At 68.2% G+C, this 54,871-nt stretch carries 55 protein-coding genes and 3 pseudogenes (2 of these 58 running past the window's edge); 17 read left to right on the top strand and 41 right to left on the bottom strand.

Annotated features, from left to right (window positions below; genetic code table 11):
* Positions 1–186 carry the final stretch of a hypothetical protein gene (locus I6I07_RS25870; RefSeq protein ID WP_198484280.1) on the top strand. It extends 432 nt beyond the left edge of the window, so the window shows 186 of its 618 coding nt (coding positions 433–618); the start codon falls outside the window, past its left edge; its stop codon occupies positions 184–186.
* A 177-nt stretch (positions 187–363) separates the two neighbouring features.
* Here I6I07_RS25870 and I6I07_RS25875 read toward each other — a convergent pair whose 3' ends face one another.
* The 6 genes and pseudogenes from I6I07_RS25875 to I6I07_RS25905 all read right to left on the bottom strand — a co-directional run bounded on the left by I6I07_RS25875 (position 364) and on the right by I6I07_RS25905 (position 5,612).
* The gene (locus I6I07_RS25875) at positions 364–915 is read right to left on the bottom strand and encodes a cytochrome b (protein ID WP_198484281.1); all 552 of its coding nucleotides are present in this window, start codon (positions 913–915) and stop codon (positions 364–366) included.
* A 25-nt stretch (positions 916–940) separates the two neighbouring features.
* Positions 941–1,228, bottom strand: a pseudogene (locus I6I07_RS25880) (cation diffusion facilitator family transporter); the annotation flags it as partial.
* A gap of 85 nt (positions 1,229–1,313) precedes the next feature.
* Positions 1,314–2,256 (bottom strand): annotated as a pseudogene (locus I6I07_RS25885) (methyl-accepting chemotaxis protein); the annotation flags it as partial.
* A 400-nt stretch (positions 2,257–2,656) separates the two neighbouring features.
* A complete protein-coding gene (locus I6I07_RS25895) occupies positions 2,657–2,842 on the bottom strand; it encodes a hypothetical protein (protein WP_006394571.1) in 186 nt (61 codons plus the stop codon).
* A 263-nt stretch (positions 2,843–3,105) separates the two neighbouring features.
* Positions 3,106–3,645, bottom strand: a complete 540-nt coding sequence (locus I6I07_RS25900) for a cysteine hydrolase family protein (RefSeq protein ID WP_420094525.1) — start codon at positions 3,643–3,645, stop codon at positions 3,106–3,108.
* Positions 3,646–3,977: 332 nt separating this feature from the next.
* A complete protein-coding gene (locus tag I6I07_RS25905; RefSeq protein WP_198484283.1) occupies positions 3,978–5,612 on the bottom strand; it encodes a methyl-accepting chemotaxis protein in 1,635 nt (544 codons plus the stop codon).
* A 243-nt stretch (positions 5,613–5,855) separates the two neighbouring features.
* On the opposite strand from I6I07_RS25905, the gene I6I07_RS25910 reads away from it, so the two are divergent.
* Together I6I07_RS25910 and I6I07_RS25915 are read left to right on the top strand one after the other, a co-directional pair.
* Positions 5,856–6,335 (top strand): hypothetical protein, encoded by a 480-nt coding sequence (locus tag I6I07_RS25910; protein WP_198484284.1) that lies wholly within the window; start codon positions 5,856–5,858, stop codon positions 6,333–6,335.
* A 30-nt stretch (positions 6,336–6,365) separates the two neighbouring features.
* Entirely contained in the window at positions 6,366–6,776 is a 411-nt protein-coding gene (locus I6I07_RS25915) for a hypothetical protein (RefSeq protein ID WP_232625748.1), read from the top strand.
* 160 nt (positions 6,777–6,936) lie between these two features.
* On the opposite strand, the pseudogene I6I07_RS31760 reads toward I6I07_RS25915, so the two are convergent.
* Positions 6,937–7,017 (bottom strand): annotated as a pseudogene (locus tag I6I07_RS31760) (integrase); the annotation flags it as partial.
* Between the two features lie 181 nt (positions 7,018–7,198).
* On the opposite strand from I6I07_RS31760, the gene I6I07_RS25920 reads away from it, so the two are divergent.
* On the top strand, positions 7,199–7,624 hold the full coding sequence (locus I6I07_RS25920) for a hypothetical protein (RefSeq protein WP_157146250.1): 426 nt from the start codon (positions 7,199–7,201) through the stop codon (positions 7,622–7,624).
* Positions 7,625–7,686: 62 nt separating this feature from the next.
* Here the strand turns inward: I6I07_RS25920 and I6I07_RS25925 are convergent, their stop codons facing one another.
* The 15 genes from I6I07_RS25925 to I6I07_RS25990 form a co-directional block, all read right to left on the bottom strand.
* Complete coding sequence (locus tag I6I07_RS25925; RefSeq protein WP_061071471.1) at positions 7,687–8,046, bottom strand: Rap1a/Tai family immunity protein; 360 nt, start codon at positions 8,044–8,046, stop codon at positions 7,687–7,689.
* A gap of 77 nt (positions 8,047–8,123) precedes the next feature.
* A complete protein-coding gene (locus I6I07_RS25930; RefSeq protein WP_198484286.1) occupies positions 8,124–8,744 on the bottom strand; it encodes a hypothetical protein in 621 nt (206 codons plus the stop codon).
* Positions 8,745–8,846: 102 nt separating this feature from the next.
* The gene (locus I6I07_RS25935; RefSeq protein ID WP_198487676.1) at positions 8,847–9,671 is read right to left on the bottom strand and encodes a hypothetical protein; all 825 of its coding nucleotides are present in this window, start codon (positions 9,669–9,671) and stop codon (positions 8,847–8,849) included.
* Between the two features lie 36 nt (positions 9,672–9,707).
* Positions 9,708–10,316, bottom strand: coding sequence for an LON peptidase substrate-binding domain-containing protein (locus I6I07_RS25940; RefSeq protein ID WP_180188391.1), 609 nt, complete (start codon positions 10,314–10,316; stop codon positions 9,708–9,710).
* A gap of 9 nt (positions 10,317–10,325) precedes the next feature.
* Complete coding sequence (locus tag I6I07_RS25945; RefSeq protein WP_198484287.1) at positions 10,326–10,733, bottom strand: carboxymuconolactone decarboxylase family protein; 408 nt, start codon at positions 10,731–10,733, stop codon at positions 10,326–10,328.
* 97 nt (positions 10,734–10,830) lie between these two features.
* Complete coding sequence (locus I6I07_RS31765) at positions 10,831–11,358, bottom strand: hypothetical protein (protein ID WP_232625750.1); 528 nt, start codon at positions 11,356–11,358, stop codon at positions 10,831–10,833.
* 116 nt (positions 11,359–11,474) lie between these two features.
* The gene (locus I6I07_RS31770; protein ID WP_232625752.1) at positions 11,475–11,930 is read right to left on the bottom strand and encodes a hypothetical protein; all 456 of its coding nucleotides are present in this window, start codon (positions 11,928–11,930) and stop codon (positions 11,475–11,477) included.
* A gap of 464 nt (positions 11,931–12,394) precedes the next feature.
* A complete protein-coding gene (locus tag I6I07_RS25955; RefSeq protein ID WP_198484288.1) occupies positions 12,395–13,888 on the bottom strand; it encodes a M81 family metallopeptidase in 1,494 nt (497 codons plus the stop codon).
* Positions 13,885–14,538, bottom strand: a complete 654-nt coding sequence (locus I6I07_RS25960) for an ANTAR domain-containing response regulator (protein WP_198484289.1) — start codon at positions 14,536–14,538, stop codon at positions 13,885–13,887. The genes I6I07_RS25955 and I6I07_RS25960 overlap by 4 nt, the downstream gene beginning before the upstream one ends.
* Positions 14,539–14,540: 2 nt before the next feature.
* Positions 14,541–15,701, bottom strand: a complete 1,161-nt coding sequence (locus tag I6I07_RS25965; protein WP_198484290.1) for a transporter substrate-binding domain-containing protein — start codon at positions 15,699–15,701, stop codon at positions 14,541–14,543.
* A gap of 38 nt (positions 15,702–15,739) precedes the next feature.
* On the bottom strand, positions 15,740–16,453 hold the full coding sequence (locus tag I6I07_RS25970; RefSeq protein ID WP_054476842.1) for an ABC transporter ATP-binding protein: 714 nt from the start codon (positions 16,451–16,453) through the stop codon (positions 15,740–15,742).
* Positions 16,450–18,369, bottom strand: coding sequence for an ABC transporter permease subunit (locus tag I6I07_RS25975; RefSeq protein WP_198484291.1), 1,920 nt, complete (start codon positions 18,367–18,369; stop codon positions 16,450–16,452). The genes I6I07_RS25970 and I6I07_RS25975 overlap by 4 nt, the downstream gene beginning before the upstream one ends.
* Positions 18,362–19,195, bottom strand: a complete 834-nt coding sequence (locus I6I07_RS25980; RefSeq protein WP_198484292.1) for a branched-chain amino acid ABC transporter permease — start codon at positions 19,193–19,195, stop codon at positions 18,362–18,364. The genes I6I07_RS25975 and I6I07_RS25980 overlap by 8 nt, the downstream gene beginning before the upstream one ends.
* A gap of 55 nt (positions 19,196–19,250) precedes the next feature.
* Positions 19,251–20,417: a substrate-binding protein gene (locus tag I6I07_RS25985; protein WP_198484293.1), complete on the bottom strand. Its 1,167-nt coding sequence runs from the start codon at positions 20,415–20,417 to the stop codon at positions 19,251–19,253.
* 39 nt (positions 20,418–20,456) lie between these two features.
* Complete coding sequence (locus I6I07_RS25990) at positions 20,457–21,347, bottom strand: nitrilase family protein (protein WP_061071477.1); 891 nt, start codon at positions 21,345–21,347, stop codon at positions 20,457–20,459.
* 263 nt (positions 21,348–21,610) lie between these two features.
* Here I6I07_RS25990 and I6I07_RS25995 point away from each other — a divergent pair, with 263 nt between their 5' ends.
* The 3 genes from I6I07_RS25995 (at position 21,611) to I6I07_RS26005 (ending at position 24,806) form a co-directional block, all read left to right on the top strand.
* Complete coding sequence (locus I6I07_RS25995) at positions 21,611–22,039, top strand: VOC family protein (protein WP_061071478.1); 429 nt, start codon at positions 21,611–21,613, stop codon at positions 22,037–22,039.
* A 38-nt stretch (positions 22,040–22,077) separates the two neighbouring features.
* Positions 22,078–23,523 (top strand): MFS transporter, encoded by a 1,446-nt coding sequence (locus tag I6I07_RS26000; protein ID WP_198484294.1) that lies wholly within the window; start codon positions 22,078–22,080, stop codon positions 23,521–23,523.
* A 107-nt stretch (positions 23,524–23,630) separates the two neighbouring features.
* Complete coding sequence (locus tag I6I07_RS26005; protein WP_198484295.1) at positions 23,631–24,806, top strand: low temperature requirement protein A; 1,176 nt, start codon at positions 23,631–23,633, stop codon at positions 24,804–24,806.
* 65 nt (positions 24,807–24,871) lie between these two features.
* On the opposite strand, the gene I6I07_RS26010 is transcribed toward I6I07_RS26005, so the two are convergent.
* Positions 24,872–25,792, bottom strand: coding sequence for a helix-turn-helix transcriptional regulator (locus I6I07_RS26010; protein WP_198487677.1), 921 nt, complete (start codon positions 25,790–25,792; stop codon positions 24,872–24,874).
* Between the two features lie 177 nt (positions 25,793–25,969).
* On the opposite strand from I6I07_RS26010, the gene I6I07_RS26015 reads away from it, so the two are divergent.
* Genes I6I07_RS26015 through I6I07_RS26025 form a run of 3 tightly spaced genes read left to right on the top strand, consistent with a single transcriptional unit; the run spans position 25,970 to position 30,227 of the window.
* Positions 25,970–27,961 carry a TonB-dependent receptor gene (locus I6I07_RS26015; RefSeq protein WP_198484296.1) on the top strand — a complete coding sequence of 664 codons (1,992 nt, stop codon included), beginning with the start codon at positions 25,970–25,972 and terminating at the stop codon, positions 27,959–27,961.
* A gap of 23 nt (positions 27,962–27,984) precedes the next feature.
* Positions 27,985–29,019 (top strand): class I SAM-dependent methyltransferase, encoded by a 1,035-nt coding sequence (locus tag I6I07_RS26020; protein ID WP_198484297.1) that lies wholly within the window; start codon positions 27,985–27,987, stop codon positions 29,017–29,019.
* Positions 29,016–30,227, top strand: a complete 1,212-nt coding sequence (locus I6I07_RS26025) for an MFS transporter (protein WP_198484298.1) — start codon at positions 29,016–29,018, stop codon at positions 30,225–30,227. The genes I6I07_RS26020 and I6I07_RS26025 overlap by 4 nt, the downstream gene beginning before the upstream one ends.
* A 74-nt stretch (positions 30,228–30,301) precedes the next feature.
* On the opposite strand, the gene I6I07_RS26030 is transcribed toward I6I07_RS26025, so the two are convergent.
* Entirely contained in the window at positions 30,302–31,144 is an 843-nt protein-coding gene (locus I6I07_RS26030; protein ID WP_198484299.1) for an IclR family transcriptional regulator, read from the bottom strand.
* A gap of 206 nt (positions 31,145–31,350) precedes the next feature.
* Between I6I07_RS26030 and I6I07_RS26035 the strand changes: the two genes are divergently transcribed.
* A complete protein-coding gene (locus I6I07_RS26035; RefSeq protein ID WP_198484300.1) occupies positions 31,351–33,003 on the top strand; it encodes a GMC family oxidoreductase in 1,653 nt (550 codons plus the stop codon).
* Between the two features lie 67 nt (positions 33,004–33,070).
* Positions 33,071–34,405 (top strand): MFS transporter, encoded by a 1,335-nt coding sequence (locus tag I6I07_RS26040; RefSeq protein WP_198484301.1) that lies wholly within the window; start codon positions 33,071–33,073, stop codon positions 34,403–34,405.
* Positions 34,406–34,478: 73 nt separating this feature from the next.
* Here I6I07_RS26040 and I6I07_RS26045 read toward each other — a convergent pair whose 3' ends face one another.
* From I6I07_RS26045 to I6I07_RS26055, 3 genes are all read right to left on the bottom strand, one after another.
* On the bottom strand, positions 34,479–35,957 hold the full coding sequence (locus I6I07_RS26045; protein ID WP_198484302.1) for an efflux transporter outer membrane subunit: 1,479 nt from the start codon (positions 35,955–35,957) through the stop codon (positions 34,479–34,481).
* A 5-nt stretch (positions 35,958–35,962) separates the two neighbouring features.
* The gene (locus I6I07_RS26050; protein WP_198484303.1) at positions 35,963–39,106 is read right to left on the bottom strand and encodes an efflux RND transporter permease subunit; all 3,144 of its coding nucleotides are present in this window, start codon (positions 39,104–39,106) and stop codon (positions 35,963–35,965) included.
* Positions 39,107–39,198: 92 nt separating this feature from the next.
* Positions 39,199–40,347, bottom strand: a complete 1,149-nt coding sequence (locus I6I07_RS26055) for an efflux RND transporter periplasmic adaptor subunit (RefSeq protein ID WP_198487678.1) — start codon at positions 40,345–40,347, stop codon at positions 39,199–39,201.
* 250 nt (positions 40,348–40,597) lie between these two features.
* Between I6I07_RS26055 and I6I07_RS26060 the strand changes: the two genes are divergently transcribed.
* Positions 40,598–41,194 (top strand): TetR/AcrR family transcriptional regulator, encoded by a 597-nt coding sequence (locus I6I07_RS26060; RefSeq protein ID WP_198484304.1) that lies wholly within the window; start codon positions 40,598–40,600, stop codon positions 41,192–41,194.
* Here the strand turns inward: I6I07_RS26060 and I6I07_RS26065 are convergent.
* Both I6I07_RS26065 and I6I07_RS26070 read right to left on the bottom strand, forming a co-directional pair.
* The gene (locus I6I07_RS26065; protein ID WP_198484305.1) at positions 41,167–42,177 is read right to left on the bottom strand and encodes an aldo/keto reductase; all 1,011 of its coding nucleotides are present in this window, start codon (positions 42,175–42,177) and stop codon (positions 41,167–41,169) included. The two genes, I6I07_RS26060 and I6I07_RS26065, sit on opposite strands and share 28 nt — an antisense overlap.
* Before the next feature lie 194 nt (positions 42,178–42,371).
* Positions 42,372–43,430 carry a serine hydrolase domain-containing protein gene (locus I6I07_RS26070; protein WP_198484306.1) on the bottom strand — a complete coding sequence of 353 codons (1,059 nt, stop codon included), beginning with the start codon at positions 43,428–43,430 and terminating at the stop codon, positions 42,372–42,374.
* A 183-nt stretch (positions 43,431–43,613) separates the two neighbouring features.
* On the opposite strand from I6I07_RS26070, the gene I6I07_RS26075 reads away from it, so the two are divergent.
* The gene (locus I6I07_RS26075) at positions 43,614–44,633 is read left to right on the top strand and encodes a tripartite tricarboxylate transporter substrate-binding protein (protein WP_232625754.1); all 1,020 of its coding nucleotides are present in this window, start codon (positions 43,614–43,616) and stop codon (positions 44,631–44,633) included.
* Between the two features lie 63 nt (positions 44,634–44,696).
* Here the strand turns inward: I6I07_RS26075 and I6I07_RS26080 are convergent, their stop codons facing one another.
* On the bottom strand, positions 44,697–45,260 hold the full coding sequence (locus tag I6I07_RS26080; RefSeq protein ID WP_232625755.1) for a TetR/AcrR family transcriptional regulator: 564 nt from the start codon (positions 45,258–45,260) through the stop codon (positions 44,697–44,699).
* A gap of 103 nt (positions 45,261–45,363) precedes the next feature.
* Here I6I07_RS26080 and I6I07_RS26085 point away from each other — a divergent pair, with 103 nt between their 5' ends.
* Positions 45,364–45,834, top strand: a complete 471-nt coding sequence (locus tag I6I07_RS26085) for a carboxypeptidase regulatory-like domain-containing protein (RefSeq protein ID WP_198484308.1) — start codon at positions 45,364–45,366, stop codon at positions 45,832–45,834.
* Between the two features lie 114 nt (positions 45,835–45,948).
* Positions 45,949–46,473, top strand: coding sequence for a hypothetical protein (locus tag I6I07_RS26090; protein ID WP_116521697.1), 525 nt, complete (start codon positions 45,949–45,951; stop codon positions 46,471–46,473).
* A gap of 82 nt (positions 46,474–46,555) precedes the next feature.
* On the opposite strand, the gene I6I07_RS26095 is transcribed toward I6I07_RS26090, so the two are convergent.
* The 9 genes from I6I07_RS26095 to I6I07_RS26135 all read right to left on the bottom strand — a co-directional run bounded on the left by I6I07_RS26095 (position 46,556) and on the right by I6I07_RS26135 (position 52,896).
* Positions 46,556–46,882, bottom strand: coding sequence for a hypothetical protein (locus I6I07_RS26095; protein WP_198484309.1), 327 nt, complete (start codon positions 46,880–46,882; stop codon positions 46,556–46,558).
* Entirely contained in the window at positions 46,872–47,378 is a 507-nt protein-coding gene (locus I6I07_RS26100) for a DUF523 domain-containing protein (protein WP_198484310.1), read from the bottom strand. Before I6I07_RS26100 ends, I6I07_RS26095 begins: the two co-directional genes overlap by 11 nt.
* 53 nt (positions 47,379–47,431) lie before the next feature.
* Positions 47,432–48,121: a VIT1/CCC1 transporter family protein gene (locus I6I07_RS26105; protein ID WP_006394527.1), complete on the bottom strand. Its 690-nt coding sequence runs from the start codon at positions 48,119–48,121 to the stop codon at positions 47,432–47,434.
* 58 nt (positions 48,122–48,179) lie between these two features.
* Positions 48,180–48,617, bottom strand: coding sequence for a PaaI family thioesterase (locus I6I07_RS26110; RefSeq protein WP_061071495.1), 438 nt, complete (start codon positions 48,615–48,617; stop codon positions 48,180–48,182).
* A gap of 1 nt (position 48,618) precedes the next feature.
* Positions 48,619–49,509 (bottom strand): 3-hydroxyisobutyrate dehydrogenase, encoded by an 891-nt coding sequence (mmsB, locus tag I6I07_RS26115; RefSeq protein ID WP_006394525.1) that lies wholly within the window; start codon positions 49,507–49,509, stop codon positions 48,619–48,621.
* An 80-nt stretch (positions 49,510–49,589) separates the two neighbouring features.
* Positions 49,590–50,765, bottom strand: a complete 1,176-nt coding sequence (locus I6I07_RS26120; RefSeq protein WP_198484311.1) for an enoyl-CoA hydratase/isomerase family protein — start codon at positions 50,763–50,765, stop codon at positions 49,590–49,592.
* Entirely contained in the window at positions 50,762–51,916 is a 1,155-nt protein-coding gene (locus I6I07_RS26125; RefSeq protein ID WP_198484312.1) for an acyl-CoA dehydrogenase family protein, read from the bottom strand. Before I6I07_RS26125 ends, I6I07_RS26120 begins: the two co-directional genes overlap by 4 nt.
* A 208-nt stretch (positions 51,917–52,124) precedes the next feature.
* Positions 52,125–52,472 (bottom strand): RnfH family protein, encoded by a 348-nt coding sequence (locus I6I07_RS26130; RefSeq protein WP_061071497.1) that lies wholly within the window; start codon positions 52,470–52,472, stop codon positions 52,125–52,127.
* Positions 52,462–52,896: a type II toxin-antitoxin system RatA family toxin gene (locus I6I07_RS26135; protein ID WP_006394521.1), complete on the bottom strand. Its 435-nt coding sequence runs from the start codon at positions 52,894–52,896 to the stop codon at positions 52,462–52,464. The genes I6I07_RS26130 and I6I07_RS26135 overlap by 11 nt, the downstream gene beginning before the upstream one ends.
* A gap of 104 nt (positions 52,897–53,000) precedes the next feature.
* Between I6I07_RS26135 and smpB the strand changes: the two genes are divergently transcribed.
* Positions 53,001–53,468 carry an SsrA-binding protein SmpB gene (smpB, locus tag I6I07_RS26140; RefSeq protein ID WP_006394520.1) on the top strand — a complete coding sequence of 156 codons (468 nt, stop codon included), beginning with the start codon at positions 53,001–53,003 and terminating at the stop codon, positions 53,466–53,468.
* A 15-nt stretch (positions 53,469–53,483) separates the two neighbouring features.
* On the opposite strand, the gene I6I07_RS26145 is transcribed toward smpB, so the two are convergent.
* Positions 53,484–54,674 (bottom strand): GGDEF domain-containing protein, encoded by a 1,191-nt coding sequence (locus tag I6I07_RS26145; RefSeq protein ID WP_198484313.1) that lies wholly within the window; start codon positions 54,672–54,674, stop codon positions 53,484–53,486.
* Between the two features lie 26 nt (positions 54,675–54,700).
* A protein-coding gene (locus I6I07_RS26150) for an SPFH domain-containing protein (protein WP_006394518.1) crosses the window boundary here: on the bottom strand, positions 54,701–54,871 show its 3' portion. 756 nt of this gene lie beyond the right edge of the window; 171 of the gene's 927 nt are visible here — the last part of the coding sequence; its start codon lies off the right edge, out of view; it ends in the stop codon at positions 54,701–54,703.

Below are 54,871 nucleotides of genomic sequence, written 5' to 3' on the forward strand. Positions count from 1 at the left end.
GAAAGAGCAAAGCGGGGGCTAACTGGAGACTGGATAATATATACGCAGCACGAAAGTATGAATTATTATTTAGATCTCGCTACGCACGAAGAGGGCATTGGTGAACGCGCAAACGATTTGGCTAGGAAACTGCGAGATGGATGTGAAGCAGAGTTCCCATTTCTTTTCGATTCGCCCCTAGCCTAAACAGCAATTCCATTAATTCCCGGCGCGGCCGCCTTCTGAATCGGCTCGATCTGCCCCAGTGCATTGCCCCTGATGCGCGGCTCGCGCGCCAACGCCTGCCGGCGCAATGCACCGGCTGGCGGAATCGGTGGCAGTTCGGGCAGTCGCGTGCTGCTTCGCGCCCCGCCCCAAGAAGCCTCAACGCCGCCCCGGCAACATCCGCACCAACGTGTTATCCCGAAACACATAATGATGCAACAACGCCGCAGCAGCATGCAGCCCCACCAGGAAATACCCCACCGTAGCCAAGGTCTCATGCAGCTCCTTGACCTGATCCGCCAAGGCCTGGTCCGGCCCCACCAGCGCCGGAACCTCCAACCCAAACAACGGAATCACCTTCCCCCCCGCGCTGAGCGTCAGCCACCCCAGAATCGGCGTGACGATCATGAACGCATACAGCGCGTAATGCATCAGCCGTGAAAGCACATCCTGCCACCTCGGCATCGGCGGACGCACGCCAGGCGCCGCACCCGAAGCCACCCGAATAGCCGCCCGCAGAACCACCAACCCGATCACACACAACCCCAGCGAGAAATGCAGCGCCTTGATGTTGTCGTACAGATCGGTGCCTTTGGTGGCCAGCCCTCGCAATTCCATACAGGCGTAGACCAATGCCAGGACGACGAGCATGAGCCAGTGCATGGCGATCACCAGGCCTGCGTACTGAGTATCGGAGCTCTTGATTTTCATGTTTCTTCCTTGTCGTCAAAGCGCGCTACGGACAGCCTGGTTCGAGATTCGCCCTGCCCTCGGCGCCCTGCATGGGCGCGTCGGGAGGTCTCCAGGGATCAACATGGGTCATCACGTTCAATACACGATGCCGCTGCATGACGCGCTGGCGCGCTTGCACGGCGATCTTGTGGCCTTCGTCGACGGTCAGCCCGGCGTCGATTTCCAGGTGAGCGTCGACGACGATCATCTCCCCCATTTTTCGGGTGCGAATATCGTGTACGCCTTGAACGCCTGAGGTGTCCAGCAAGGTGCGCTGGATCGCGGCGGCTTCGTCCCGAAGCCTGAACGGTTGATGAACATGGATTAGCGGGGCATTGCGCCCCGCTCATGGTCCGGCCCGTAATGAGACGTACTGATCAGGTCAACATCAACGCGCCGCGCTCACGCGGCTGGGCGGCAACGTCCCCGCGTCGCGCGGCATCCTCGCTCAAGCGGAACACACCGACCGCTCTCACCAACGCATGCGCCTGGTCCTGCATCGAGCCCGCTGCAGCCGCGGCCTCTTCGACCAGCGCGGCATTCTGCTGGGTCACTTCGTCCATCTGCGACACCGCGCGGTTGACTTGCTCGATGCCGGAGGCCTGTTCCTGCGATGCCGCGGCGATCTCGCCCATGATGTCCGTCACGCGCTTCACCGAGGCGACCACATCCTGCATCGTGGTGCCTGCGTTTTCCGCGTGGTTGGCGCCTTCGGCCACTTTGCTGACGGACGCTTCGATCAGCGTCTTGACCTCGCGCGCGGCCTGCGCGCTGCGTTGCGCCAACGATCGCACCTCGCCCGCGACCACCGCGAAGCCCTTGCCCTGCTCGCCCGCCCTGGCCGCTTCAACGGCGGCGTTCAGCGCCAGGATATTGGTCTGGAACGCGATCCCATCGATCACCGAAACAATCTCGGAAATCTTGCGCGAGCTGGCGGAAATATCCCCCAGTATCCTCCATCGTGCTGACCACCGCCGACACCACGGCGCCGCCCCGCTGGGCCACTTCGGAAGCGCTTGCCGCCAGTTGATTGGCCTGGCGCGCGTTGTCGGCATTCTGCTTGACGGTCGACGCCAGTTCTTCCATCGATGCAGCGGTTTCTTCCAGCGACGCGGCCTGCTCTTCGGTTCGGCTGGACAAGTCCGTGTTGCCGGCCGCAATCTGCCCCGCTGCGCTGGATATGGTCTCAGACCCCGCCCGAATGGTCCGAACAGCGCCGGCCAGCTTGCCCTGCATGTCATGCAACGCACGCAGCAGTCGGCCGGTTTCATCCCGGGTGCCCGCGTGGATGGGTTGACCCAGGTCGCCACGCGCCACCGTCTCGGCCACCGACACTGCCTGCGCAAGCGGCGCCGTGATCGACTTGGACACCCTCCACGCGAACAGGCCGCCCAGCACCACGGCCATGGCCGACAGGATCAGGTTCAACATGCCCGCGTTGTCGATCACCCGCTGGCTGTCGGCGCCGGCGTCCACCATCTCGGCGGATTGAATCCGGGAAATCTCCACGACGCGGTCTTGCAGGCTGTCCAGAAGCGGAAGGGTCTCTTCCAGCAAGCGCTGGCGAGCGGCGTCGCGCTCATTACTCTTGAGGAGTGCGCCCACGCCCTGGAATGACTTCACATAGCGACCGCGCACGTCTTCCAATAACCGCAACTGCAGGCGTTCATCGTCGGTGCGGAACAACGGCCGCAGGGTCTCCACGACAACGAGGTATGCCCTACGTTGCGTTCATTTCCTTCTCTTTCTCCTTCTTCATCTTCTCCTTGTCCTTCTTGGCTCCATCGTGATGAGACTTGATGGCGAGAAACATGCCCGTGCCCAACACCAGGAGCTTGAACGTACCGAAGATTACAGGGACCCAAAAATTCATCATTTCCTCAAAACGCTGCGGCGGCAGCTGCATGTACTGCGCGAGGGCCAGTCAAGGCCGAACGGGCGATGGCCGTGAGGACCACGAAGCGCATCAGCCCGATTCAGCGCGGTGAGCGCCCTACTCCCTACAAGCGTCGAATTCTACCGCCGAATCCATACAAACTCTTGAATGATTATTTATGTATGTTTTTTATTCCCATACAAAGGATATAAAAACCATACATAAAGCTCGCGCGGCGAAGGGGCACGGCTCAACCCGCGCCTGGCGCGCCGCCTGGGGACACCACCCACCGTTCAGCTCAGGGCGGTTAACAGTGCGTCTGTGGTGACGACGGTGCAGTACTCACCGTCCAGGTTGGCAAGCGACATGGCGTGGACATCTTCGGCGCTTCGCGGTGTCCCGTTCCAGTCTGTCCGAGCGAACGTGAAACAGCCGTCAGCCACCAGCCACGCCTGCAAGCCAAGGTTGCCGGCCATGCGGACCGTTGCCTCGACTGAATTGTTCGTGATGACGCCCGCCACGACCAACGTGTCGTGGCCATGGGCGCGAAGCCTCTTTTCCAGGTCGGTGCCGAGGAACGCGCTGTTCGTCTGCTTGGGAATGATCGGCTCGCCAGCGATGGGCGCTATCTCGGGCTTGAATTCATGCCCTGGCTGGCCCGGCCGATAGTGAGACGCGGGATCCGTGGAGTCATGCCGGACGTGCCAGACCGGCCACCCCAGGGCGCGCCAATGGGCAAGGAGCCGACCGACTTGGCGCTCGGCATCGGGATTGTTTCGTTCGCCCCAGCTTGGGTGGTCAATCGCGCGCTGCAGGTCAATCAGCAGAAGCACGGCACCGCGTGGGGAAAGTGGGGAGCGCATGTGGACAGGCCGGAGGTTTTCGAATCGATCGGCGGGTCGAGACGGGGCCGAAAAGCCGAGCGAAGCCGACTATACCGCAGGACCACCACGGTCGCCGCGCGACATTTTCGGACGCGCCCGATGGTCTCTCGCGACAAGTCCAGGACCTTCATCGGCTGCGCCCGCGCCTGCGTGGCAGCGCTGCCTTGCAGGCGCGTGGGCCAGGTTCGGCCGACGATTTACGTTCGCGGCTTATGTTCGCGATTGCCCATCGCGCGGCGCGCAAGCAACGGCCCACGCATCGGGGCCATTGAGCCAGGAGATCAGGTCAGCATCAGGGCACCGCGCTCGCGCGGCGGGGCGCCGGCGTCCTCGCGCCGCGCGGCATCCTCGCTCAAGCGGAACACGCCGACCGCGCCCACCAATGCATGAGCCTGGTCCTGCATCGCGCCCGCCGCCGCCGCGGCTTCTTCGACCAGCGCGGCATTCTGCTGGGTCACTTCGTCCATCTGCGACACCGCGCGGTTGACCTGCTCGATGCCGGTGGCCTGTTCTTGCGATGCCGCGGCGATCTCGCCCATGATGTCCGTCACTCGCTTCACCGAGGCGACCACCTCGTGCATCGTGGTGCCTGCGTTCTCCGCCTGGCCAGCGCCCTCGGCCACCTTGCTCACGGACGCTTCGATCAGCGTCTTGACCTCGCGCGCGGCCTGCGCGCTGCGTTGCGCCAACGACCGCACCTCGCCCGCGACCACCGCAAAGCCCTTGCCCTGCTCGCCCGCCCTGGCCGCTTCAACGGCGGCGTTCAGCGCCAGGATATTGGTCTGGAACGCAATCCCGTCGATGACCGAGACAATCTCGGAAATCTTGCGCGAACTGGCGGAAATATCCTCCATCGTGCTGACCACCGCCGACACCACGACGCCGCCCCGCTGGGCCACTTCGGAAGCGCTTGCCGCCAGTTGATTGGCCTGGCGCGCGTTGTCGGCATTCTGCTTGACGGTGGACGCCAGTTCTTCCATCGATGCGGCGGTTTCTTCCAGTGACGCGGCCTGCTCTTCGGTCCGGCTGGACAAGTCCGTGTTGCCGGCCGCAATCTGCCCTGCTGCGCTGGATATGGTTTCGGACCCGGCCCGAATGGTCCGAACCGCGCCGGCCAGCTTGTCCTGCATGTCGTGCAGCGCGCGCAGCAGTCGGCCGGTTTCATCCCGGGTGCCCGCGTGGATGGGTTGACCCAGGTCGCCACGCGCCACGGTCTCCGCCACCGCAACTGCCTGGGCAAGCGGCGCCGTAATCGACTTGGCCACCCGCCACGCGAAAAAGCCGCCCAGCACGATGGCCATGGCCGACAAGATCAGATTCAACGTGCCCGCGTTGTCGATGACCGTCTGGCTGGCGGCGCCGGCGTCCACCATCTCGGCAGATTGAATCCGGGAGATCTCGATGACGCGGTCTTGCAGGCCGTCCAGCAGCGGGAGGGTCTCTTCCAGCAAGCGCTGGCGAGCGGCGTCGCGCTCGCCGCTCTTGAGGAGCGCGCCCACTCCCTGGAATGACTTCACGTAGCGGCCGCGCACGTCTTCCAATAGCCGCAACTTCAGGCGTTCATCTTCGGTGTGGAACAACGGCCGCAGGGTCTCCAGCGCCTGGTCGATCGCCTTACGGTTGGTGTCGATGCGAGCAAACAGCGTTTCGGCGGCGCGGGGGTCTGTGTTGACGATCAGCTCGAGATTCGCGCGGGCATTGGCGCGGGTCGTCACGTCAATAATGTTGATGGCGTTTGCTTTGGCCCAAGTCTGTTCTGTGATGGCTCGGTTGATGGCGCCGATGTTGGACAGTTCGTATTGCGACAGGCCGGTTAGCGCCAGTAATAGGGCTAGTACGGTGCCGAAACCCAGGGTCAGGCGGGTGCCAATGGAGAGATTGCTAAACAGGTTGCCAATAGTGAAACGCGAGCGCATGAATTTGTATTACGACGAAGGGAAAACCCTAGTGTAAAAATCATGGCGTATATCGCAACGAGGTTATGAGGGAGATTTGAGATTTCGCATGGCGGGGGGAAATTTTTTGTGGCTGCCAGGCCTGTCGGGGTCGTGAGGAGGTCAAATGCCTTCAGTAGCCATTCCACGCAAGGACGGAATACCGGCGCTGAAAATATGGCGCCAGACTGCAATACCATAGATGCCCCACTCGAGGAAACCGACATGACATCGCAGGCACAACGCTTCCTGGACCATCTCGCCGTTCATGGCTGGACGGTGCTGCGCACCACGCCCACCGCGACGCCAGCGGCCGTGCCGTTCGAAGCGTACGGCTATGGCGCTTTCCTGGCGACATTCACCGAATTGCACAACGCGGATCAAACACGCTGGTTCCTGAGCGCAGCCGACCATGACGGCACGGCGAACAGCGCCTTTCCTTGGCACACCCTGCGCGATATCAGCCTGGAGGCTGCGCTGGACGACGCCGGCCGGCACGCGGTCCTGGACTTCTGGCAACAGCACACACCGATCTACATGAGCGTTGCCGGCGATTACGAATTCCTGGCGATAGAACACGACTCGGGCCGCATCGTGCACGGCATCGAGCCGGAATTCGAGGACATCCGCGTCGTTTCCCCGAATCTCGAGGCCCTGTTCGAAGACATGATTGCCGGCCGTGCCACGGCGGCGTTTCTGGCGTAACACCGTATGCAACAGCCTACGCAGCCCCATATGCCGCCCGATCTGAAGGCGTATACCCACGACGGCATTCCCGCTCAGGAAACTTGGCTGGATTGTGCAATCGCCGACGGCGGCCGGCTGCGCGTGGTGCTGCTTGCGGCCGATCCGCAGGCGGCGATACCGTTGCTGGCGCGAGCCCGCTCGATCGCCCAAGCTTTGGCCGCGCACCGCGACGCGGCGCTGCATTTCCTCTGGCGCGCGGGGCGCGACAGCGGCGACCCCGAAGATGCCCCCGCGGCGTTCCTCGAACACTTCGTGCCATCGGACTTGGTCGTCTCGACTGACGGGGGTTACGTGCTGCACCTGGCGACGCGCGACGCTACCTGGTTCATGGATGGCTATTGGCCGTCCGTGCAGTTTGCCGTAGACGATGTGCCGATAGCCTGGGTCTGCGAATCCTGACCTAGGCCGTCGCTTTTCGCTGACGTTTTCTGACCCTTTGTTCGAGCTGTCGACGTTCAATGGCGGCACTTACGGGATCGATTATCTATACAGATTTGCAGGCCCATTCGCCAGATGGCCGCTCATGGCCGGCAAGCGTCCGCTCGCCGGCCGGGATACATCAAACCTCTGTTTGTTCAGCCATCTCAACAGCATCGTCGACCTGGATGCCAAGGTAGCGAACTGCGCTTTCCACGGGCGTTGTCGCCCCACCTTCTGAACCCTGAGCAATGGCACAAATGGCCATAAAGGTCGGCGTTATTCGTGCATTCATATTTCTCGGAGATTCGTAGAATTTCCCTGATTGATGGATCAGGCCGTTTCAACAGTCGGGCGGCTTTTTCGGTGATTGCAAATCACTTTAACAGACCGAGATTTATTCCATGGACATTTCCAAAGGCATACCTTTGACGACGACGTCGCGCAGCATTGCGGACTTGAATCGTCCGCTCGTGAAACCGCCCGCTAACTTTGCTCATGATTTAGCAGCCTCGGCTGAAGCTCTGCGCAAAGCGGAAGCAGTGGAACGAGGCATAGGTCGCCTTGAGGCCGACAACTCCCCCCAAAATGCCGTTCAGGTTGTCATGAAGGGCGATCAACGCGTCGCGACAATATATAAGTCTGGCGTCGTAGAGGTTACCGATCAATACGCGGAACAATTAAAAGGCTTGAATCTTCCTGGTGATGCATCCAGCAATTTGGGGTCGATTCGTGCAGCAATAATCGCGAAGGCCGTGAACGGGGAGATTTTGGATTTAAAAGCATCTCCTCCTGTCTCTTCACAATCTCGGTTTTCAATAACGGCATAGGATAGAGCCGGTTTGATTTATTTTAAGAGTGCCGCCCGGGGGGCGTATTGGCGCAAAGAATCCTACCGGCAAGCGAAAGACTGATGGAGTGCCTCGCTCACCAGCGGGCCGGCATTTTCCGCGAGACGGCTGGTCGGCAGCTTGGACAAGTAGCTGTACACCCTGTCCTTCAATTCGTGAGGAAGGACGCCGGTGGGGGTGCACCAGACCGTGCCTTGTGTCTGGTCGGCGATGCCGACCACGTAGGCCTGCGCATAGGAGGAAGAAAATTGGCGGCGAAGCGATGCATCGCGGAGCTCTGAGGGCATCCGGCCTTCAAGGGCCGCGACCAGCTCGGCACCCGTAAAGTGCCAGGTCCTGGTTCCCTGTGCCTGGCAGACCGCGCAAGCGGACAGCATGATAACCAGTGGTAGCAATCGCATTGGAAATTCTGCCTCTTTGGCCCGCCTGGCGGCCCTGTCGTGTGCACGCTGTTGTCCTGCTGGACGCAGGTCTGGTCTCAAAGATGCTCGAGTTGATTGCGCGGCTGGAACTCCGGATCCTCTTTGCCTTCCAGCATCGCGTCCACCATGGCCTCGAATGTGCCAGCTGCTTGGCCGAGTGCTTCGGACGCCAGGAATACGGAGCCGCCGTTTCCGACGAGTTCCAGCGCAGCCACCGTTTCTCGTTCGTCTTCCTCGCCCCAGAGATAGTCGTGGACCACTGCCAGGCCACGACCATCCGCCTCGAAAAAATCGGCCGCTCCACGCGCTATCGAAAAAAAGACGATGAGGTCGTGGAGATTCTCTGAATAGGTCAGCGAGCCTGCAACGAAGCGCGTTCCTGTACGATCGTAGGCCGCAACTTTGATGTTCTCGGCCTCCGCGGATGTCAGGATGGCCCCCAGCGCCGCGCGGTTGTCCGCATGGCGAGCCAGCATGGCGTCGCATTCCGCAATGAGCCTGCCCAGATCCTGATTGCTGGAGGCGGCCAGATCCTTGCCTTCGGAGAGATACCACTGGCCGCCGATGGCACGCCAGTCCGACCATCTTGATGCCGCCGGCGCCGGGGCCGCGAGCCATCTGGCAAGATTCTCGCGGGGCATCTGGAGGTTGAGAAAGGCAGAATAGGGTTCGGACATGGCAGCCATCGACTCTCAGGTTCTGATCAACTTTGCTTTTACCAAATAAGGGGTGTCAGGCCAATTCTCGACAAGATTCGTTCAGTTGAGAGGAGGCCCCCATCAATCATCCCCTCCCCCCGCCGACGCATTCCTGGCCTCAGCCAACGCCACCGTCAGATGCATCACCTTCTTCTTCAACTGATCCCTTTCATCCGTCAACCGCGCCAGCAACTCCCGTAGCCGCGCCACCTCGGCAGGCAAATCCGCGATATTCTCGATCGGAATATCCGGCACCGCCTCTTTCGGCGGCGGCGCCTTGGCCTGGCGCACTTCGCGCGCCGCCTGCTGCAATTCCTTCCTGCCCCCCGCCACCGCAGCCGCCTGCCGCTCCTGCGGCAAGGTCGCGACCGCCGCCGCGGCGTTGATGGAGATCGCCCCATCCTTCACCGCCCGCACCAATTCCGGCGCGGCGGCCTTCTGAATCCGCTCGATCTGTCCCAGCGTGTTGCTGCTGATGCGCGCCTCACGCGCCAACGCCTGGCGGCTGAAGGTGGCGGCGGGCGGAATCGGCGGTGGTTCGGGCGGCGGCGTGCTGCCGTCGTCTTCCCATGGCGGCACGCTGCGCGATTGCAGGATCTCCTTCTTGCGCAGCGCCAGCACGCCGCGCTGGAAATCCGACACGCTGCGCCGGCCCAGGTGGTTCTCGATCATCCACAGGTGCACGTCGTCCATGGATTTGAACGAGGTGTTCTGCCGCGTCTCGAAGGGTATGCCGTGCTTCATGCACAGCGCATAGCGGTTGTGGCCGTCGATCAGCAGATCGCCCCACAGCACCAGCGCGTCGCGGCAGCCTTCGGCCAGCAGGCTGCGTTCGAGCGCCTCGCGCTCGTCGTCGGTCAAGGGGTCAATATAGGCGCGCAGGCCTTCGTCAATCCTGATATCCATGGTGTCCAAAAAAATTCAAGCGCCGCCTGTCGCTGGCTAGGCTTGCGGCCCTTCCAGCGCGATGCGCACGGCTTCGAGGCGAGCACGCGGATCCGTTAACGCCAGCAGCCGGACCTTGTCCGCCGCCGGCAGCGGCAGCAGTTCGCACCAGCGGTCAGCGACCCAGGCGCATTCATCCAGCCGGTACGGCGGCGCCACCGGCATGCGATCGGCGGGCACGCCCTCCTGCTGCCATTGCGCCACCAGGCGCCCCAGCGCATCGGCGCAGGGTTGCAGCGGCGCCGGCACGGGGAGCGGCGGGTCATCGTCGATGGGCTCGGTTTCGCCCATCCAAAGACCGTATTTTGCCAGTTGGCTGGAGACCAGGCGAAAGCGGCTCGTCCCCACGCAGCGCAGCTGCAGCAAGGCGGGCATGGGCGCGTCCCAGGCGTCGATGCGGGCCAGGGTGCCGGTGTCGGCCAGGGTTTCCTGGCCTTCGGGCGAGCGGACTTCGTTGCCGGACAGCAGCGCGACCACGCCGAACTCGGTGCCGTCGGCGATGCAGCGGCGGATCATGTCCAGGTAGCGCACTTCGAAGATGCGCAGGTGCAGCACGCCGGCGGGGAACAGCGCGTTGGACAGCGGGAACAGCGGAATGGTCGCCATGGCGGCGCCCTATTTCACGGTGAAGGCGTCGTCGACGGGCACCTGCATGGCGGTGACCAGCGCGTTGGTCTGGGCGGCCATGCCGATGACGGCGAGCAGTTCGGCGTGCTGGCCGTCGGTCATGCCCTTGGCGCGGGCGGCGGCGGTGTGGGAATGGATGCAGTAGGCGCAGCCGTTGGCCGTCGATACCGCGATGTAGATCATCTCGCGCACCAGCGGCGGGATTTCGCCGTCGGCCATCATGACCTGCTTGAGCTGTTCCCAGACGCGCTTGAGCTGGGGCGGGTCGTTGGCCAGGGCGCGCCAGAAGTTATTGACGAAATCGGATTTGCGGGTGACGCGGATGTCTTCAAACACCGCCCACGCCTCGGGGATCTTGCGCGCTTCTTCATCCGACAGCAGATGCACCGTAGCCATATGCCACTCCAACGGGTAAGGGGCCGGGCGGCGGCGTGCCGCCCGCGCAATGTCCCATTGAACTGGAAAGCCCGGCGCGGTTCAAGGCGCGGGGCGTTCAGTAATAGGTCACCCTGACGAGCACCTGGGTCGAGTATTTGCCGATTTTCAGTTCCTTGCCTGGGTCCGGCATCAGCAATGCGGTATAGGTGTGGACCGCCGCGGCGGGGTGGTAGCCGACCAGTTGGCCGAAAGTGCCGATGTCGGCGCGTGAAGGCGGCGCCGGGGCGGGCAGAATGGTGACGGGCAGGTTCGCATTGTCGGCATCGAGTATCTGCATCTTCAGTCCGTTATCGACGCCGTCGTCATTGCTCAGGATGATGGACTGGCCGCCATCGTCGAGGCGCCCTGCCCCTTGCAGGACGAACTGCGCCGCGAGCGGCATCAGGAATTGGGTTTGAGCGTTATCGGGACTGGCGGGCGCGGTCAGGGAGCCGATAGCGCAGGACGGGTTGATTCGGGCGGTGACCGTGAAGGGGTGCTGTTGTGGCAGGGTGCCCGCATAGCCCGTCACCGCCATGACCCCGCCGAACTGCACCAGATTGTCCACACTGACATCGCCGATGCACTGCGGGACGTACTGCATGCGCGTGGCGGAACTGGTGATGAATGGACCGGGCGAACCCCCCGCCCCATAAGCTGCGGCCAGTTTGAATATGGTTGTCGAGGGAACCGGGTAACGCGCCGCTGGAGGGTTATCGTTTACCACCGACAGCTTGGCGACAAGGCTGACGGTTCGCGGGCCCGAAGTCCCTGTGTAAGGAGGGCCGGCCTCGTGGGTTTCCGATATCGGCATAGTCCCCGCGACCAGGTTCGGATACCACGGGTTGCTCTCGTCGCCATTGACGATGATTGCCAGGGCAATCCCGCCTTGGACAAGGCATCGTTCAGCTTGCTGTAGTCGGCGAGCGCGTACAGCTGGGGCGTGGCGGTAACGGCATTACCTAACCTGTCAAAGTAGTGGCATTCATAGTTGATGACATAGGTGATCGTTCTATAGATTTCGGCGCCGACCGGCGGCAGCTTGCCAAGCGTGAAATTCACGGAAGGGATCAACGGGATATTGAAGCCGCCGGAGGAAGTGCATCCTCTTCCCGAGGTCTGTGCCTGCGCCAGGCCCGGCAGTCCCATCAACGCCGCGCAGGAGATGACCAGCATCCCTGCCCTTCGCCTGCCCTTGCGGGCCCAAAGACTCCCGCCGCGGCGAGGGGTTTGCGCCGTGATTGTCGTGTTGTTCATTGATGCGTTCCATTGCCCAGGCTACAGGGTGAAGTCGGCGTCGAGGGCGCGTGCCGATGCCGCAGGCAGATGCCTACCTTGGGATTCTGGGGGAGCCCGGCGGTTGCAGTCGGCGTGACCCATGGCCTGATTTATGCGATCGCGGTTGTTTCGCTATCGCTGGCGCGGTGACGATGCGCCGGCAGACCTGGGCACGACGTCTTTATGCGTTGGGATTTTGCATAGGAAGGATTATCCGAACGTTAACTCCGCGTCGGATCGATCTTGAGCGTGTCCCTGTCTGATCGGACACGTCATCGCGGCGGGCGGCGGCGCGCTGCGATGACCGCTATTGAACGGGAAAGTCCGGCGCCGATCAAGGCGCGGGCAACATCCGCCCCACCCTACGCCGACCTCTGCGCCGGCTTGAACGGATCGAGCGGATAGCGCGGCCGATTGCGCCGCTGGTACGGGAACAGCGAGAAGTCCGAGCTGGTGACGCCGGGGCTGTCGCATTCGATCAGGGCGCACGAGATGGGCACGAACACCGGGCGGCAGTACATGCGCGACTTGACCAGGATGAAGCGGGCGGCGCGCGGGTCGATGCCCAGGCTCTCGAAGACGCCCAGGTCCCAGGGTTCGTGGGTGCGTTCGGTGATGACCAGTTGCGCGGCGCCGATGTCCAGCACGGCGCTGCGGCCCATGCAGGCGGTCTGGCCGGTGTAAGTGGGGCCGGTGATGACGTAGCTGCCGTCGGTGATGGCGCGCACCTCGCCGGTCAGCGTCACCGGCGCGGCGGGTCGGCCGATGGCGGGGATGGGCAGCTTGTTGCCGACCGGCAGTTCGACCCGGGCGCCCTGCCCGGCCGCGATCATGGCGGCGACGGCTTCGGGGTCGCAATACAGGCCGGCGACGATGCCGGTGAGGCCCGCGTCGACGGCGGCCACCAGCACGTCCATGGTGTCGCAGGTGCCGCCGGACATGCAGTTGTCGCCGTGGTCCAGCAGCAGCACGGGACGGTCGGCGCCGCGCGCCAGGGCGATGGCGCGGTCGAGCGAGGCGGCCAGGGGTTCGCTTTCGTAGACGAAGCCGTCGCGGTCGTCCCAGATGGCGGCGGCCAGGCCTGCCGCGACGCGGTCGGCGGCCTCGGCGTCGCCGGCGGCGACCACGATGACGCTCAGGCACGGGTCGGGGATGTCGGCCAGGGCGAAGCCGGCCAGCACGGACACGCCCAGCATGCCGCCGGCCTCGGCCCCGCGGGCGGCCTGGACGGCGCGGCGCATGGCGCCTTCGGCGGTGTTGCTGCGCAGGGTGTGGCTCATGAGCGGCAGGCGGCGCCAGGCCAGGCGCGGGCGCGGGCCGCCCGCCAGCCAGTCGAACAGGAGGCGGCCGGCGTGCTCGCCGGTTTCGTACATGTCGATGTGCGGGTAGGTCTTGAAGCTGACGATGACGTCGGCGTTGTCGATCATCTTTTGCGTGACGTTGCCGTGCAGGTCCAGGGCGACGGCGATCGGCACGCCAGGGGCTTGCTGGCGCAGGCGTTCGAGCAGGTCGCCTTCGCCGTCGTCGGTGGTCTCTACCGCCATGGCGCCGTGCAGGTCGAGCAGCAGCGCGTCGCAGCCGACGGCGGCGGCGACGATGCGGTCGCACAGTTCGCGGTAGGCCTGGCCGTCGACGCGGCCGCTGGGGTAGGCGGTGGCGGACACGGGCGTGACCAGCGTGGCGCCCTGCGCTTCGGCCAAGTCGATGAAGGCGGACATGGCGGTGCGCTTGCCGTGGTTCTCTTCGTAGGCGGCGGCGTCGTAGGTGGGGCCGTCGTTGCCGAAGGCGGACAGCGGCGTGGGCACCGGCGAAAAGGTGTTGGTCTCGTGGTTCATGCGGGCGATCATGACTTTCATGCCTTGCCTCCGTTGTTGCTGTTGTTGTACGGGTCGGGGCGCGCGCCGCCCAGGCCCAGTTTTTCCATGGCTTCGCTGGCCTCGACGATCATGGCGGCGACCTCGGCCACGCTGACCCGCAGGCCGGTGGCGCGGGTTCGCATGTGTTCGTAGGCGGCGCGTTCGTCCAGGCGTTGGTGGTCCATCAGCACGCGGATCGCCTTTTCGATCACGCGGCGCGCCTTGATGGTGCTTTCCAGTTTGTCGATCTTGTTCTGCTGGCGGTTCTGGAACTGCTTGGCCGAGCGCGCCAGCACCAGGGTGCTGAGGATGCCGGCCGAGCGGAACGGCCGCGTCAGCACGCCGTGGGCGTTGGTCTTGAGCAGCTGCTTCAAGGTGGTGGGGGTTTCGTATTCGGACAGCGCGATCAGCGTGGCGTCGACCTCGCTGGCGGACCAGGCGAACGAGTTCTGGCCGCATTGCGAGACCTGGAAGAACACCACGTCGGCGCCGGCCGGCGGCTTGTCGGGGAACGGCCAGACCAGGTGGATGCGGCAGCCGATGCGCTTGAGCTGCTCGACCAGCAGGTCGCGGTCTTCGCCGGGCGGATAGGCCACGGCGACGGCCACGCTGCGCAGGTCTTCGTAGAGGCGGCGGAGGCTATGGTCCATGGTCACGCCAGCCAAAACTCGTCCAGGCCGAAGGCCGTCAGGTAGGGGTCCGGCTTGACCGGTTCGCCGCTGGCCCAGACGATGTCGAAGCGGCCGTCGGCGCGGCACAGGCCGATGCGCGGGGTCAGCACGCTGTGGTTGTTCTCGGCCAGGATGGTCAGCCGGCCGCCGGGCGCGTCGAAGCCCACCTGGTGCACCGCCTGCACCAGCTTGCGCGTGTCCAGGCTGCCGGCGCGCTGCAGGGCGCGCGCGAACAGGTGTACCTGGCTGTAGCAGGCTTCGGCGTAGACGCTGGCGGGCCGGTCGCCGAAGCGGGCGCGCCAAAGGTCCAGGAAATGGGCGTTGGCGGGCGAGTCGACGGTGTTGAAGTAGGTGGCGGCGGTGATGTGGCCGGCGCACAGCGCGGGGTCGATCTCGGCCACTTCGGATTCGGCCATGGTGAGGCTGGCGATGGGGATGTGCGGCGCGCCCGGGTCGGCCTCGCAGGCGGCGTGGTAGCGGCGGTAGAAGCGCTGGGCGTCGTCGCCGATCAGGGTGGAGAACACCACATCCGGCCGGATGCGGCGGATGTCGCGCACCACGTCGATGATCTCGCCTTCGTCGCAGCCCAGCGGCAGGTAGGTTTCGTCGAGGATCTCGCCGCCGTGTTCCTCGACGGTGTCGCGCATGATGCGGTTGGTCTCGCGCGGGTAGATGTAGTCGGCGCCCACCAGGAAGATGCGCTTGCCGCAGTGCTGGATCAGGTAGGCGGCCAGCTGCATGCTGCCCTGGTTGGGCGCGGCGCCGGTGTAGATGATGTTGGGCGAATACTCGAAGCCTTCGTAGACCGAGGCGTACCAGAGCAGCGCGTTGTTGCGCTCGATCACCGGCAGCATGGCCTTGCGGCAGTGCGAGGTGCAGCCGCCGAAGATCACGTTGACCTCGTCGTCCAGCAGCAGCCGCGCGGCCAGGCGGCGGTATTCTTCGGCCTCGCTGCGCGGGTCGTAGACCACCGGTTCCAGCGGTCGGCCCAGCACGCCGCCGAGGGCGTTGATTTCCTCGACCGCCAGCACGGTGCCGAAGAAATGCTGCGATTCGGTGGTGCCGGTCACGCCGCTGCGGGAATACAGCACGCCGATGCGCCATCCCGGCGCGGCGGCGTCCGTGTCAGTGCGGGGGGTCATAGGGGCATCCTTGTGCTCAAACGGGGTTCATGCGGGGCTCAGACTTTCAGGTGGTCCATGATATGGCCGGCGGCCCCGGGCGCGCCAGCCTCGCCCTGGTCGACGATGGCGCCCTGCTTGAGCACCAGGTAGCGGTCGGCCACGTCCAGCGCGAAGGCCACGTTCTGTTCGACGATGAACATGGACGTGCCGCGCCGTTCGCGTTCCCAGTTCAGGGCGCGTCCCAGCCGCTCGATCACCGAGGGTTGCAGGCCTTCGGTGATTTCGTCCAGCAGCAGCAGGGCCGGCCGCTGCATCAGGCCGCGCGCCACCAGCAGCATCTTCTGTTCGCCGCCGGACAGCGTGCCGGCGTATTGCCGCAGGCGGCTGGAGAACACCGGGAACAGCTCGGCGATCTCGCCGAAGCGTTCGTCGAACAGGCGATCATTGGGCAGGCCCAGGCGCAGGTTGTCGCGGATGTTCAGGTCGGGAAACAGCGGCTGGTCCTGGGCGGCGTAGGCGACGCCGCGGCGGGCGACCTCGTGCGGCCGCAGCCGGGTGGCGTCGACGCCGCCCAGGCTGACCTTGCCGCGCAGCTTGGGCAGGTAGCCCATCACGGTCTTGAGCAGCGTGCTCTTGCCCATGCCGTTCTTGCCCAGCAGCGCCACGCAGGCGCCGCCGGCCACGGACAGCGAGATGTCGTTCAGCACCACGGCGCCTTTGTAGCCGCTGGCGACGTGGTCCAGGCGCAAGGCCGGGGCGGCGTGGCTCATGCCGGGGCTCCTTGGGACGGGGTGGGTTGCGGGTCGGGCGGATTGCCGCCGGGGTTTTCGCCGAGGGTGCCGGCCTGGGCGCCCTGCCCGGCCGGCGCGCTGCCGGCGTAGATAGTGCGCACCAGTTCGGATTCGGTCACCTCGCGGAAGCTGCCGTCCATGACGATGCGGCCCTGGTGCAGCACGATGATGCGGGTGGCCACCTCGGCCACGAAGTCCAGGTCGTGCTCGACCAGCAAGCAGCACAGGCCGTGAGTATGGGCCAGCGCCGACAGCACCTGGCCGATGCGGGCGCGTTCGTCCTTGCTCAGGCCCGCGGTGGGTTCGTCCAGCAGCACCACGCGCGGCTCCAGCGCAAGCACCATGGCCAGTTCCAGCGCCTGCTGCTGGCCGTGCGACAGGTCGCGCGCCACGCGGTCCAGCTGCTGGTCCAGGCCGGTCATGCGCAGCACCTCCAGCGCGTAGGCCGGCAGCGCCAGCCGCGGCGACCGACGCCGCCACGACGGCCGCTCGCGCAGCGTGGTGGCGATGCGCAGGCTTTCGGCGACCGTCAGCGTGTCGAAGATGTTGGCGTTCTGGAACTTGCGGCCCAGACCGTAACGCACGCACTGCTCGGGCCCTTCGCGCTTGACCGCGTGGCCGCACAGTTCGACCGAGCCGTCGCTGCGTTCGGCGCCGTCGGCGATGCAGCGCATCAGCGTGGTCTTGCCCGCGCCGTTGGGGCCGATCAGGCCCAGCAGCTCGCCGCCGCGCGCCCGCAGGTCGATGCCTTCCAGCACCTTGAGGCTGCCGAAGCGCTTGGCCACGCCGGCCAGCACCAGGCCGCCCTCGCCGCCCGGGGCGCCGGCCCCGTGGCCGGGAGCGGCGCCCGCCGCCGAGGCGGTGGCGGGCGCGCGTACCACCAGCTCAGGCACCGGCGCCGCACGCCGCCGGCGCCACGGCGCCAGCAACAGCGGCAGCAGCCCGCGCGGCAGCAGCAGGATCACCAGGATGAAGGTCACGCCCAGCACCAGCTGGTAGAGGAACGGCATGTTGCCGCTGAGATACGAGCCGGCCACGTTGATCAGCACGGCGCCCAGCACCGGCCCCCACACCGTGCCGCGCCCGCCCAGCGCCACCCAGATGATGAGTTCGGTGCCGAACACGAAGCCGGTCAGTTCCGGCGCGACCACGCCGCTGAAAGCGCCGTAGCCGAAACCCGCCAGGCTGGCGACCGCGCCGCACACCACCAGCAGCGCGATGCGCCAGTGGGCGGTGTTCAGCCCGAGGTAGCTGCAGCGGCCCTCGTTGTCGCGCAGCGCGGCCAGGATGCGGCCGCCATCGCTGCGCACCGCGACCCAGGCCAGCAGCGCCACGATCGACAGGCCGCCGGCGGCGATGACGTACCAGGCCTCCAGCGACAGGTCGAAGGTGTCGTAGCCGGTCAGGCCGGACGAGGACCCGGTGTAGGTGCCGCCCGACAGCACGACCTGGGTCAGCACGATGGGCAGCACCAGCGAGATCACGGTGGCGAAAAACGGCGAGGCGCCGCGGTAGAACGACAGCCAGCCGGTGGCCAGCGCCAGCAGCATCGCCGCCCCCACCGCCACCAGCGCGGCCGCGAGCGCGATGCCCGGCGAGAAGCCGTAGTGCGTGAAGGCCAGCCCGGCCGCGTAGGCGCCGACGCCGAAGAAGGCCGACTGGCCGAAGGTCAGGTAGCCGGTGTAGCCCCACAGGATATCGACCGTGACCGCCGCCACCGCGAAGAACAGCGCCTTGATCAGCACGTTCAACAGATAGGTGTCGAACAGCCAGGGGCCCGCCACCGTCAGCGCCAGGCAGGCGATGGCCAGCCACAGCAGGTCGCGGCCACGGGCGGCGCGGCGCGGATCGGCGCGCGCCGCCAGCGCCGGTTGCGCAAGGGAAGAATCAGTCATGGGCGAATCCTTTGGGACGCAGGCGCAGGGTCAGGGCCGCCAGCACCGCGATGGTGACGCCGCCCAGGATCGGGCTGATGAACACGCCCACCAGCACCTGGCAGGCGCCATAGACCAGGCAGGTCAGGAGCAGCGCGGTGATCGAGTTGCCCGACACCATCACCAGCATGAAGGCGCTGACCAGCCACGGCAGCCCCATGTTCGGGTCGACGCTGGACAGCGGCGTGATCAGCGCGCCGGCCAGCGCCCCCAGCCCCGCGCCCAGCGCGAAGGTCGTGAAGCGGATTCGCTCGGCGTTGATGCCCAGGCCGCGCGCCAGGTCTTCGTTCATGATGACGGCGCGGGTGCGCACGCCGAAGCGCGTGCCGTTCAGCAGCAGCGTCAGCGCCAGGTACAGCAACAGCGCGCCGGGCACCAGGAACAGCCGGTAGGCCGAATACTCGGTGCCCAGGAACGGCACCGCGCCCTGGATCGGCGCGTCGGCGAACTGCACCTCGCGGCCGAAGGCCATGGTGATGAGCTGGCCGATCACGATGCCCAGGCCCCAGGTGGCCAGGATGGCGTCCAGCGGCCGCTTGTACAGCGGCTGCACGATCAGGCGCTCGACCAGCATGCCCACCAGCACGCCCGCCACCAGCGCGCACGGCAACGCCAGCCACGGGTCCAGTCCCAGGCGCGTCACCACCAGGGCGGCGTAGCTGCCCAGCGTGATGATGGCGCCGTGGGCGAAATTGACGATCTTCATCACGCCGAAGATGATCATCAGCCCGGCCGTCACGATGAACAGCATGGCGGCCGTGCTCAGGATGTCCAGCATCAAACCCATTGTGTTCTCCAGCGCCGCCGGCGAACCGGCGGCGCGCAGGGTGTGGCTTGCCGCGTCACTTCAGGTCGGGGCACTGCGCGCCCGGATCGACCTGGTCGAAGGTCTGCAGGATCTTGATGGAGCCGTCCTGCTGCACCTGGCCCAGCCGCATGGTCAGGGCGGCGTGGCGCTGGCGGTCCATCTTGACCGGGCCGCGCGGGCCGTCGAACGACACTTCGCTCAGGGCCTGCACCACCTTCTGCGAGTCGGTGCTGCCGGCTTTCTCGACCGCCGCCTTGTAGAGGAAGAAGGCTTCGTATTGCGGGCCCGAGAACTCGTTGGCGGTCTTGGCGTCGGCGCCGAACTTGGCCTTCAGGCCGTCCAGGAACTTGTGGTTCTGCGGCGTATCGATGCTGGTCAGGTACGAGGCCGACAGGTACATGCCCACCGCGGTGTCGCCCATGGTCTTGGCGGTGGCTTCGTCGATGGCCAGATTGCCGTAGGGCATGGTCAGGCCGGCCGCCTTGACCTGCTTGGCGAGGCTGACGTTGGGGCCGCCGCCGGCGGTGGAGCTGATCAGCGCGTCCGGGTTGGCCGAGCGGATCTTCGAGACCACCGGCGTCCAGTCGGAGCCGTCGATCGGCAGGTATTCCTCGCCCACCACGCGCCCGCCCTGCTTCTCGATGTATTCGCGGGTGAACTTGAGCATGCCGCGGCCGAAGGCGTAGTCGCTACCGACCAGGAAGAAGGTCTTGGCGCCACGCTCTTTCATGAAGTGGTCCACCACCGGCGCCACCTGCTGCTCGGGCACCCAGCCGTTGACGTGCATCCAGCGGTTGCACGAGCGGCCTTCGTAGAACGAGGTGTAGATGTACGGCACCTTGCCGCGCGAGACGATGGGCAGCGCCGCGTTGCGCGCCGCGCTGGTTTCCATGGCGATGATGGCGTCGACCTTCTTCTGGAACACCAGCGTGTCGTAGGCCTTCTGCGCGCCGACCGCGCCCGAGGCGTCGTCGGCGATCTCCAGCACCACCTGGCGGCCGAGGATGCCGCCGGCGGCGTTGATTTCATCGGCGGCCAGCTGCGAGGCCTGCACCACGCCGGGCGCGACCACGCTGTTGGCGCCCGACAGGCCCACCGGCACGCCGATGCGCAAGGGGTCGGCCGCGTGCGCGCTGGCGGCGCCGGTCAGCGCGGCGATGAAGGAAAGTCGGATGAGGAAGCTGCAAGTGGGTTTTTTCATGGGGATTTCTCCTTGGGGGCCGGCTGTCCGCCGTTGTATTCAACGCTGCCGCGGCGCATCGGTGGCGCCCAGCAGTTCGTCGTAAAGGTCGCGGCGCCGATCGCGCAGCACGTGGTTGAAGTCGTTCAGTTGCCGCGCGCGGCGCGAGGCCATCACGTCCACCGGCGCCAGCAGCACCTCTTCGCGGTCGTGGCTGGCGGGGCCGGCGCTGGTCCAGCCCTGCGAGCCGACGATCAGGCTGCGCCCGACGAAGGGCTGGCCGCGCTCGACGCCGACGCGGTCGGCGCACACCAGCGTCAGGCCGTTGCTGTGGGCGCCGGCAATCGCCAGCGCGTGCGCCATGGCCGGGCCGTCGGGCGTCTGCCCGGGCATCGGCACCCAGTTGGTCGGCACCGCGACGATGTCGGCGCCGCGCAGCGCCAGCAGGCGATAGACCTCGGGGAACCAGCCGTCGTAGCAGATCGCCACGCCGATGCGGCCCAGCGCGGTGTGGAACACCGGCAGGCCCAGGTCGCCCGGCTCGAAGAACAGGTTCTCGTCGCCCCACAGGTGCAGCTTGCGGTAGGTGCCCAGGTAGCCGTCGGGGCCGGCGATGAGGGCGGCGTTGTAGAGCTTGCCGCCGCTGCGCTCGGCGATGCCGGCCACCAGGTAGATGCCCAGGCGCCGCGCCAGCGCGATCCAGGCCTGCGAGCTGGGGCCGTCGGGCACGGCTTCGGCCAGCGCGTGGGCCTCTTCGCGGCTGGCGAACATGTAGCCGGTGTTGGCCAGCTCGGGCAGCACCACCAGCCGCGCGCCCTGCGCGGCGGCCTGCTCGGCCAGCTCGATGGATCGGGCCACGTTGGCCGCGACATCCCCCATGACGGGGGCCGTCTGCACACTGGCCACGTGGATCGCGGACGCGGCGGCGTCCGGCGGCGGTGATACTTGCATGCGATCTCCCTGCAACGTTTCGGAAAACAAAAAAGCCCCCGACCACGCATCGCGTGTGAGTCGGGGGCTTCTATAGCCAGACGAAGGTTCGGGCAGCAATCATTGCTGCGGGGCACTGCCGCGCCAGGCAGTGCCGGCGCGTGCGGATCAGTCCTGATCCTGTGGCGAATCATAGGGATGCGCGCCAGCCCGGGGCAATAAGAGGTTTCCCGGACGGCGCCGCGGATGCGAGAATCAGGGTCGGCCACAAGGAGGAACCCGCAATGCCCCAACTTTCCGCCTACCTCAGTTTCGACGGCAACTGCGCCGAGGCCATGCGTTTCTACGAACGCGTGCTCGGCGGCCGCGTCGAGGCCATGGTGCGCTACGCGGATGCGCCCGCCGATGCCGCCATGCCGGCGCTGTCGATCGAAGAATCCGAACGCATCATGTACGCCCGCCTGGCGCTGGACGAACAGGTGCTGATGGCCAGCGACGCCACCACCAGCCATCCCTATCCCGGCAAGCAGGGCATGGCGCTGTCGCTGGCCTACCCCACCGTGTCGGACGCGCAACGCGTGTTCGATATGCTGGCCGAAGGCGGCAGCGTTACCATGCCGCTCCAGAAGACCTTCTGGGCCGAAGCCTACGGCGCCCTGATCGACCGCTACGACACGCGGTGGATGGTCAGCGGCGGCCGGCTCAACCACTGACAACCCAATCCGCCACGAGCGGATGGAGCGAGAGATCCATGACGCATGGCATACAGGGCAAGCAACGCTGGTGGGCACTGATGGTGCTGTGCCTGGGCGTATTGATGATCGTGCTGGACACCACCATCGTCAACGTCGCGTTGCCGTCCATCCGCGAAGACCTGCATTTCACCGAGACCTCGCTGGTCTGGGTGGTGAACGCCTACATGCTGACCTTCGGCGGCTTCCTGCTGCTGGGCGGACGGCTGGGCGACCTGCTCGGCCACCGGCACATGTTCCTGGCGGGCCTGAGCCTGTTCACGCTGGCCTCGCTGGCCTGTGGGCTGGCCCAGGGCCAGGGGCTGTTGATCGCCGCGCGCGCCGCGCAGGGACTGGGCGGCGCGGTGGTGTCGGCGGTGTCGCTGTCGCTCATCATGAATCTGTTCACCGAGGCCGGCGAACGCGCCCGCGCCATGGGCGTGTACGGCTTCGTCTGTGCGGGCGGCGGCAGCCTGGGCGTGCTGCTGGGCGGGCTGCTGACCAGCACGCTGTCGTGGCACTGGATCTTCCTGGTCAACATTCCGATCGGCGCGGTGGTGTATGCGCTGTGCCTGCGGCTGCTGCCGGCGGCGCGCGGCGCGGCCGGCGGCGGCAGGCTCGACGTGGCCGGCGCGTTGACGGTCACCGCGTCGCTGATGCTGGCGGTGTACGCCGTGGTCAACGGCAACGAGGCCGGCTGGACCTCGGCGCAGTCGCTCGGCCTGCTGGGCGCCGCCGCGCTGCTGATGGCGCTGTTCCTCGTGATCGAGTCGCGCGTGGCCGAACCGCTGATGCCGCTGGCGCTGTTCCGCCTGCGCAACGTCGCCACCGCCAACGTGGTCGGCGTGCTGTGGGCCGCGGCCATGTTCGCCTGGTTCTTCGTGTCGGCCCTGTACATGCAACTGGTGCTGGGCTATGACGCCATGCAGGTCGGGCTGGCGTTCCTGCCGGCCAACCTGATCATGGCGGCGTTCTCGCTGGGCCTGTCGGCCAAGCTGGTGATGCGCTTCGGCATCCGCGCGCCGCTGGCCACCGGGCTGCTGATGGCGGCGCTGGGGCTGGCGCTGTTCGCGCGCGCCCCGGTCGATGGGAGTTTCACGGCAGACGTGCTGCCCGGCATGCTGCTGCTGGGCCTGGGCGCGGGCATCGCCTTCAACCCGATGCTGCTGGCCGCCATGAGCGATGTCGAGCCGAGTCAGTCCGGCCTGGCGTCCGGCGTGGTCAACACCGCCTTCATGATGGGCGGCGCGCTGGGCCTGGCGGTGCTGGCCAGCCTGGCCGCCGCGCGCACCGCGGCCCTGGCCACGGCGGGCGCGGCGCCGGTGGCGGCGCTGGCTGGCGGCTACCGCGTGACCTTCCTGGCCGGCGCCGTGATCGCGGCCGTGGCGGCGGCGCTGGCCGCCGCGCTGGTGCGCTCGCGCAACCGCGACCTGGGCGGCCACGGCGTGACGCCGGCCGGGCACTGAACCCGGGCGCGTCGCGGCCGCGCCACGTCTTTTGAATTATTTACGGTCGGCGCGCGCGGCCGGGAGTAATCTGGCGGCGCCCCTCCACCGGACAGGAAGCGCCCGCCATGACATTCCTCGCCAGCGCCAATCTGCTGCGCCACCGCGACGGCCACGAAGCCCGCGTCACGTTTGTCGAGCTGTTCTTCGACCTGGTTTACGTCTTCGCCGTCACGCAGCTGTCGCACAGCCTGCTGCACGACCTGACGCTGATGGGCGCGCTGCACACCCTGGTGCTGTGGTTCGCGGTGTGGCTGGGCTGGCAATACACCTGCTGGGTCACCAACTGGTTCGACCCCGACGCGCTGCCGATGCGGCTGATGCTGTTCGGCGTGATGCTGGTGGGGCTGGTCGCGGCCGCCTTGCTGCCCGGCGCTTTTGGCGAAAACGGGCTGATCTTCGCCATCTGCTATGTATTGATCCAGGTGGGCCGCACGCTGTTCGTGGTGCTGCACCTGGGGCCGTCGCATCCGCTGGCGCCGAACTTCCGCCGCATGCTGGGCTGGCTGTGCATTTCAGCGGTGCTGTGGATCGCCGGCGGCCTGTCCTCGGGCGATACGCGGCTGGTGTTGTGGATCCTGGCGGTGGCCTGCGAGTACATGTCGCCCATGGCCGGCTTCTGGCTGCCGGGCCTGGGCCGCTCCACCACCCGCGAATGGACCATCGAAGGCGGCCACCTGGCCGAACGCTGCCAGTTGTTCGTGATCGTCGCGCTGGGCGAGACGCTGCTGATCACCGGCGCCACGCTGGGCGAACACCCGCACTGGGACATCCCCACCCTGATCGCCCTGCTGGCCGCGTTCCTGGGCACGGCGGCGATGTGGTGGGTGTACTTCGACACCAGCAGCAAGGACGGCAGCGAGGCCATCGCCCACCACGCCGATCCAGGCCGGGTCGGGGCCTACTTTCACTACGTGCACGTGATCCTGATCGCCGGCGTGATCGTCTCGGCGGTGGCCAATGAACTGGTGATCCTGCACCCGGACGGCCGCATCGTCACGGCGGCCGCGGCGGCGCTGCTCGGCGGCCCGGCGCTGTACCTGCTGGGCAACGGCATCTACAAGACGGTGGTGTACGGCCGCTTTCCGCTGTCGCACGTGATCGGGCTGGCGCTGCTGGCGGCGCTGGCGCCGATCGCGTTCGTGACCGACAACCTGATGGTGGGCGGACTGACGACGCTGATCATGATGCTGGTGGCCGGGTGGGAAAGCGTGTCGCGGCGGCGGGCACGGGCGGCGCACTAGGGCACGCGCCAGGCCAACGCACGAAGGGCAACACACGAAGGGCAACGACATCGTTGCCCGCCGCGTCAACGCCGCTTGCCGAACACCGATTTGGGCGCGCGGCCGTGGAAACGGGTGAAGGCCGCGCTGAAGTTGGCCGGATGGCGATAGCCCACCTGATAGGCCGCCTGCGCCACCTGGCAGCCGCCTTCCAGCAATTCCCAGGCGCGTCGCATGCGCATGCCGGTCAGCAGCCGCATGGGGCTGTCGCCGTATAGCGCGCGAAAGCCCTGCTTGAGCTTGAATTCGTTCAGCCCGGTCGCCAGGCACAGGTACTGCAGCGTCAGCTCCCGGTCCATCTGTTCGCGCATCAGCGCATGGGCCCGCTCCAGCCGCGCGATGTCGGCCTGGCTGAGCCGGCCCGGCGCCGGTGTCGGCGCCAGCGCGCGCAACTGGCGCGACAACAGCGTCAGCGCCTTGATGTGCGTGTCCAGCGGATCGTCGGTCCGCGCCAGCTCGGCCGCAACGGCGGCCAGGTCGGCGCTGGTGCGGCCCTGCGCCAGACGCTGCAGGCCGCCGGCGCCGAACAGCGCCTCGGCCTGGGCCTCGCCGGCGTAGCGGCGCAGCGCCGGCTCGCCCACCAGCAGGCGCAATTGCGAGACGGTGGCGCCGCCGAGGTAGCGGCGCTCGCCCAGGTGGCGGCGGAATGCCGTCACCGTGGTGTGGCCGCCGCGGAAATCCAGCTCGGCGCCGTCCGCGCCGCGATAGGCTGACACCCCGCCCAGGGCCAGCGTGATGACCAATGTGCGCCCGCCCTGCCCGGCGGCGTTCTCTTCGATCAGGTCGCGGGCGGGCGTGTACTGCGAATGCACCAGCGCCAGGCCGTCGCCCAGGTCCAGGCGGTCGGCGTGGCAGTCGCCCAGGTCGGCGGGCAGGGCCAGCCGCGACCAGCCGGGACGGGGGCCTGGGCCGGGCCGGGCGAGCGTGGCGGAGATGCGCAGGGACATGGCGTCGATGGTCGGCGGCGCGAGTGGCGCCGGGGTGAAAGAAGGCATGCGCCGGATCGCATACGAATGGATCCGGTTCGCATATGAATGCTAATGATAGGCGTTCGCATAAAGAAATACCATCTTCGGGACGGCGCCGCACGTTGGACCGCCGTGACTGCATGCACAGGAATCCCGATGATCCGCCCTCTTCCCCACCCCCGCGCCGCCTGGGCCCTGCTGTGGCTGTGCGCCACGCCCGCCGCGTTGGCGCAGACCGCCGCGCAGCTGCCCGCCATCACCGTCACCGCCGACAAGCAGGAACGCGCGCTCGAATCCCTGCCCGGCAGCCTGTCGGTGTTCGACGGCGACAGCCTGGAAAGCCAGGGCGTCCTCGACATCGACGGACTGCAGCGCATCACCCCCGGCCTGACGTTCCAGCCGTTCGGCCAGGCAGGCGTCAACGCGGCCGTGATGCGCGGCCTGTCGGCCAACTTCTTTTCGTTCTCGACCTCGACCCTGCTGGTGGTCGACGGCGTGCCCACGCTGATGGCGCAGGGCTTTGACGACCAGTTGCTGGATATCGACCGCGTCGAGGTCCTGCGCGGCCCGCAGTCGACCCTGTACGGCCGCAATGCCGAGGCCGGCGTCATCAACGTCTACACCCGCCCGCCCGGCGATACCGTGCGCGGCAGCGTCTCCACCACCGTGGGCAGCCGCGACCTGCGCATGCTGCGCTTCGACCTGAGCGGGCCGATCGTCGATGACACCCTCTACGCCAGCGTGGCCGGCGCCTGGCGCAGCCAGCACGGCTTCATCGACAACACCTACACCGGCCGGCGCGAGGACGACCGCGAGCTGCGCAACGGCAAGCTGGCGCTGCGCTGGACGCCGTCGGCGCGCACCGACGCCACGCTGCGCTATGCGCAAATCAATTACCAGGACGGCGCCGCATTGTGGGGTTCGCCCACGGCCCCCCGCGCCACGGTGGCCTCCGGCACGCCCAGCTGGAACCGCTCCATCGGCCGCAGCGCGTCGCTGTCGCTGCGGCACGAACTGGACGGCGGCCTGCGCCTGACCTCGGTCACCGCCTGGAACGACCTGCGCGACCGAGTGCAGCAGGACACCGACTTCCAGCCCGCCGACCTGCTGCACATCGCCCGCGACCACCACTTCCGCACCCTGTCGCAGGAGCTGCGGCTGGAAGGCACGCTGGGCCGCGCGCAGTGGCTGGCGGGACTGTATGCCGACAGCGACGACCACGACCTGCGCAACACCCAGAAGATGCCGCGCGGCCTGACCGAAAGCGTGGTGCAGCTGCGCGGCCAGTCCAGCGCCGCCTTCACCCACTGGACCGTGCCGCTGGCCGAACGCTGGACGCTGGAAGCCGGCGCCCGGGTCGAACGCGACGCGCTGCGTTTCACCCCCCGCGGCGACAGCGCGCGCCGCGCCGACTGGACCCGCGTCACGCCCAAGCTGGCGCTGCAATACGCCTTCGCGCCGCGCCAGCAGGTCTATGCTTCGGTGGCCGACGGCTTCCGCGCCGGCGGCTACAACGTGTTCTCGCCGGCCGCCGACTATGCCGCCTACCAGCCGGAAACCCTGCGCTCGTACGAGATCGGCGCCAAGGGCTGGCTGCCCGGCAACCGCCTGCGCTACGCCGGCGCGTTGTACCTGATGACGGTCGACAACATGCAGGTGCAGCAGATGCCGCTGCCGGGGCTGGTGTACGTGACCAACGCCGCGTCGGCGCGCTCGATCGGGGCCGAATTCGAACTCGAATACCTGCTGGGCCAGGGCTGGTCGCTGCAGGCCGGGCTGGGGTTGAACCGCACCCGCTTCAGCCGTTTCCGCGATGGCGCCAACGACTACGGCGGCAACCAGAACCCGTTCGCCCCACGCGTCAACGGCCACCTGACCGCGCGCTACGACGCGCCCGCCGGCTGGTACGCCCAGGCCTCGCTCAGCGGCACCGGCCCGGTCTACCTGGACGCCGCCAACCGCTACCGCCGCAACGGCTACGCGCTGGTCAACCTGGCGGCCGGCGTCACGGTGCGGCAGGTCGAAATCTCGGCCTACGTCAACAACCTGGCCAACCGCCGCTACGACGCGGTGGGCTACCAGAACGGCATCGTCACCGTCTACAGCCCGCCGCGCGAACTGGGCCTGCGCCTGACCTGGCGCCTTTGAACCGCTTACCAAGGAACCCTCACATGCCGACTTCTCCCCTGCCCCTGCAACGCTACTGGGACTTGGCCGCCGCGCCGGTCGAAACCGCGGCGCTGGACGCCGCGCTGGAACTGGACCTGTTCGCGCACCTGGTGGCGCCGGCCAGCGCGGCGCAGGTCGCCCAGGCGCTGGCGCTGCGCCCCGCCGCCGTCGAGCATCTGCTGGACCTGCTGTGGGGCCTGCGCCTGTTGCATCGCATCGCCGGCGAACCCGCGCTGTACCGCTGCGGCGCCACGGCGCGCGCCCATTTCGTGGCGGGCCGGCCCGGTTACTGCGGCGACGCCTGGCGTTACCGGCGCCGCTCGCTGGCGCAATCCGGCGAGCAATTGCCGCAACGGCTGCGCCAGGATCCCGCCGCCGCGCTCGCCGCCCCGCCGGGCGCCGGGTCCGAGGCCAGCGGCTGGGCCCAGGCGGCGCGGGTGCAGATCGGCCAGGAACAGCGCGTGCTGGCCGTGGCCGCCGCGCGCGAGGCGGTCGCCTGCGTGCCCGGCGCCGAGGCGGCGCGACGCATCCTGGACCTGGGCGGCGGCCCGGGCCTGATCGGCATCGCGCTGGTGCAGGATCGCCCCGACGCCAGCGGCGTGGTGTTCGACTGGCCCGAGACCGCCGCCGTGGCGCGCGAGAACATCGCCGCCGCCGGGCTGGCGGACCGCATGGCGGCCGTGGGCGGCGACCTGGCCACGGCCGACATCGGCGCGGGCTACGACCTGATCTGGTGCTCGTCGGTGCTGCATTTCGTGCCCGACGCCGCCGCCGCGCTGCGCAAGATGCACGATGCGCTGGCGCCGGGCGGGCTGCTGGTGATGGCGCACGCCGAGGTCCCCGACGACGCCGACGCCGCCGCGCGCGTGCTGCGCTATTACCTGCCGATGCTGTTGCTGGGCCGGCGCGTAACGCGCCGCGGGGAATTGGCCGACGCGCTGCGCGGCGCCGGCTTCGCCGACGTGCGCGGCTTCGATTCCGACCGCTTTCCGCTGGCGCCGCTGCATGTGCTGTCGGCGCGGCGGCCCGCGCCATGAGGCCCGCGCTGCGCCACGGCCTGGCCCAGGCCCTGTTCGGCTGGCTCAACCTGGCGCTGACCGCGCCCGGCGTCTATCTGTGGCTGGGCCTGCCGCTGGTGCTGCGCCAGCACGGCTGGTCGGGCACCGCCATCGGCCTGTTCCAGTTGGCCAGCCTGCCGACGGTGTTCAAGTTTCTGCTGGCGATGCCGCTGGACCGGCGCGGCGCGGGCCGTGGCGGCTATCGGCGCTGGACGGTGGCGCTGTTGCTGGCCTACGCCGCCGTGCTGCTGGCGCTGGGCTGGCGCGACCTGTTGAATGATGGCGCCCTGCTGTTCGCGCTGGCGGCGGCCGCCGCCCTGGCCGGCACCTGGGCCGATGTGCCCGTCAATGCGCTGGCGATCCGCGTGCTGCCGGCGGCCAGCCGCGCCTGGGCCGGCGGCATCCGCTCGATGGCGCTGTGCCTGGGCGCCATCGTCGGCGGCGGCCTGATGCTGCTGGCGCAGGCGCGCTGGGGCTGGCAGGCGCCGTTCCTGATCATGGCCGCCGCGCTGGCATTGGGTGCCGCGCTGACGCTACTGCTGCGGGAGACCGCGGACACCGTGGAGGCCAAGCGCGCGGACGACGGCGCCATCGCCACGCGCCAGGCCATCGCCTACCTGCGCCTGCCCGCCAGCCGCCGCTGGCTGCCGCTGCTGGCCCTGCTGTTCCCCTTCATCGGCGCCGGCTGGTTCTACCTGAAGCCGCTGCTGCTGGACCACGGCCTGGCGCCCGAGCGCGTGGCGTGGCTGGTGGGGGTGGTTGGCGGCACGGTCGGCGCCCTGGGCAGCATTGCAGGCGCGCGCCTGCTCAAACACTTGGGGCCGGGCCTGGCGGTACCGCTGCACGCGGGCCTGGGCGCCGCCGCCCTGGCGGCGCTGGCCCTGGCGGTCGGCCTGGACGCCGCGCCCGCCGCGCTGGTGGCCTGCGCCATGGCGGTGGCCGCATCCATGGGCGCCACGGCGGCGCTGGTGTTCGGGCTGATGATGTCGCACGCGCGGCCGGGCCTGCAGGCGCTGGACTACGGCATCCAGTCCAGCGTCTTCGCGCTCACGCGCATCGCCGCGCCGCTGGCGGCGGGCGTGCTGCTCGACATCGCGGGCGCCGGCGCGATGCTAGCGGCCCTCGCAATCGGCGCCACCGGCGTGCTGGCGCTGGCCTGGCGCCAGGGCCGGGCGCTGCGCGGGTAGCGGCGCCGGCCGCCTGCCGCAAACGTACGGGCTGTCCCAGCCGCCTGGATCGCTGTCAACCGCGCGGTTGCTGCTCAGCCGCCCGGCCGGTGCTCGGCCAGCACCGCGCTCATCGACTGCGCCGCGCTCTGCAAGACCGGCACCGCACGCAACAGGTCATCGAGCATCAGCCGCGCGGTCGGCGCGTGGCACGCCACCGCCGCCACCACGCGGTCCTGCGCGTCGCGCACCGGCACCGCCACCGCGCTCATGCCACGCACGAATTCTTCGTTGTCGATGCCGATGCCGCGCGTGGCCAGGCGTTCCAGTTCATCCTCCAGCCGCGCCGGGTCGGTCAGCGTGCGCGGCGTGTTGCGCGTGAGCGGCAGGCGCGCCAGCACGCGGCCGCGTTCGAGCCGGTTCATCGACGCCAGGAACAGCTTGCCGCTCGCGGTGCAGTGCATCGGCACGTGGCTGCCGACCGCGAAGAAGAGCCGCAGCGGCTCGGCGGTTTCGACCCGCTCCATGTAGATCACCTGGTCGCCATCGGGCGCGGTGAGATTGCAGGTTTCGCCCAGCTTGCCGACCAGTTGCGCCAGCACCGCGCGGCAGGCGCGGGTGAAGGCCGAGGCGCGCAGCGTCGACAGCGCCAGCGCGGTGGCCTGCGGCCCCGGCACGTAGCCGTTCTCGGTGGGCGTGGCGGCGACGAAGCCGGCGCGCTGCATCGACGCCAAGAGGCGCATCAGGGTGGACTTGGGCATGTCCAGGCGCTGCGCCAGTTGCGCCAGCGTGGGCGGATGCTGGGCGCGCGCCAGGTAGTCCAGCACCAGCAGCGCGCGCAGCGAACGCGCGGCGTCCTGCGGTTCGCCGGCCTCGGCATCGGTCCGCGACGATGCTGCACTGCGATTTTGAAACCGAAGATCCATGTTCTGTGCCATTTCCCCGTTCCCGCGCTTGCCGCGCTTTCTTTCCCGTGGCCGCTTCCTAGAATCGCCACAGATACGGAACCTTTGCGCGTCGCCGCGCCCCCCTCGCATCAGGCCAGTATATAAGTGCCCGGCGTGGCGGCAAGCAGGGTAAACGCGCCGTCCGAACGCGGGAGTCGCCGCGCGCAGGCATGGCCAGACCAAGGAGGAAAGCAGACATGTCCGAAGCCGTGGACTACATCGTGGTAGGTGCCGGATCGGCCGGCTGCGTGCTGGCGAACCGCTTGAGCGCCAATGGCAAGCACACGGTCTGCCTGCTGGAGGCGGGGCCGCCGGATCGCTCGCCGTGGATCCACATCCCCATCGGCTACGGCAAGACCATGTTCCACAAGGTGCTGAACTGGGGCTACTACACCGAGCCCGACCCCAACATGCTGAACCGCCGCATCTACTGGCCGCGCGGCCGCACGCTGGGCGGCTCCAGCGCCATCAACGGCCTGATCTACATCCGCGGCCAGCGCCGCGACTACGACGACTGGGCCGCCGCCGGCAACCCTGGGTGGAGCTGGGACGAATGCCTGCCCTACTTCCGCAAGCTGGAAAACAACGATCTTGGCCCGGGCGCCACGCGCGGCACCGAAGGGCCGCTGAACGCCACTTCGATCAAGACGCCGCATCCGCTGGTCGAGGGCCTGATCGGCGCGGCCGGCGCGCTCGGCCTGCCGCACGTGACCGACTTCAACAGCGGCGACCAGGAAGGCGTGGGCTACTACCAGCTCACCACCCGCAACGGCCGCCGCTGCTCCACCGCGGTGGCCTACCTGCGGCCGGCGCGAGGCCGCGCCAACCTGCGCATCGAGACCGGCGCGCACGCCATGGCGGTGCTGTTCGAGGGTAGCCGCGCCTGCGGCGTGCGCTATCGCCAGGACGGCCAGGTGCGCACGCTGCGCGCCCGCCGCGAAGTGCTGCTGTGCGCCGGCGCGCTGCAATCGCCGCAGCTGCTGCAACTGTCGGGCGTGGGGCCGGCCGCGCTGCTGCGCCGCTTCGGCATCGGCGTGGTGCGCGACCTGCCGGGCGTGGGCGAGAACCTGCAGGACCACCTGCAGATCCGGCTGATCTACGAGACGCGCCAGCCAATCACCACCAACGACCAGTTGCGCACGCTGCACGGCCGCGCCGCGATGGGGCTGCAATGGCTGCTGTTCCGGGGCGGGCCGCTGGCGGTGGGCATCAACCAGGGCGGCCTGTTCTGCCGGGTCGACCCGGCCAGCGCCACGCCCGACACCCAGTTCCACTTCGCCACGCTGTCGGCCGACATGGCCGGCGGCAAGGTGCATCCGTTCTCGGGCTGCACCTACTCGGTGTGCCAGTTGCGGCCGTCCTCGCGCGGCACGGTGCAGTTGCGCGGCGCCGATCCGTTCGAGGCTCCGGCCATGCAGCCCAACTACCTGTCCACCGAGCTGGACCGCCGCATGACGGTGGCGGCGGTCAAGTACGCGCGCCGTCTGGCCGCTACCGAACCGCTGGCCGGGCTGATGAAGCGCGAATTCCGGCCCGGCCCCGACGTCCGGAGCGACGACGAGATCCTGCACTTCTGCCGCGAGTACGGCGCCACCATCTTCCATCCGTCGGGCACCGCGAAAATGGGCCCGCGCGGCGACCCCATGGCGGTGGTCGACGAACGCCTGCGGGTACACGGCGTGAGCGGACTGCGGGTAGTGGATTGCTCCATCATGCCGACGCTGGTCTCGGGCAACACCAACGTGCCGGTGGTGATGCTGGCCGAGCGCGCGACCGACTTCATTCTGCAGGACCTGCACGCGGCGCGGCCGCGCGCGCAGGCGGAACCGACGCTGAAACAGGCGGCGTGACATGAACTGACCGCAACACGCGGCGCGGCACCGCAGAGTGCCGCCCGCCCCACCAAAGGAGACAGGCATGGCCAAGCAGAACGAAACCGCGGTGCGCAAAGTCGTCGCCGCGTCGCTGATCGGCGCCACCATCGAGTGGTACGACTTTTTCCTGTACGGCGTGGTCGCCGGCATCGTGTTCAACAAGCTGTACTTCCCCACCGGCGACCCGCTCGTCTCGACCATGCTGGCCTACACCACCTTCGCGGTGGGCTTCATCACCCGGCCGCTGGGCGGGCTGGTGTTCGGCCACTTCGGCGACCGCATCGGCCGCAAGAGCATGCTGGTGATGACGCTGATGATCATGGGCGTGTCCACCTTCCTGATCGGCCTGGTGCCCACCTACGACAGCATCGGCCTCTGGGCGCCAATCCTGCTGTTGCTGCTGCGGGTGTTCCAGGGCATCGGCCTGGGCGGCGAATGGGGCGGCGCGGTGCTAATGGCCTATGAATACGCGCCGCCCGGAAAGAAGGGCTTCTACGCCTCGCTGCCGCAGATCGGGCTGGCCATCGGCCTGTGCCTGGCCTCGGGCACGGTGGCGCTGCTGTCGACGCTGCTGACCGACGAGCAGTTCATGGCCTGGGGCTGGCGCCTGGCCTTCCTGGCCTCGGCCGCGATGGTCGGGGTCGGCATGTACATCCGCCTGAACATCAAGGAAACGCCCGAGTTCGCCGCGGTCAAGCGCGACAACGCCGAAAGCCGCATTCCGTTCATGGACATGATCCGCCGCTATCCCGGCAACGTCGCCAAGGGCATGGGCGCGCGCTACATCGACGGCGTGTTCTTCAACGTCTTCGGCGTGTTCTCGATCTCGTACCTGACGCAGACGCTGCAGATCACGCGCACCGAGGCATTGACCGGGGTGATGGCGGCGGCGCTGGTGATGTGCTTCACCATCCCCTACTTCGGCCGGCTGTCCGACCGCATCGGACGCACGCGGGTGTATTTCTGGGGCTCGCTGATCACGGCGGTGGCCGCCTTCCCCGGCTTCTGGCTGATGCTCAACAGCCAGGGCAGCGTGATGCTGGTATGGCTGGCCATCATCATTCCCTTCGGCATCTTCTACGCCGCCGTCTACGGCCCCGAGGCCGCGCTGTTCTGCGAGCTGTTCGACGCCAAGGTGCGCTACACCGGCATCTCGTTCGTCTACCAGTTCTCGGGCATCTTCGCCTCGGGCATCACGCCGATCATCGCCACCGCCCTGCTCAAGACCGGCAATGGCCAGCCGTGGCTGATCTGCCTGTACGTGCTGTTCTCGGGCGTGGTGTCGGCGCTGTGCGTGTGGCTGATCGGACGCGGCGGCCGCAGCGCCGCGCCAGAGGCAGCGGCGCCGCCCACCGGCGCGAACCTGCGCAAGGCCTGACGGCATCCATGGCCACCTGCCGCCTCGCCCTGGCCGATCTCCGGCCGCCAGGCGAGGCGCATCATGGCCATGCTCAGCCGCGCGCCTGTCCGCCCGCGGGCGCGGCGCCCTTGTCGGCGCCAGGCGCCACGGGCGCCGGCGCCGACGGCAACCAGCCGCCGCCGAGCGCCTTGAACAGCGTCGCCAATGCGGCCTGGCGCTGCGTCGCCACCTCGATGTAGGACAGCTGGTCGGCATAGGCGCGGCGCTGCGCATCCAGGTAACGCAGGTGGCTGTCGACACCGCCGCGATAGCGCGCTTCCGACAGCTGCATGGCCTGCGCGCTGGAACGCGTCAGCGCCAGCCGCGAGGCTTCCTCGCGCCGCAGCGTGTCGGTGGCGGCGAGCGCGTCCGAGACCTCGCGGAACGCCGACTGCACCGTCTTTTCGTACTGCGCCACGGCGATGTCCTTGCGGGCGTTGGCCAGGTCCAGGTTGGCGGTATTGCGGCCGCCGGCGAAGATCGGCAGCGTGATCTGCGGGGCGAACGACCAGGCGCGCTGGCCCGAGTCGAACAGGTTCGACAGTTCCGCGCTGGACGAGCCAAACATGCCGGTCAGCGAAATGCTCGGAAAGAACGCCGCCCGCGCCGCGCCGATGCTGGCGTTGCGCGACCGCAGTTGATGCTCCGCGGCCACGATGTCGGGCCGCCTTTCCAGCAGTTCGGACGGCGCGCCCGCCGCGATCTCCTGCACCAGCATCGGCCCCTCGGCCAGGCCCTTGGGCAGGAACGGCCCCAGGTCGCCCACGCCCACCAGCAGCGCCAGCGCATTGCCGGCCTGGCGCGCTTCGCGGTCGATGCGCTCCAGGTCGGCCCGCGCCTGCTCGGCCAGGCCCAGCGCTTCCTGGTAGTCGAGCGCCGTGGCCGAGCCGGCCTGGCGCCGCTTGGCGGTCAGGTCGAGCGAGGCCTCGCGGCTCTCGAGCGTCTGGCGCGTGACCTGCAGCCGGCGCAGCGCGCTGTCGCGCGCCAGGTAGGCCTGGATCACTTCGGCCACCAGGCTGATCTGGGCGCCGCGGGCCGTGGCCTCGGTGGCCAGGTATTCCTGCAACGCGGCGTCCGACAGGCTGCGCACCCGGCCGAACAGGTCGATCTCGAACGAGGTCAGCCCCAGGCCGGCCTGGTAGTTGCTCTGCACGCCGGCGCTGCCGCTGCTGTTGAGGTCGCCCGGCACCCGCTGGCGCGTGCCGCTGCCCTGCGCATTGATGCCCGGCAGGCGGTCGGCGCGCTGCACCCGGTACTGGGCCCGCGCCGCCTCGATGTTCAAGAGCGCCTGGCGCAGGTCGCGGTTGTTGTCCAGCGCCAGCGTCACCAGCCGGCGCAGGCCATCGTCGGTGACGAACGACTGCCAGTCCAGCGTCGCGGCGGCCGAGGCCGGGCCGTCCGCCGAGGACGGGTTCCAGGTCGAAGGCACGGGCGCCTCGGGCCGCTGGTAGGTGGGCGCCATCGAGCAACCAGCCAGCGCGGCGGCCAGGATCGCGGCGGCGAGCCGCGAGCTGATAAAAGTCAGGTTCATCACTCTCACTCCTGCGATGCGGTGGCGGCGGCCGGCGCCGGCGTTGCCGCCTTCCGGGCCTTGATCCGCGACAACACCCACACGAAAAACACCGGCACGAAGATCACCCCGAGCAAGGTGGCGCTCAGCATGCCGCCGATCACGCCCACGCCGAGGGCGCGCTGGCTGGCGCCGCCCGCGCCGCTGGCCAGCGCCAGCGGCACCACGCCCAGGATGAAGGCCAGCGACGTCATCACGATCGGCCGGAAACGCAGCTTGGACGCCTCGACCGCGGCGTCGACCAGCGAATGGCCCTGCTCGCGCAGGCTCTTGGCGAACTCCACGATCAGGATGGCGTTCTTGGCGGCCAGGCCGATGATGGTGATCAGGCCGACCTTGAAGTACACGTCGTTGGGCATGCCCAGCACCGTCACCGCCAGCACCGAGCCGAGCGCGCCGATCGGCACGATCAGCATCACGGACGCGGGAATGGCCCAGCTTTCATACAGCGCCACCATCAGCAGGAACACCACCAGGAACGCCAGGGCGAACAGCATCGGGGCCTGGGAGCCGGCGAACTTTTCCTGCAGCGACAGGCCGGTCCACTGGTAGCCGATGCCGGCCGGCAGCTCGGACGCGATGCGTTCGATTTCGGCCATCGCCTCGCCGGTGCTGTGGCCCGGCCGCGCATCGCCGGCGATCTTGAAGGCCGGGTAGCCGTTGTAGCGCGAGATCTGCACCGGGCCGGTCTCCCAACGGGTTTCGACGAAAGCGGCCAGCGGCACCATGCCGCCCGACTTGTTGGGCACGTTCAGCTTGAGCACGCTTTCGGGCGTCATGCGGTCGCGCACATCGGCCTGCACCACCACGCGCTGCAGGCGGCCGGCGTTGGCGAAGTCGTTCACCGTGGCCGAGCCATAGGCCGACGAGATCGCGGTATTGATCACGTCGAAGCCCACGCCCAGCGCCTCGGCCTTCTGCCGGTCGATATCCAGCCGCAGTTGCGGCGCGTCGGCCAGGCCTTCCATCATGGCGTAGGCGATCACCGGCGAACTGTTGGCCTTGGCCAGCAGCTCGTCGCGCGCCGCGGTCAGCGCCGCGCGCCCCACGCCGCCACGGTCCTGCAACCGCAGCGCGAAACCGCCCGAGTTGCCCAGGCCCTCGATGGGCGGCGGGTTGACGGCCATGACCGTGCCGTCATCGATCACCGCGAAGCGGCCGTTGACGCTGTCGGCCACGTCATTGGCCGACTGGCCCTTGCCGCGCGCCGACCAGTCCTTCAGGGTCGGGAAGGCGATGCCGGCATTCTGGCCGGTGCCGGAGAAGCTGAAGCCCATCACGGTGAAGGCATCGCCCATGGCGTCCAGCGACATCAGGTGCTGCTCGACGTCCGCCACCACCTTGTCGGTGCGCAGATGCGTGGCGCCCGGCGGCAGTTGCATGTCGACGATGACGTAGCCCTGGTCTTCCGGCGGCACGAACGATTCCGGCAGGCGCGTGTACAGCACGCCCAGCATCGCCACGATGGCCGCGTAGATCACCATGTAGCGCCCGGTGCGGCGCACCAGCCGCGAGTTCAGCGATTCGAAGCGGCTGGTCAGGCGCGTGAAGAAGCGGTTGAAGGCGCCGAAGAAGCCGCGCTTTTCCTCGTGGTGGCCCTTCGGAATGGGCTTGAGGAAGGTGGCGCACAGGGCCGGCGTGAAAGTCAGCGCCAGGAAGCCCGAGAACAGGATCGACACCGCCAGCGACAGCGAGAACTGGCGGTAGATCACGCCCACCGAGCCGCTCATGAAGGCCAGCGGCAGGAACACGGCCGCCAGCACCATGGTGATGCCGATGATGGCGCCCGACACCTGGCCCATGGCCTTGATGGTGGCGTCGCGCGGCGACAGCCCTTCCTCGGCCATGATGCGCTCGACGTTCTCGACCACCACGATGGCGTCGTCCACCAGGATGCCGATGGCCAGCACCATGCCGAACATGGTCATCATGTTGACCGAGAAGCCCAGCACCGACATCACCGCGAACGTGCCCAGCAGGCACACCGGCACCACGATCGCCGGGATCAGCGTGTAGCGCACGTTCTGCAGGAACAGGAACATCACCAGGAACACCAGCACCATAGCCTCGATCAGCGTGTGCACCACCTTCTCGATGGCCACGCTGACGAAGCGCGAGGTGTCGAACGGCACCGAATAGGCGACGTCCTCGGGGAACGAGGTGGACAGTTCCTGCAGGCGTTCCTTGACGGCCTTGACCGTGTTGATGGCGTTGGCGCCCGGCGCCAGCTGCACCGCCGCGCCCACGGCCTTGCGGCCGTTCAGGCGGGTCTCGAAGTCGTAGCTCTGGCGCCCGACTTCCATGCGCGCCACGTCGGCGAGCCGCACCGACGAACCGTCGGCGTTGGCGCGCAGCACGATGCGGCCGAATTCCTCGGGCGTGTCGAGCGTACCCTTGACGGCCAGCGTGGCGGTCAATTCCTGCTCGGGCGAGCCGGGCCGGCTGCCGAAACTGCCGGCCGGCACCTGCACGTTCTGCGCGGCGATGGCGGCGTTGACATCGGCCACCGACAGGCCCACGCCCAGCAGCTTCTGCGGGTCGATCCAGACGCGCATGGCGGCTTCGGCGCCGAAGAACTGCACCTTGCCCACGCCGTCGATGCGGCGGATCTCATTGTTGACGTGGCGCGCGGCGTAGTCGGACAGGCCGACCACGTCCTTGCCGCTGTCGTCGCCCTTGTAGGTCAGGGCGTAGATCATCAGGAAGTTGGCGCTGGCCTGCTCGACCTGCAGGCCCTGCTGCGTCACGGCCGTGGGCAGGCGCGCCTCGGCCTTCTTGATGCGGTTCTGCACGTCCACCTGCGCCAGCGCCGGATCGGTGCCGGGCTCGAAGGTGACTGTGATCTCGGCGCTGCCGCTGGAGCTGCTGGACGACTCGTAGTACAGCAAGTGCTTGGCGCCGTTCAGCTCCTCCTCGATGACGCTGGTGACCGAGTCGACCAGCGTGCTGGCGGACGCGCCGGGATAGACCGCGTTGATGGTCACCTGGGGCGGCGCCACCACCGGAAACTGCGCCACCGGCAGCGACGGGATCGCCAGCAGGCCGGCGAGCGAGATGAAGAGAGCCACCACCCACGCGAATTTGGGGCGGTCGATGAAAAACCTGGACATGATCTATCCTCGGAAGGATGGGCGGCGCAGGGCGACCGGCCGCCGCGACGGCCGGCCCCGCGGGCAAGAAGAAGGAAGGGTCGGCATGGCCGTCACTGCCGCGACACGGCGTCCGGCGCGGCCGCGACCTTGTCGGCCGGCGGCGGCGCCGTCACGCTGACCTTCTGGCCGGGCACGGCGGCGTTCACGCCGCCGACGATCACCCGGTCGCCCGCCGCCAGGCCTTCGACGATGTGCCAGTCGGCGCCACGCATGGTGCCGGTGCGCACCGCGCGCGTCTCGACCACGTCGTCCTGGCCCACCAGCAACACTTGCGGCTTGCCGTCGGTGCTGCGCACCACGGCGCGCTGCGGCACCAGGATGGCGTCCGGGTCCACGCCCTGGCGGGTCTGCACCCGCACGTACATGCCCGGCAGCAGCAGCACGTCCGGATTGGCGAACTCGCCGCGCAGCGACACCTGGCCGGTGCCGCGGTCCACCGCGATGTCGGAGAACAGCAGGCGGCCGCTGCGAGTGCGGTCGGTGCCGTCGATGCTGATGGAGATGGCGGCGCCCTCTTCCTGGCCCAGCTCGCCGGTCTGCATCGCGGTGCGCATGCGCAGCATGTCGGCCACCGGCTGGGTGAAGTCGACGTAGATGGGGTCGAGCTGCTGGATCTTGGCCATCACGGTGGCCTCGTTCTGGCCCACCAGCGCGCCTTCGGTGACCTGGGCGCGGCCGATGCGGCCGGAGATCGGCGCCTTGACGGTGGCGTAGTCCAGGTTCAGGCGCGCGGTCTCGACGTCGGCCTGCGCCGAGCGGCGCGCGGCCTGGGCGCTCTTGAGCGCCGCGGTGGCGGTGTCGAAGTCCTGCTGGCTGACGGCCTCGATCTTGACCAGCGGGGTGTAGCGCCGCACCACCGCCTGGGCGTCCGACAGCGCCGCGTCGGCCTTGGCCAGGTCGCCCTCGGCGCGCGACAGGGCCGCCTTGAACGGCGCCGGGTCGATGCGGAACAGCACGTCGCCGGCCTTGACGTCGGCGCCTTCCTCGAACTCGCGGCTGAGCACGATGCCGGCGACGCGGGCGCGGACCTCGGCCACGCGCACCGGCTCGACCCGGCCCGGCAGCGTGCTGGCCAGCGCATAGCGCTGCGGCTGCACCGCCAGCACCTGCACGGGGCGGGGTTCCGCGGCGGCGGTCGGGGCGTTGTCGCCTCCGCAACCGGCCAGTCCGGCCGACAGACTGGCGGCCAACACCGCCATGACAGGCCAACGCCAGGGTTGATGCTTGATCACTTCGATACCTCCCGCCCATGGCGTCTTGAACTCAACAAGAGTCGAATGGTATCTTGAAGGTCAATTTGAATCAATAATGATTCATTTAATTCCGTTAAGGTTCTTATTGCGACTTCACAAGATTTAACTTGTCAATTTGGCGAAGATTTGCGCAATTTGAACCCGACATGATCCAATAGCTGTTCCATCAACGGCACAATGAGGAAAAGGAGACACGATGTCCGAGGATGCGGGCCACGAACGCCTGCTGATCGCGCTGGCCCAGGCCATGGTCGACCAGCCGCGCGCCACCCTGCAGGAACTGGCCAAGGCCGTGGGCGTGAGCAAGGCCACGCTGTACCGCTTCTGTCAGACGCGCGACCAGCTGGTGACGCGCCTGATGACGCACAGCGCGCAGGTCATGAAGCAGACCCTGGCTGATTCGCGGCTGGACGCCGCCCCGACCCGCGAGGCGCTGCGCAACTTGATCGAGCAGCACCTGGCCCACAAGGAACTGACCGTCTTCCTCATGTACAACTGGAAGCCGGACATGGAGATGCAGCCGGACATCATGCAGAGCTGGTCCGGCTACCAGGAAACGCTGGATGCGTTCTTCCTGCGCGGCCAGCGCGAAGGCGTGTTCCGCGTCGACATCACCGCCGCCGCCCTGACCGAACTGCTGATCACGGTCATCACCAGCATGGTCGACGCCGAGCGGCGCGGCCGCATCGCCCGGCTCGGCATCGCCACCGTGGCCGAGCAGATGCTGTTGCACGGCATCAGCGCCGAGCCCGCCGCCCTGCCCCCTCAGGCCGTCGCCACCGGGCGGCCGTAGAACGGATAGTTGGGATCGTTGTAGCCGTGGGTCGAGGCATGGCCGGGCGTGACCCAGCCGTCCACGATGGCTTCGTCCTCGGGCGTGATGGTGACATCCAGCGCGGCGTAGTAATCGTCCATCTGCGCCAGCGTGCGCGGACCGGCGATGACGCTGGTGACCACCGGATTGGCCAGCACCCAGGCGGTGGCGAAGTGGCCCGGTTGCACGCCGCGGGCCGCGCTGTGCTCGACCAGGCGCTGCGCGATCTGCAGCGACTCTTCACGGAACTCGGTGGCCAGGATGCGGCGGTCGCCACGCCCGGCGCGGGTATCCGCCGCCGGCGCCTGGCCCGGCAGGTACTTGCCGGTGAGCACGCCGCGCGCGATCGGGCTGTACGGCACCACGCCCAGGCCGTAGTGCTTGCAGGCCGGCAGGATCTCGACCTCGGGGCCGCGATTGAGCATGTTGTAGTACGGCTGGCACACCACCGGCTGCGGCACGCCGAGCTTTTCGCACAGGCGCAGGGTTTCGGCGATGCGCCAGCCGCGGAAATTCGACAGCCCGAAGCTGCGCAGCTTGCCGGCGCGGATCAGGTCGCCCAGCGCCCACAGCGCCTCTTCCAGGTTTTCCTCGTGGTAGTCGCGGTGCAGGTACAGGATGTCCAGGAAATCCGTGCCCAGCCGCGCCAGGCTCTGCTCGACGCCGCGGATCAGCCATTGGCGCGAATAGTGCGACTGGTTCGGGCCCTTGCCCACCACGTTGCCGATCTTGCTGGCCAGCACCCAGTCGTGGCGCTGCCCTTGCAGCAGCTTGCCCACCACTTCCTCGGACCGGCCGTCGTTGTAGACGTCGGCGGTGTCGATGAAATTCAGGCCGTGGTCGCGCGCCGACGCGACGATGCGCGCGGCTTCGTCGTCCGGCGTCTGTTCGCCGAACATCATGGTGCCCAGGCACAGGGGCGAGACGCGCAGGTTGCTTGATCCGAGACGGCGGTAATTCATGGCGGGAGTCCTTGGTCGGCGTGATGCGGGTGCGCCAGCGCGCATGGCGGCGGCGTGGCGGTACAGGAAGCGGGGCGTGCCCGCCGGCGACGCGGCGAGCAAAACATCCATGTTGCCAGAAGAATGCCGGCGCGCCGCGAAAAATCCCTGAGGCGCGCAGGGACTCCGGCGCCGCGCGCGGCAGGAAGGTCGGCTCAGCCGGCCGGCGCGTCCACCGCCGCCAGGATCTTGCCGAACAGCGCATCGGCATGCGCCGAATCGAGCCAGCGCACGATCACCACCAGCTTGCGCTCGGGCTCGATCCAGGTGAACGAGCTGCCCGCGCCCACGCCAAAAAAGCTCGACGCCGGCACGCTGGGAAACACCCGTCCTTCGTGATTCAGCCAGATCAGGTAGCCGTAATACGGCGCGATCGCGCACGGTTCGCGCATGGCGGCGATCCATTCGCTCGACAGCACCTGGCGGCCATCGGTGGCGCGGCCCTGGTTCAACAGCATCTGGCCGATCAGCGCCTGGTCGCGCGCGCTGATGGACATGCCGCCGCCCCAGTGCGAACCGCCCGGCACCGACGGCATGCGCTGGCCATCGATCTCGACCCAGGCGTTGTCGTAGCCCACCCACTGCCAGTTCTCGCTCGCGCCCAGCGGCCGCGTGACCGCTTCGCGGAACACCTCGGGCAGCGGCTTGCGGAACAGGTGCAGCAAGGCATACGACAGCTGGTTGATGCGCACGTCGTTGTATTCCCAGTACGTGCCGGGCCGCTGCAGCGGCCGCGCGTCGCCCTTCTTGCCGTCGGGCGGCACGCCAAAGGTGACGGCGCGGTAGCGGTCGGCCTGGTCGGACACGCCGAAACGCTCGCCTTCCCATTCGCTGGTCTGCTGCAGCAACTGGCGCCAGGTGATCTGCGCATTCTGGCCCTGGTCGAAGCCGATGCCCGGCACACGCTTGCCGACGGGTTCGTCGACATCGGGCAGCAGGCCGCGGTCGTGCGCCAGGCCGGCCAGGATCGCCAGATACAGCTTGGCCACGCTGAACGTCAGGTCGGCGCGCTCGGGCTCGCCCCAGGCCGCCAGCGTCTGACCGTCGCGCACCACCACGCCCGACACCGGACCGCGATCGTGGATCGGGCCCAGCAGCCGGTTCCACGGCGGCGGATCGTTCTGGTGCACCCCGAAGACGCCGTCGACGCTGCGGTCCCAGGCGGTTTCGTGGTCGTTGGCGAACTGGATCGCCTGCTGCATGAGCGCGTTCATTGCATTCCCTTGTCTTGTCGTTGGCCAATGGCGCTTGCGAGTATATCCATCCGCGCGCGGCCGCATGCGCCGCGGCCGCGATATCGCCAGGGGCAATAAGCATGGCGGGAATCAATCGTTGGCGCGCGCCGTCGCGGCCGGTAGAGTCCAACGCCCCGCATCCCTCGACGACATTACCGCCCCATGCCTGCTTCATTCCTGTCCACGCTCCCGCGCGCCGCCGGCGCCTCTTCGCCGTCGCGCCGCCTTGCCCGCGCGCGCCTGGGCGCCGCCCTGCTGGCCCTGGCCGCCTGGAGCGGCGCCGCCCAGGCCGACGCGCGCGTCATCCGCATCGTCGTGCCGTATGGCACCGGCGCCGTGCAGGACACCATCGCCCGCGCCATCAGCGACGAACTGGGCCGGGCGCTGGACGCCTCGATCGTGGTCGAGAACCGCGCCGGCGCCGGCGGCACGGTCGGCACCGCGCAGGTGGCGCGCGCCGCCCCCGACGGCAACACGCTGGTGCTGGCCGCCGCCAGCCACCACATCGCCGGCTACCTATACAAGAACCTGAGCTACGACCCCTACAAGGATTTCACCGGCGTCGCCTACGTGGGCAACACCGGCTACATCCTGCTGGCGTCGTCGACGCTGAAGGTCGCCAACACGGCCGAGTTCATCCAGGCCGTCAAGGCCCGGCCCGGCGCCTACGATTACGCCTCGGCCGGCAACGGCAGCGCCTCGCACCTGGGCATGGCCTCGCTGCTGGCGGCCGCCGGCGCGCAGATGCAGCACATTCCGATGAAGTCCACCGGCGACGCCGTCACCGAGCTGCTGGCGGGCCGGGTGCAGGCGGTCACCGCCGCCACCATCGGCGTCACCGGCTACCGCAACGATCCGCGCGTGACCTTCCTGGCGTATACCGGCAAGCAGCGCTCGCGCTTCGCCCCCGATCTGCCGACCGTGGCCGAAAGCGGCCTGCCCGGCTATGCCTTCGATTCGTGGCTGGGGCTGCTGGCGCCGGCGGGCATCGCGCCGGCCGAACGCGACCGGATCAACGCCGCCGTCAACAGCGTGCTGGCCGATCCCAAGGTGCAGGCGCGCCTGGCGGCGCTGGGCGTGGAGGCCGAAGCCAAGTCGCCGGCCCAGTTCCAGGATCTGTTGAAAGCGGATTGGGACGCCACCGGCGGCCTGGTGACCGCGTCCGGCGCCCGCGTCGAATAAAGCGCCAAGCGCGATGTCCCTGGCGCGCCGCCCGCGGCGGCCGCCAGGCGGGGACAGGCCCGGCTAGCGCTGGCGCACGCCTTCCAGGAACATGTCGGTGATGAAGTCGGCCAGGGCCTCGCGCTGCGCGGCGTCGGGCGCCTGGCGCGTGAAACGCTCGATCACCCCCATGAACGCGTGCGACAGCCACTCGGGCGGGATGTCCTTGCGGAACACGCCGGCGCGCTGGTCGATGCGCACGTTCTCGGAGATCATCTCGACCAGCTCGTCCTTGAGCGCCTCGGCCGCGTCGACCTGGAAAAAGCCGATGCGGGTCAGGTTGGGATCCTCCTGCAGGATGCCCAGCCAGTTGCTCACGCCGCGGCGCACGCGCACCTCGACCGGCAGGTCCTGCTGGTCGTCGGACCCGCGAGCGCGGCAGACTTCCTGCCGCAGCCGCTGCGCGAACATGCCCACGAGCTCGTCGTAGGCCGCCTGCTTGCCGGCGAAATATTGGTAAAAGACGGGTTGCGTGACGCCCGCGCGGGCGACAATATCGCTGATCCGGGTGTGCTGGAACCCGCGCTCGGCGAACTCCGCCGCCGCGACTTCCAGAAGTTGCAACCGGGTGCGCTCACCTTTCGTCAAACGCTTTTCTTGCGGTACAGATGGGGGTAGTGCCGTCGTCATCGCGTGAAAATACTATCCTTCCAGTCTTTTTGCCATACATTCCTGCATACATAGAATCCCGATGCCCCGACTGTCGCGCCCGCTCCACGCTTTCTGCGCCGCCGCGCTCCTGTCGGCCCTGCCGGGCTGTGTACCTTACCCCACTTATAAGACCCTGCAGCCGCGCGCGGCCATCACCGTGCAGGACGAGGTCGGGCAGCCGCTGGCCGACGCCCGCGTAGTGCTGATCGCCGGCGCCTATCCCTACGGCTACGACCGCTTCCGCGTCGAACAGCGCACCGGCGCCGACGGCCACGCCGGCTTCGAGGCGCGCCACGAATGGCGCGTCGAAGTGCTGGCGATTCACGGCGCGGAGATCTTCTTCTGGAACTGGTGCGTGGAAAAGCCCGGCTACGAGACCTACGCCACCCAGGACCGCAATGCCGACGCCTTCGACCCCAAGCCGGTCGTGCGCCTCAAGCCCGGCACGTCGCAAACTTGCGACAACCCCAATGGCTCGCCGTTCATGCGCGAGACGCGCCCAAGCCCCTGAAATCACTTGAAATCTTCGTAAATCTTGACACAACTATTGCGCCGCCGCGGCGTTACAGTACGGTATCGCCGGTCGCCGCAACACGTGGACGCCCGGCGGCTCAGGAGCAAGATCATGAAGCGGTTTACAGGTCGTATGGTCGGCGTCGCGCTGGCACTGGCCTTGGCAAGTTCCCCCGCGCTGGCGGGCGGGTATCGTGGCGGTTATCACCATCACCACGGCGGTGGCGGCGGCAACGGCTGGTGGATTGGCGGCGCGGTCGCGCTGGCGGCCACCGGGCTGATCCTGGCGGCCAATAATTCCGGCCCCAGCTACGTGCAGACCGGCGTCTACGCGCCGGGCGTGGCCTACTACAGTCCGCCGGTGTATGCGGCGCCCGTCTACGAAGCCCCGCCGGTCTATGCCGCGCCCCCGGTCTACCAGGCCCCGCCGGCCCAGTACGCCCCGGTGCAGTACGAGCCGGCCCCGCCGGTCAACCGGGCGCAGGCCAGCGCCTCGACCGACTGCCAGCGCTGGGCCATGAACCAGAGCGGCTACGACCCGGCGACCATTTCGCAATGGACCACGCAGGTGATGGTGGATACCTACAACCACGCGCTGGATTCGTGCATGAACAGCCGCGGCTACCGCGCCAACTGACCGGCGCCGCGTCACATCAAGGGAGGGTTCCGCGAGGAGGCCCTCCCTTCTGCTTTTCAGGCGCCGAAAAACGAAGCGCGCCTCAAGCGCGGCGGCCGCCCCAGCCACGCCAGGCGAAGAACGCCCCCGCCGCCAGCGCCAGCACGGCCGGCAGCACCCACACGAAGCCGCTGTCGGTATAGACGACCCCGTCGACCGGATCGTAGTAGCGCCCCAGTTCGTTGAACTCCCACTTCAGGTACTGCTCGTACCAGAGCCAGAAGAAGAACGCCGACAGCGCCAGCGACACCCCCGCGCCCGCTCGCGCCAGCAGCCGGCCACGGCCGGTGCCGGCGATCAGGCGCCAGGCCGTCAGCACGCCGGCCGCCACGGCCACCAGCACCAGCCAATCGCCGACGTTAAAGCCCATCGCCCGCCTCCAGCCGCGCCAGCCAGGCGGCGGCTTCCGTCCATTGCCATTCGCTGAAGACGCGCACCCCGGCATCCCCCAGCAATTGCGCGGCCACGCCCACGCCCGGCTGCTTCTGGCCCGAGAAATGGCCATCGTAGACATAGCCACTGCCACAGGACGGGCTGCCTTCCTTGAGCACCGCGATGCGGATGCCGCGCTCGCGCGCCGCGGCCAGCGCCAGCTGCGCGCCGTGGACGAACGGCACCGTGGCGTCCTCGCCCGACACCGCGATCACCCGCGCGCGGCCGCCCAGCACGGCGGCGGCATCGGCGCCCGGCTCGATCTCGGCCGGAGGACGCGGGATCGGCATGCCGCCCGCCACCTCCGGACAGACCGACACGACCCGCCCCTCATCGCGCCAGCGGGCCAGCACCTCGTGGTCGCGCGGCGCGGAACGGCCGTCGTAACGCACGGGGTGGCCCAACAGACAGGCGCTGATCAGAACGTATTGCATGTGAACCAGAACTCCCGGAGCCAGTATGCCGCTCCATTGAATGCCGCCAGGGCCTAGACCACGGCGCCGAACAAGGCGCCGACGCCGGCCGTCACCGCCATCGCCAGCGCGCCCAATATCGTCACGCGCAGCGCCGCCGGCCCCTTGGGCGCGCCCCCGGCGCCTGCCGCCAGGGCACCCAGACAGGCCAGACAGGCGACCGACGCGCCGATCACCCAACCGATCAGGTGCGGCACCGGCACCACCGCGGCCACCACCAGCGGCAGCGCGGCGCCGCCGGCGAACGAGGCGGCCGAGGCCACCGCCGCCTGCACCGGCCGGGCGCGGTTGTGGATCGAGATGCCGAGCTCGTCGCGGGCATGGGCATCGAGCGCATCATGGCGCGTCAGTTGCCGCGCGACCTGTTCGGCCAGGTCGCGCGACAGGCCGCGGCCGACGTAGATCTCGACCAGTTCCTCGAGCTCTTCGCCCGAGTTGCGCTTGAGCGAGCGCTGCTCCAGCCGCAGGTCGGCGGCCTCGGTGTCGGCCTGTGACCGTACCGAGACGTATTCGCCCGCGGCCATCGACAACGCGCCGGCCACCAGGCCGGCCAGGCCCGAGGTCAGCACCGCCGCGTGGCCGGCCTGCGCCGCCGCCACGCCGGTGATGAGGCTGGCGGTCGAGACGATGCCGTCATTGGCGCCGAGCACGGCCGCGCGCAGCCAGTTGCTGCGGAAAATCCGGTGATGTTCTTTGGAAGGCATTACCGAAGACCTGTTCAAGGCGCGACAAGGCTTGCGGCGGACGACCGCCGCAAGCGGATCAACGCGGCGTCACGCGCACCGCGGTCAGCAAGCCTATCACGCAAAGCGTGGCCTGTTCGCCCTCATAGGCGTGGACTTCGACCTGGCAGATCGACAGGCGCTTGCCGGGTTTGACCACGCGGCCGCTGGCCACGTAGCGCTCGCCCTTGGCGGGCGCCAGGAAGTTCATCTTGAACTCCGAGGTCAGCACGTCCTCGCCCGGCTGGAACAGGCTGAAGGCGGCGTAGCCGCCGGCCGAATCGGCGATGGTGGTGGAGATGCCGGCGTGCAGGAAGCCGTTCTGCTGGCACAGGTCCGCGCGGTACGGCAGGACGATGTCCACCCTGCCCGGCTCGACCACGTCCAGGCTGGCGCCGAGCAGCCGCATGATGCTCTGCCGCTCGAAGCTCGCCTGGACCCGCCCGGCCGGATCGACACAAGTGGCGGGCGTGGCCATGTCAGTCCTGTTCGCGCTTGACCAGGTTGACGATGCTGGAGAAGTCCAGCCGGCCGGAACCGCCGGCGCTGTGCAGCGAATACAGGTTGCGCGCCAGTTCGCCCAGCGGGATCGAGGCGCGCGCCGACAGCGCCGCCTCGGCCGCCAGGCCCAGGTCCTTGAGCATCAGGTCGACGCCGAAGCCGCCCGCGTAGCCCTTGGAGGCCGGCGCATGCTCCATCACGCCGGGCCACGGGTTGTACAGCTCGGTGGCCCAGTTGCGGCCCGAGCTCTTGGCGATGATGTCCGACAGCACCTTGGGATCGAGGCCGTTGGCCACGCCCAGCGCCAGCGCCTCGGAGGTGCCGGCCATGAGGATGCCGAGCAGCATGTTGTTGCAGATCTTGGCGACCTGGCCAGCGCCCGCGGGGCCGGCGTGGAAGATGTTCTTGCCCATCTTTTCCAGCACCGGGCGGGCCCGCTCCAGCGCGGCGGGCTGGCCGCCGACGATGAAGGTCAGCGTGCCGGCGGCGGCGCCGCCGGTGCCGCCCGAGACCGGCGCGTCGATCATGGCGATGCCGCGCACCTCGGCCGCCTGGGCCACCTTGCGGGCCGAGTCCGGCGCGATGGTGCTGCACTCGATGACGAGCGCGCTGGCCGGGATCTTGCCCAGCAGGTCCTGGTCCAGGTACAGGCCTTCGACGTGCTTGCTGGCCGGCAGCATCGAGATCACCACCTCGGCGCCCTTGACCGCCTCGGCGGCCGACGCCGCCGACTTGGCGCCCGCATCGGTCAAGACCTTGACCGCCGCCGGCACCAGGTCGAAGACCGTCAGGCTGTGGCCGGCCTTGACCAGATTCAGCGCCATGGGCGAACCCATGTTGCCCAAACCGATAAACGCGATACTGCTCATGATGTCCTGTCTCCTGTTGCTATTGCTGTAGGTGTGAAATCAGTGTTGCGACGCGATGCCGGCCCGCTCTGCGGCGGACGTCAGCGGCCTTCCTGGCCCAGGTCGTCCAGCGGATGCGGCTGGCCCTCGGGCCAGGGCTCATCGAAGAACTTCTGCACCCAGGCCTCGGTGGCCATGTCCAGCACCGCGGGGTTCCAGCGCGGCTTCTTGTCCTTGTCGATCAACAGCGCGCGGATGCCTTCGGCGAAATCGCCGTGCGCGGTGCAATGCAGCGCGGCGATGTACTCGGCGCGGAACACGTCGTCCAGCGAACGCAGCCGCATGCGCTGCTGCAGCGCGAACGACAGCCGCAGCGAGCCGGGCGAGGCGGCCAGCATGGTGCCGGCGGCGCGCGCCAGCCACGGATCGGCGTGGTCCTTCAGGGTGGCCAGCTCTTCAAAGATATCGTCCAGCCGGTTGCCGCTGCACAGGCTGTTGATGAGGAACGAATGCTGGCGCAGGTTGCCGCCTTCCAGCGGCGTTTGCGGCTCGAGCGCCGTCAGCGCGCGGCGCAGCAGGCCGTCGTTGATCGAGCGCGGCGGAATCGCGTCCTCGGCGGCGCCCGTGGCCTGGCCGGCCCAGGGCTGTTCCTCGAGCGAGGCCAGCAGCTTGGGCCAGTCTTCGTGGTTCAGGCGGAAATCCGCCAGCCCGGCGAAGAAGGCGTCGGCCGTGTTGACCTGCGCGCCCGTCAGCGCCAGGAACACGCCGGTGCGGCCCGGCATGCGGTTCAACAGCCAGCTGCCGCCCACGTCCGGAAACAGGCCGATGGAAATTTCCGGCATCGCCAGGCGCGAGGTCTCGCTGACCACGCGGTGGCTGGCGCCCATCATCAGGCCGATGCCGCCGCCCATGACGATGCCGTGGCCCCAGCACAGCACCGGCTTGGGGTAGCTGTGGATGCGGTAGTCGAGCCGGTATTCATGCTCGAAGAAGCGGCGCGCGTAGGCATTGCCCCAGGCGCCCTTGCCGGCGTTCTCGGTCATGCTGCGGTACAGGCCGTGCAGGTCGCCGCCGGCGCAGAAGGCCTTGTCGCCCGCGCCCTGCAGCACCACCAGCACCAGGCCCGGGTCACGCGCCCAGGCGTCCAGGCGCTCGGCCAGCAGGTCGACCATTTCCAGCGACAGCCCGTTCAGGGTCTGCGGCGCATTCAGCGTCGCGATCCCGAAGCGCATTCCGTTGGCGGCGGCTCTTTCTTCGAACAGCACCGGTGCATTCATCTTATGTCGGCTCCTTTTTCCAACAATTGGCGGGCAATGATCACGCGCATGATCTCGTTGGTGCCCTCCAGTATCTGATGTACGCGAGTATCGCGCACCAGACGCTCCAAGGGATAGTCCCGCAGGTATCCATAGCCGCCGTGGATCTGCTGGGCGTCCAGGCAGATCTGGAAGCCCATGTCGGTGGCGAAGCGCTTGGCCATCGCGCAGTAGGTGGCCGCGTCGGGCGCGCCCGCGTCCAGCTTGCAGGCCGCCAGCCGCACCATCTGGCGCGCCGCGACCAGGTGGGTGGCCATGTCGGCCAGCTTGAACTGCAGCGCCTGGAATTCCGCCAGGCGGCGGTTGAACTGGCGCCGCTCGTCCATGTAGCGGCGGGCCGCGTCCAGCGCGCCCTGGGCCGCGCCGACCGAGCAGGTGCCGATGTTGATGCGGCCGCCGTCCAGGCCCTTCATGGCGATCTTGAAGCCCTCGCCCTCCTCGCCCAGCAGGTTGCTGGCCGGCACGCGCACGTTCTCGAACACAATCGGACGGGTGGACTGGCTGTTCCAGCCCATTTTTTCTTCCTTGCGGCCGTAGCTGATGCCCTCGCTGTCGGCCGGGACCGCAAACGCGCTGATGCCGCTCGCGCCTTCGCCGCCGCTGCGCGCCATCACCACCAGCAGGTCGGTGTCGCCGCCGCCCGAGATGAAGGCCTTGGCGCCGTTGAGCACGTAGTGGTCGCCCTGGCGCTGCGCCCGGGTCGAGAGCGAGGCGGCGTCGGAGCCGGCGCCCGGCTCGGTCAGGCAGTACGAGGCCAGCTTCTGGCCGCTGGCCAGCAACGGCCCCCAGGCCTCGCGCAGGGCCGGCTGGCCCCATTTGCCGACCATCCAGGTGGCCATGTTGTGAATCGTCAGGAACGCGGTGGTCGACGGGTCGACGGCGGCCATTTCCTCGAACACCAGGGTGGCGTCCAGGCGCGGCAGCCCCAGGCCGCCGATGTCCTCGCTGGCGTAGATGGCGCAGAAGCCCATCTCGCCGGCGCGCGCGAACGCCTCTTTGGGGAAGATGCCCTCGGCGTCCCAGTGCGCCGCGTGCGGCGCCAGTTCGCCTTCGGCGTAGTCGCGCGCGGCCTGCGCGAACGCGCGCTGCTCGTCGGTCAGTTCCAAGTCCACAGCCTGTCTCCTGATGTCATCGGTATTGTCTGTTGGCGTTGCTGCCGTCTCGTGAACGTCAGCCAGGTCATTTTGACATGACGTTGACGTAAACGTAAGGGTGCGGCGCCGTCAATGTTACGCCGGAAGGGCCGGCGTGATTTGTCCTGATGATGACAATGTGGCGGCAGCCCGCGCCGCCCGGGCGGCGCGCGCCCGGGGCCGGCCGCTACAGCAGCCCGGCCGGTCGCACCCGCCCGTTGCGGGCGGTCTTGGCGCGCCGGTGCTCGGCGCGGCGGCGGCGCGATTCCTTGGGATCGAAGCTCAGGCCGCGATAGATCTCGACGCGGTCGCCGTCGGCCAGCGGCGTGGCGGCCTCGACGGCGCGGCCGAACACGCCCACGCCCCGCTCCCACGGCTGGACCACCGGAAAGGCCTGGGCGAAGCCGCTGGCGCGCAGGGCGTCGGCCACGGTCGCGCCGGCCGGCAGGCGCAGCTCGCGCAGCCAGACCTGGGCGGACAAGGCATAACAGACCGAGACCTCGATCTGCCCGGCGGCGGACGGCTCATTCGCCATACTTGGCCTGCGCGCGCTTGGTGAAGGAATCAATGAAGCTGGTGGCGATGCGGTTGAACACCGGCCCCACCACCATCTCCAGCGCGCGGTTGGAAAAGGCGTATTCCATGGTGAACAGCACCTTGCAGGCATCCTCGGCCAGCGGCTGGAACTCCCAGTGCCCCACCAGGCTGGAGAAGGGGCCATCGACCAGTTCGAGGTCGATGCGGTCGGGGTAGACGTGCCGGTTGCGCGTGGAGAAACGCTGCTTCATGCCCGCGAAACTGATCAGGATGGACGCCTGCATGCCGTGCTCGTCGCGGCTCTGCACCTCGGCGCCGCCACACCACGGCATGAACTCGGGGTACTTTTCCACGTCGGCCACCAGGTCGAACATCTGGGCGGCGCTGTAGGGCACCAGGACGGATCGCTGTACTTTGTGCATCGACTATCGCAAATGGCTAGAATGATAGGATTTTACCGGCACTGCGCCGCCGGGGCGCAAACGAGCACAAACGAAGAACAAACGGGCATATTGGGCCCCACAAGATGAGCATTATCGATAACCGCAAGGCCACGCACGACTATTTCATCGAAGACCGCTACGAAGCCGGCCTGGTTCTCCAGGGCTGGGAAGTCAAGGCGATCCGCGATGGCCGCGTGCAGCTCAAGGAAAGCTACGTCATCGTGCGCGACGGCGAACTTTACCTGCTGGGCATGCACGTCAGCCCCCTGCCCACCGCGTCCACCCACATCCATCCGGACGCCATGCGCACCCGCAAGCTGCTGCTCAAGGCCGAGGAAATCAGCAAGCTGATCGGCAAGGTCGAGCAGCGCGGCTATACGCTGGTGCCGCTCAACCTGCACTACAAGAACGGCCGCATCAAGCTCGATTTCGCCCTGGGTCGCGGCAAGAAGCTGTTCGACAAGCGCGACACGGCGCGCGAGAAGGACTGGCAGCGCGAGAAAGAACGCATCATGAAGCACGACACCCGCGCCTCGCGCAAGGACAGCTGACCGCCCTTCGCGGCGTCAGGCCGCCGCCTGCATCGGCGGCGGCTCGACCAGGCTCACGCCCGATCCCGCCACCCGGTTGCGGCCGGCCTGCTTGGCCATGTACAGCATGCGGTCGGCGCGCTCGAAGAAGGCCTGCAGGTTCTCGCCCGGCAGCCAGTCCGCCACCCCGGCGCTGAAGGTATAGGCGATGGTGCTGCCGCCATGCGCGCACGGCGTGCGCCGCACCGAATCGAGCAGCCGGTCCGCCACCTCCATCACCGCGTCGCTGCGCATGTCCGCGAACAGCACGCTGAACTCCTCGCCCCCCACCCGGCCCACGTGGTCGCCGGTGCGCAGCGTGGCCGTGGCCAGCAGGCCGAAATGGCGCAGCACCGCGTCGCCGGCGGCATGGCCGTGGGTGTCGTTGATGCGCTTGAAATGATCGATGTCCAGCACCATCAGCGTCAGCGGCCGGCGCGTGCGCAGGGCCTGGGCGCAGTAACGCTCGCCCTGCAGCCACCAGGCCTTGCGCGACATCAGGCCCGTCAGGAAATCGGTGCTGGCCTCCTGCTCGCGGTCGGCCAGCATGCGGTCATGGATGATCATGATGGTGCCCAGCGACAGGCACGGCATCGCCAGCACGCCCAGCGTCATGAAGAGGATATTCCAGGCGGTCGGCTGCAGCAGGAAATCGGCGTGGGCCACGCCGGAGGCGAACAGCGCCACGCGCAGCGCGCAGGTCACGCCCGAGATCATCGCCACCGACCAGACGAAGTAATAGCTGTAGCGCGAGCGGTTGGCCGGCAGGCCCTGCCACACCGCCGCGGCCACGGCGAACATGAAGCCCATCTGCAACGCCGACATGGCCACGATGCGCGGCGCGACCTGGCTGTCCAGGTAGGTGTAGCCCACCAGCACCAGCCAGGCGGCGACGCAGGCCAGGCCCATCAGGTGGCGCGGCAGGCGCTGCCCCAGCAGGCGCCGCAGGCCGGCGTAATAGGCGCACAGCGCCAGGCCGATCAGCATGTTGGGCAGCAGGATCGAGACCCAGCGCGGCGCCTCGGTGGCCTGCAGCCCGAATAAAAAAAACGCCAACAGCGTGAGCAGGTTGGCGCGTATGGTTTCGCGGATCCCCGCCATGCCGCTGCGCGCCAGGGATCCCAGCACGCAGAGCGACAGCACTCCCGTCAGTACTGCTATCGACAGCAAATGCACGGGAGCAATCATGGGCGGGGCGCCTCACGGCGCGCGGTTCAGCTGTTGCGGGTGGATTTGACGATGGTCATGGCCGAGGCGATCATGCCGCCCACGTCCGCCAGGTTGGCCGGCAGGATCAGCGTATTGCCTTCCTTGGCCACGTTGCCGAAGGCCTCGACGTAACGCTCGGCCACCTTCAGGTTGACGGCTTCCATGCCGCCGGGCTG

It is taken from the genome of Achromobacter deleyi, assembly GCF_016127315.1.
GTDB classification, from domain to species: domain Bacteria; phylum Pseudomonadota; class Gammaproteobacteria; order Burkholderiales; family Burkholderiaceae_B; genus Achromobacter; species Achromobacter insuavis_A.

Bases quoted from the DNA above. Each gene is read 5' to 3' on its own strand.
- I6I07_RS25875 (WP_198484281.1), bottom strand. From the start codon at position 915: ATGAAAATCAAGAGCTCCGATACTCAGTACGCAGGCCTGGTGATCGCC.
- I6I07_RS25895 (WP_006394571.1), bottom strand. From the start codon at position 2,842: ATGCAGCTGCCGCCGCAGCGTTTTGAGGAAATGATGAATTTTTGGGTC.
- I6I07_RS25905 (WP_198484283.1), bottom strand. From the start codon at position 5,612: ATGCGCTCGCGTTTCACTATTGGCAACCTGTTTAGCAATCTCTCCATT.
- I6I07_RS25910 (WP_198484284.1), top strand. From the start codon at position 5,856: ATGACATCGCAGGCACAACGCTTCCTGGACCATCTCGCCGTTCATGGC.
- I6I07_RS25915 (WP_232625748.1), top strand. From the start codon at position 6,366: ATGCCGCCCGATCTGAAGGCGTATACCCACGACGGCATTCCCGCTCAG.
- I6I07_RS25920 (WP_157146250.1), top strand. From the start codon at position 7,199: ATGGACATTTCCAAAGGCATACCTTTGACGACGACGTCGCGCAGCATT.
- I6I07_RS25925 (WP_061071471.1), bottom strand. From the start codon at position 8,046: ATGCGATTGCTACCACTGGTTATCATGCTGTCCGCTTGCGCGGTCTGC.
- I6I07_RS25930 (WP_198484286.1), bottom strand. From the start codon at position 8,744: ATGTCCGAACCCTATTCTGCCTTTCTCAACCTCCAGATGCCCCGCGAG.
- I6I07_RS25935 (WP_198487676.1), bottom strand. From the start codon at position 9,671: ATGGATATCAGGATTGACGAAGGCCTGCGCGCCTATATTGACCCCTTG.
- I6I07_RS25940 (WP_180188391.1), bottom strand. From the start codon at position 10,316: ATGGCGACCATTCCGCTGTTCCCGCTGTCCAACGCGCTGTTCCCCGCC.
- I6I07_RS25945 (WP_198484287.1), bottom strand. From the start codon at position 10,733: ATGGCTACGGTGCATCTGCTGTCGGATGAAGAAGCGCGCAAGATCCCC.
- I6I07_RS31765 (WP_232625750.1), bottom strand. From the start codon at position 11,358: ATGCAGTACGTCCCGCAGTGCATCGGCGATGTCAGTGTGGACAATCTG.
- I6I07_RS31770 (WP_232625752.1), bottom strand. From the start codon at position 11,930: ATGCTGGTCATCTCCTGCGCGGCGTTGATGGGACTGCCGGGCCTGGCG.
- I6I07_RS25955 (WP_198484288.1), bottom strand. From the start codon at position 13,888: ATGAAAGTCATGATCGCCCGCATGAACCACGAGACCAACACCTTTTCG.
- I6I07_RS25960 (WP_198484289.1), bottom strand. From the start codon at position 14,538: ATGGACCATAGCCTCCGCCGCCTCTACGAAGACCTGCGCAGCGTGGCC.
- I6I07_RS25965 (WP_198484290.1), bottom strand. From the start codon at position 15,701: ATGACCCCCCGCACTGACACGGACGCCGCCGCGCCGGGATGGCGCATC.
- I6I07_RS25970 (WP_054476842.1), bottom strand. From the start codon at position 16,453: ATGAGCCACGCCGCCCCGGCCTTGCGCCTGGACCACGTCGCCAGCGGC.
- I6I07_RS25975 (WP_198484291.1), bottom strand. From the start codon at position 18,369: ATGACTGATTCTTCCCTTGCGCAACCGGCGCTGGCGGCGCGCGCCGAT.
- I6I07_RS25980 (WP_198484292.1), bottom strand. From the start codon at position 19,195: ATGGGTTTGATGCTGGACATCCTGAGCACGGCCGCCATGCTGTTCATC.
- I6I07_RS25985 (WP_198484293.1), bottom strand. From the start codon at position 20,417: ATGAAAAAACCCACTTGCAGCTTCCTCATCCGACTTTCCTTCATCGCC.
- I6I07_RS25990 (WP_061071477.1), bottom strand. From the start codon at position 21,347: ATGCAAGTATCACCGCCGCCGGACGCCGCCGCGTCCGCGATCCACGTG.
- I6I07_RS25995 (WP_061071478.1), top strand. From the start codon at position 21,611: ATGCCCCAACTTTCCGCCTACCTCAGTTTCGACGGCAACTGCGCCGAG.
- I6I07_RS26000 (WP_198484294.1), top strand. From the start codon at position 22,078: ATGACGCATGGCATACAGGGCAAGCAACGCTGGTGGGCACTGATGGTG.
- I6I07_RS26005 (WP_198484295.1), top strand. From the start codon at position 23,631: ATGACATTCCTCGCCAGCGCCAATCTGCTGCGCCACCGCGACGGCCAC.
- I6I07_RS26010 (WP_198487677.1), bottom strand. From the start codon at position 25,792: ATGTCCCTGCGCATCTCCGCCACGCTCGCCCGGCCCGGCCCAGGCCCC.
- I6I07_RS26015 (WP_198484296.1), top strand. From the start codon at position 25,970: ATGATCCGCCCTCTTCCCCACCCCCGCGCCGCCTGGGCCCTGCTGTGG.
- I6I07_RS26020 (WP_198484297.1), top strand. From the start codon at position 27,985: ATGCCGACTTCTCCCCTGCCCCTGCAACGCTACTGGGACTTGGCCGCC.
- I6I07_RS26025 (WP_198484298.1), top strand. From the start codon at position 29,016: ATGAGGCCCGCGCTGCGCCACGGCCTGGCCCAGGCCCTGTTCGGCTGG.
- I6I07_RS26030 (WP_198484299.1), bottom strand. From the start codon at position 31,144: ATGGCACAGAACATGGATCTTCGGTTTCAAAATCGCAGTGCAGCATCG.
- I6I07_RS26035 (WP_198484300.1), top strand. From the start codon at position 31,351: ATGTCCGAAGCCGTGGACTACATCGTGGTAGGTGCCGGATCGGCCGGC.
- I6I07_RS26040 (WP_198484301.1), top strand. From the start codon at position 33,071: ATGGCCAAGCAGAACGAAACCGCGGTGCGCAAAGTCGTCGCCGCGTCG.
- I6I07_RS26045 (WP_198484302.1), bottom strand. From the start codon at position 35,957: ATGAACCTGACTTTTATCAGCTCGCGGCTCGCCGCCGCGATCCTGGCC.
- I6I07_RS26050 (WP_198484303.1), bottom strand. From the start codon at position 39,106: ATGTCCAGGTTTTTCATCGACCGCCCCAAATTCGCGTGGGTGGTGGCT.
- I6I07_RS26055 (WP_198487678.1), bottom strand. From the start codon at position 40,347: ATGGCGGTGTTGGCCGCCAGTCTGTCGGCCGGACTGGCCGGTTGCGGA.
- I6I07_RS26060 (WP_198484304.1), top strand. From the start codon at position 40,598: ATGTCCGAGGATGCGGGCCACGAACGCCTGCTGATCGCGCTGGCCCAG.
- I6I07_RS26065 (WP_198484305.1), bottom strand. From the start codon at position 42,177: ATGAATTACCGCCGTCTCGGATCAAGCAACCTGCGCGTCTCGCCCCTG.
- I6I07_RS26070 (WP_198484306.1), bottom strand. From the start codon at position 43,430: ATGAACGCGCTCATGCAGCAGGCGATCCAGTTCGCCAACGACCACGAA.
- I6I07_RS26075 (WP_232625754.1), top strand. From the start codon at position 43,614: ATGCCTGCTTCATTCCTGTCCACGCTCCCGCGCGCCGCCGGCGCCTCT.
- I6I07_RS26085 (WP_198484308.1), top strand. From the start codon at position 45,364: ATGCCCCGACTGTCGCGCCCGCTCCACGCTTTCTGCGCCGCCGCGCTC.
- I6I07_RS26090 (WP_116521697.1), top strand. From the start codon at position 45,949: ATGAAGCGGTTTACAGGTCGTATGGTCGGCGTCGCGCTGGCACTGGCC.
- I6I07_RS26095 (WP_198484309.1), bottom strand. From the start codon at position 46,882: ATGGGCTTTAACGTCGGCGATTGGCTGGTGCTGGTGGCCGTGGCGGCC.
- I6I07_RS26100 (WP_198484310.1), bottom strand. From the start codon at position 47,378: ATGCAATACGTTCTGATCAGCGCCTGTCTGTTGGGCCACCCCGTGCGT.
- I6I07_RS26105 (WP_006394527.1), bottom strand. From the start codon at position 48,121: ATGCCTTCCAAAGAACATCACCGGATTTTCCGCAGCAACTGGCTGCGC.
- I6I07_RS26110 (WP_061071495.1), bottom strand. From the start codon at position 48,617: ATGGCCACGCCCGCCACTTGTGTCGATCCGGCCGGGCGGGTCCAGGCG.
- mmsB (WP_006394525.1), bottom strand. From the start codon at position 49,509: ATGAGCAGTATCGCGTTTATCGGTTTGGGCAACATGGGTTCGCCCATG.
- I6I07_RS26120 (WP_198484311.1), bottom strand. From the start codon at position 50,765: ATGAATGCACCGGTGCTGTTCGAAGAAAGAGCCGCCGCCAACGGAATG.
- I6I07_RS26130 (WP_061071497.1), bottom strand. From the start codon at position 52,472: ATGGCGAATGAGCCGTCCGCCGCCGGGCAGATCGAGGTCTCGGTCTGT.
- I6I07_RS26135 (WP_006394521.1), bottom strand. From the start codon at position 52,896: ATGCACAAAGTACAGCGATCCGTCCTGGTGCCCTACAGCGCCGCCCAG.
- smpB (WP_006394520.1), top strand. From the start codon at position 53,001: ATGAGCATTATCGATAACCGCAAGGCCACGCACGACTATTTCATCGAA.
- I6I07_RS26145 (WP_198484313.1), bottom strand. From the start codon at position 54,674: ATGATTGCTCCCGTGCATTTGCTGTCGATAGCAGTACTGACGGGAGTG.